This is a genomic window from Nonomuraea sp. NPDC052265, assembly GCF_044547985.1.
GTDB lineage: Bacteria > Actinomycetota > Actinomycetes > Streptosporangiales > Streptosporangiaceae > Nonomuraea.
The window spans coordinates 1-54,341 of the sequence record NZ_JBIUBJ010000036.1 but is presented as its reverse complement, the minus strand read 5'-3'; the positions used below and the strand labels follow the sequence as shown (position 1 = coordinate 54,341).

Sequence of the window (54,341 nt, the reverse complement as noted above, 5' to 3'; positions counted from 1 at the left end):
GATCTTGAAGGGGTTGGCGATGTAGAAGCCGACCATGCCCTCGCTCACGTAGTTCGCCTCCGCCGCAGCCGGGGTGGAGGGCGGCATCGAGGGGCCGGCATTGAGCCGCCTGTCCACGGCGGCCTCCTCCGCGACCCGAGCGCGCTGCCAGCGCGCGGTCAATCTCCCTCACGCGACTTGCACAAGAGCTGTTGCACAACAGCTCTTGTGCATATAGCTTTCCGGCATGTCCGAATTCCAGCGGTCGATCAGGGATTCACGGGTGCTCGCCGCCATGACGCACCCCGTCCGCCGCCGCCTGCTCGACCTGCTCAAGCTCGACGGCCCCAGTACTGCCAGCGTGCTCTCGGAGCAGACCGGGGAGGCCGTCGGCAACATCAGCCACCATCTGCGCGCCCTGGCCGCCGCTGGTCTCATCGAGGAGGCCCCTGAGCTCGCCCGGGACCGTCGCGAACGCTGGTGGCGCCGCACCATGCCCACTTTGTCCTGGTCCTCGGCCGACTTCGACGGCGACGCGTCAGGTGAGGCGATCGCGCGCGCCGCCGACTCGCTCAACCTCGACCGCCAGACCGGTCACATCCGACGCTGGGCCGACCAGCCGCAGGACGTGCAGGCCCAATGGCCGCTCGGCCCGTTCTCCGCCGAGGGGTGGCTGCGGGTGACCGACGAGGAACTGGCCCAGTTCGGGGCCGAGATCACAGAGGTGATCACCAGGTGGTCCGACCGGAACGTGCCCGATGACGGCCGCGACCGCACCACCGTGTTCACCTTCGCCCGCGCCGTACCCGCCCGCCCATGAGCACCCGGTCCGGCGAGCATGCCGCCGCCTCCCGTCCCGCCACCGGCCTCCCTCCCGCTGGACAGGACGCGGGCGACCGTCGGCGCCGGCCGGGCCTGCGCGTACGTCTCGGGTTGCTGTCGCAACGCGACTTCCGGCTGCTGTGGATCGGCGAGAGCGCCAGCAGCCTGGGCAGTTCCGTCACGTCCGTCGCGCTGCCCTTGGCCGCGGTGACCGTCCTGGACGCCTCCCCGCTCGCGGTCAGCCTGCTGGCCGCCGCCGCCTGGCTGCCGTGGCTGCTCATCGGCCTGCCCGCGGGCGTCTGGGTGGACCGGCTCTCGCGACGCCGGGTGATGCTGGCGGCCGACTGGGCGTCGCTGGCCGCCTTCCTCAGCATCCCGTCGGCGGCGGCGCTCGGCGTACTGACGGTAGGCCACCTGATCGTCGTGGCGCTGGCGGCCGGGACGGCCAAGGTGTTCTTCGCCACCGCCTACCGCGCCTACCTGCCCACCCTCGTGGACACCTCCGACCTGCTGGAGGCCAACGCCAAGCTCCAGGGCAGCGAGCAGGCGGCGAACCTGGCCGGCCCCGGCGTCGCCGGGCTGCTCGCCCAGGTGTTCTCGGCCCTGGGCGGCCTGCTCGTGGACGCGGCCAGTTTCGCCGTCTCCGCCATCTGCCTCATGCGGATCAGACATGCGGAGACCGGGACGCGCGGGCCACGACGGCGGCTGCGCAGCCAGATCCGCGAGGGCCTGCGCCTGGTCAGCCGCGACCGGCTCCTGCGCGGCAACACCCTGTACGGTTGCGCCGCCAACCTGGCTCTGACCGGCTACCAATCGCTGATCGTGGTCTTCCTGGTCACCGACATCGGGTTCGCCCCGGGACAGATCGGCGTCCTGATGGCCGCCACCAGCCTGGGCGGGATCACCGGCGCGGCACTGGCCAGACCGCTGGCCGCCAGATTGGGCAGCGCCAGGGCGGTACTGGTGGCCAAGGTCGGACTGGCACCGTTCGGGCTGTTGATCCCGCTGGCCGACCGAGAGCTGGGTATCGCGTTGTTCATACTCGGCAGCATCGTGATCATCGGGGGCATCGTGGCGGGGAACGTGGTGTTCTCCGGATTCGTCCAAGGCTACGTGCCCGGGGAGCTGATGGGCCGGGTGACCACCAGCATCCAGGTGGTCAACTACGGTGCCATCCCGCTCGGCGCCCTGCTGGCCGGCACGCTGGCGGAGCTGTTCGGCGTGCGGACGGCGCTGTGGACGATGATGGCCGTCTTCGTGGCGAGCGGCATGATTCTGCTGGTCACGCTGGGCCGTCGCCGCGACCTGCCCACCGGCGGCCTGGTCCTGGCGGACGACATCCCGCCGGCCGAGCGCAGGTGACCGCAGGACCGACGCCGGTCGCGGGTGTGTCGTCGAAACGGCGGCAGACCACCAGCGCGGCCAGGTCGGGCGCGAGCCGCAGTTCCGCCGTGTCCCGACCGGGTGGTCGAGCCAGTGCATGAGGGACGGAGCCTGGTTGGGGGCCATCGTGGCCGAACGGCGACTTCAAGTGGTACAGCGTCTACGGTCTTCACCGGCCTGTAGGCCGGCATCGTCACGGCCGACGCCCCTGATCCGCAGCCAGGCCGGCACCAGACGCCTGCCAAGCCGGCTCCCACCTCCAGATGGCTCGCGTGGTCCTCTACCGCGGCCCGGGAGCGGTGCCCGGTTCTCATCGGCCTGGACGCTTTCCCCCAGACGGACTACGTGAGCGTCAGCAACTGTCGAGGACGCGCTTGAGCAGGTCGACGATCATTTGTGACTCCGCTGGGGAGAGGGCGTGCAGGAGCTCCTCCTGAGCCTCGGTGATGAGCACGCTGAGCCTCTCCAGGTGCTGTTTTCCCGCAGGAGTGAGCGTGACGATGTTGCGCCGGCCGTCGGCCGGGTCGGGACGCTGTTGCACAAACCCTCGACCGACCAGTGCGCTGACTCCCGTCACCACGTCGCTGCGATCGATCCCGGTGCATCGGCACAGATCGGCTTGGCTGGACGGACCGAACTCGTCGAGGGCCGCCAGCATCGCGAACTGGCGTCGGGAAGTCGTTCCGGCCAGCGCTCGGTCGGTCACCCGGTTGGCCGCGATCGCCGTCTGATTGATCACCCAGCTTGGGAGGGCGCGCAGCCGGGCCGGTGTCGGGTTCGTCGTGCTGTCCACGTCGCCAGGCTAATCGATTGTTGGTGCCACCACCAAACGTATGTATTGTTGGTGCCACCATCGTTGGTGACACCAACAAGATGGGGGATGTCACCAACCCGCACGTCGCAAGGAGAATCGGATGATCGTGAGCCCCGGTCCGCGCCCCAGCCTTGGCCGCGCGTTCGGCGAAACCGCACGCCTGATCGGCAAACTGCACCGCCGCGCCCTCGCCGACTTCGACTCGGACTTCCCCACATGGATGCTTCTGACCCTGCTCAAGGAGGCAGCCGCTCCCTTGCCGGTCGACGACGTCGTGAAGGAACTCGACCGCCGTCTGGATCTGGCCGAGCCGGAGACCGTACAGGTACTCGATCGCGCCGCGGCGGCAGGTCACATCACATACCGCCGCGACAGCCACCCCGCCACGGCGGAACTGACCGAAGCCGGCACCGACCACTTCGCGGCCCTGTACGCACATGCGCGCGAGGTCACGGATGTCGCCTTCGCGGGCATCGACCCGGCTCACCTCGACACCGCCCTCACGGTGGTCCTGGCGGCCAGAGAACGCGCCGCCGCAGCAATCCAGTGACGCAACGGTCGGAGCGTGCCGGGGCCCGCCGTCCCTGCTCCGGGGAGCAGGGACGGCGGGTCGTGGTCCGGGGCCGAGGACGCCCGGGATCAGGCGATGGTGAGCGGCCCGTCGGCCAGGTACGCCGCCAACGGGCCGGTCCTCCGGGACCGTGCCGGCGGCTGCGGGCCTGCCCGTCGGCGCAGGTGGCGAGGTGGCCGACCTCGTCGGAGGCCGTGGAGTCGAGGTCGCCGACCAGTTCGACCAGCGCCACCACCGGTTCCTCGACAGGGCCGTCCGAGCGGGGGACCATGACACGGGCGATGAGCAGGTTCATCGACCGGGCCGGACCGGGCGGGCTGTCAACGACTGCCGTGTTCACCCATGGGTTGTCGTGATCGCTTCCGCATGAGAGGTGATCGTTTCCTGGAGACGTAGTCCTTCGGTCGCTAGAGTTGAACCTGTTGCGGAATTCCGTCCGCCTGGGGAATTGAGGAGCACTGATGCCCACAACGATGACCGGAGCTTCCGTTCGCCCCTTGGCGACCGCAGTCGCAGGCTTGTAACGCCGCGCGTGTAGCAGCGAAGTCAGCACACTTCCCGGTCGCCGGGGCGAGGTGACGCGTGTCACCGGCCCTTGGCGCTGTTTGGCGTCTCCGTTCGCCTTTCCGGGAGTTCTGCTGTGTCCGCTCGTCATTCCGCACTGCTCCGTGTACGTATCCTGATCGCTGCCCTTTTCCGCAGGAGGTCCCAACGGTCGAGGTCGGCTCCGAACTCTGCCGATCAGACTGTCCGCCTACTGAGCTGGTTCAACTTCTTCGGCGACTTCCGCATGTACGGGCCGATCATGGTCATCTACTTCGCGCAAGTCACCGGCTCGTACACCGCTGCCGCCAGCCTCCTGGCGGTGAAGATGCTGTCTTCGGCAGCGTTCGAAGTGCCTACCGGGGTGCTCTCCGACCGTCTCGGCCGACGAGGCACGATGATCGCCGGTGCCGTCGTCATGGTGGCCGCCCATCTCGGGTACGCCGGCGCTCCGGGCTACGGCGTCCTCCTGGCAGCTGTCGTGCTGGAGGGACTGGCGACCTCACTGTGGAGCGGCAACAACGAGTCCCTGCTCTACGACACGCTGCTCGAAGCCGGCCGGGAGCAGGAGTTCCCCCGGCACTCGGGCCGGGTGAACTCGATGTTCCAGATCGCGCTCGCACTGGCGGCAACCATAGGTGGCGTGGTCGCCGGCGCGTGGTCGCCGCGTGCGGTGGTCGCGCTGTCGGTCGTGCCGCAGGTGTTGTGCCTGCTCGTCGCTCTGCGGGTCAGGGAACCGCGGGTGCACGGCCCGCTGGAAGCGAACGTCCTGGTGCATCTCGGATCGGCCCTGCGTGGCATCCGCCGTAATCCGGTGCTCCGCCGGATGACTCTGGTGTCGGCGCTTCGCTACAGCAGCGAAAGCGCGGCCCAGTTGTCGCCTGTCTTCGTGGCGGGGCTGTGGCCGCTCTGGGCGCTGGGCCTGTGGCGCACCTTCTGCCATGGCGTGGCCTTCCTGGGCTTCCGCGTCAGTGGTCGGGTGATCGGCCGCGTGGGCGCGGCCCGCACCCTCCTGTTCGGTGAGCTGTTCGACAACGTGGCGAACCTCGTGGCGCTGGTCAAGCCGACGGTGTTTTCGCCCGTGCTGCTTGGGTCACCGGCCTACGGCATGTCGACAATCGCCCAGCAGACGTTGCTGCAACGCGAGTTCACCGACCGGGAACGCGCGACGATGGGTTCGCTCGCGTCGCTGCTCGGCAGCGTGCTCTACGCGCTCGTCGCCCTGGGAGCCGGCCTGGTGGCAGACCGTTGGGGCATCGTCCCGGCGTTGCTCGCGATCCAGGCGGTGGTACTGATCGCACTCCCGCTCGCCTGGTGGGTGCACGCGCACGCTTCATCGCTCCCCGCGGACACTGGGACGATGACGGAATGAGCGGCCCACGAGGGAAGCCACGAGGGCCGCCAGGGCAGAACGCAATCGCCCATCTGGAGAGCACCTTGACCATCACCGGCCTGCGGACGGCGTTCCAGGGGGAGTCCCCGGCGCTGCAACAGGAGTTCGCCTCCTCGCTGGCGGCGCGGGCATCAAACCCCGCCGAACTGGCTGAACAACAAGCTCAGCGGCACGGCCCCCAGGCCCGATAACCTGTGGCGTAACGAAAGATCCTTTGACATGGTGGCCACATTCTGGCCTCATTCGAAGGGAAACGACTATGGGCCGTGCAGTTACGTTGATCCGCTCGTCCTCGTTGTCCGACGTCGCCGAGTACGCCTACGCGGCCACGGCACCCACCGGATCTCGCCTGATCTTCCTTGCCGGGGCCTGCCCGCTGAACGAGGATGGATCCACGGCGGCGGTTGGAGACTACGCAGGTCAGGCAGCGAAGGCCCTCGAAAACATGCAGACCGCCCTGACGGACTCCGGTGCATCCCTGCATGACATCATCAGCACCAGGGTTCTCGTGGCGTCCAGCAGGCAGCAGGACCTGGGGGCCGCCTGGGCGGTAGTCCGGGCCTTCTTCGGTGATCACGATGTTCCCAGCACATTGATGGGCGTCACAGTGCTGGGTTATGAAGATCAACTCGTGGAGATCGAAGCCATCGCCGCTGTGCTCGACTCCTAAGGTGGCGATCAACCGAACCCTGCGGGCACCGCATCCGCTACCACCGCGCCGAGGTCGCCCGCTCCGCGAAGGACGTCCGGCCGGCCGCGTGATCTCTAACTGTCCGGGACCGCGCGCCCGTGGGACGCGGTCCAGGTCGTTGACTGTCTCCAGCCGGGACGGCTGCTTGGCCAGCAGTACGGACAAGGATCCGGCGAACGGTTCCACGTAGTGCGTGTGCGCGGGGAGCATGACGGCGATCTCGTCGGCCAGCTCGGCCTTGCCGCCGTAGTAGGTGATCGGGGGCAGCACCATGGCCCTCTTACGCCGAGACCGGGTTGTCGGGATCGAGGTGGCGATAAATCGTGGCGCGGCTGACGCCGAGCCGGTCGGCGATCTGCTGGACGGTGTAGCGGCGCTTGCCGTCCTCGCCCCTCATCTCGTGCAGGGCGCGGGCCATCTCCACCCCGTGGGCGTCCAGGGCCGCCGGTCGCCCGCCGTCGAAGGGCCGGCAGCGGGCGAGGGGACGGCAGCTCTCCGGCGCGCGGGTGGCGGGCGGCGAGGTCCATCGCGGAGAACGCGCCGTCGTGGATGCGCAGGGCGAGGCGGTCGGCACGGAGGACGTCGAGGATGTGGCCGGTGCCGCGTACGAGGCGGAACATCTCGGAGATGTGCACGATGTCGCCCGGTCGGGCGTGGGTGAGGAGCGCGCGGAACTTCGGGCGTTGGAGCGGGCGGAGGCGGCTGGAGGTGCCCGGGACGGCCGGGGTCCTCGATCCCGGCCTCGTCCAGGACGAGGTGCTGCCGGGCGGTCGACTGCTGGTCGGTCGAGACCCGCTTGTAGACCAGTTTCGCCACCTGCGGGCTTGGACCCGGAGTCCCAGAATGTCCGGGTTCATTGGACGCGTGCGATGCCTGTCGGCAAACGATCGTTGGCCGACAGGTCGGTCATCGTGGAGAGTGACCCGCCAGCACTTTGCAGGTCGTCGGGACGGATCGAGCGCCGTAGGGTGGTGCCTCACGACAGACCGTTGAATCAGCCGGGGACAAGGCTCGCGTAGCGAGGGTCTCGGGCGCCGGCATAGACAACGACCATCGTGAAGTGGGCCGGCTCTGGGCCTTGGCTGCTGTAGGCGTGCGGGCGGTCGCCTCGCATACGGAGCGCGTCTCCCGCGGCGAGTTGAAACAGTGCCCCGCCGACGGTGACCGCGACGCTGCCCGAGTGCAGCTGCAACAGTTCCCGGGTGCCGGGCGGATGCGCGGGCGTGGAGATCTTGTCGCCGGCAGGCAGCCGGAACTCCCAAAGCTCGGTGAAAGGCGGCTGGCTGTCGTTGATCAGGAGCCTGGTGCGGCCTTCAGAGCGAACCACGGCGTCGGCGGCACGGGAAACGCGGCCAAGCTCCTCCGGGGGCTCCACCAGCTCGCCGATCGAAACACCGAGCGTGGCGCTGATCCGAGCGAGCGTCGCGATGCTGGGGTTGGTGCGCATGGTCTCGATTTGCTGGAGCATGCCGCGGCTGACGCCGGACCGTGTGGCCAGCTCTTCCAGCCGCCAGCCTCGGTCTTGACGTGCGGCGCGCAGGTTTGCGGCAAGGGTGTGGCCTACGGCCTCGGCGGGATCAGTCATGGCGCAATGCTGCCCTAGGGTGCAAAATAGTGCGACTATGACACAAGATACTGGTCGTGACGAGCGTCGAGCGGTGCGGCGGCTGCTCGGCGGCAGCTTCGTGGACTTCCTTGGCTCGGGGCTCTTCTTGGCCTTCTCGGCCATCTACTTCACCGGCGTCGTTGGGCTCGCCGCAGGCCAAGTCGGGCTGGGCATGAGCATCGCGGGCACCGCGGCCATAGCCGCCGCGATACCGCTGGGTCGGGCGGCCGACCGCTACGGTGTCCGGCGGGCGCTGGTGCTGGTGCATGCCCTACGCGCTGCCGGAACCGCCGCTTACGCCCTTGTCGGAGATTGGTGGGGGTACCTCGTAGTCGTCACGATCATCACGGTCGCCGACCAGATCGCGACTGCACTGACCCAGGCGTACGTAGCAGAGATCGTCGAAGGAAACAGCCGGGTAAGGGTCCTGGCCTCGTATCGGACGGTGATCAATCTGGCGATCAGCATTGGCGGTCCACTCGGCGGACTGCTGGCCGGCACCGGTCTCTTCCGGACCATCATCCTGGCCAACGCGGCAGCTTATCTTTTGGTCGCTGCGGCCTTCGCCACCCTGCCCCAACCGGTTAGAACCGAAGAGCCCGCCCCCGTCCGGCGAGGCTTGGGCGTGCTACGTGACCTGCGGCTACTCTCGCTGGCTTGCGTGGATGGCGTACTGCAGCTTTGGCAACCGATCCTCAATCTCGCCTTTCCGCTGTGGCTCGCCCAGGCGACCACATTGCCGGACGGCTTACTGGGGGCGCTGTACGCCATCAACACAGTCCTCGCGCTCGTCTTTCAAGCTCTCATAGCACGCCACATCACCAGCCTCAGAGCTGCCCGGCGATGTCAGCCCGTCGCTGCGGCATTCGCTGCTGCTGCGTGTCTGTTGTTTTGGTATGCGGCCCAGTCGATACCCCTTGCACTGTTCTGTGCTGCGCTGGTGATGCTCACCGCAGCGGAGTTGATCGCTGTTCCCGCGGCCTGGACGTTGTCGTACGCCTTCTCTCCAGATGACCAGAGAGGCGAGTACCTGGCGGCGTTTGGCATGGGCCGCTCGGTCAGCCGCTACGTTCTTGGCCCCATCTTGATCACCGGCATGCTCCAACTGGCGGGCGGTTGGACCTGGGGCGTCCTGGCGCTGCTCTTCGTCGCCGCAGGCATCATCGCACCCCTGACCATCAGGAACGCAGACACAACGCGGTCGGCCGCAAGCTGAATAGGATCACGCGAAGATCGATTCATGCACCACGTCCGTGAACGTGACCCCCGACCTTTCCTGATCGACGCTGTGCCGCTCGGTTGGGAGACACCGCCGAATCGCCCGGTTGATCCGGGGGGGATCCCGAGGTGCTCAGGACCCGGGCAGCCCTCGGGCGGTCGTGGCGTTGTGACGCTGGTAGTGGCGTGCGGCCCGGGCGCGGTTACCGCATGACGGCTTGCACCACTCCTGCCGCCCGTGGCTCTTGACGAAGTAGCGTACGCAGCGCGGCGCGTTGCAGGCCCGCAAGTGCTCACGCTGCGGACCGCTCAGGAAATCGATGGCGGCTCGCGCCGCGGTTTCGGTCTTCTCGCTGGTCTGGTGGGCGCGGTCCGCACACGACCTGGGCACGCTCCGCGCCCCGGGCGGAGCCTGTGCAGGCGCGCGCCAGGTGGTGGCCGTGCTGGGCGGGGCCGGCGCCGTGAGCGCGTTCACTTCGGAGCACTCCACCTTCTTCGGGGAGCTGTGGCTTTACCCCGAAAGCCTCTACGTCGAGCGGGGCGCCGTCGTCCCCTACGAGGGCGCCCAGCTCCTGTCTCCCGGCATCTCCCCGCTCTGGTACGCCCTCGCGCTCACCGTCTCGGGCCTCATCCTGCTCTTTCTGTACGCTGCCCCGCCCGCTCACCGCGTCCGCCACCACGTCCTCCTGGCGGGGCTCGCCTCGGCCGTGGCCCTGTGCCTGCTGCCCGCAGCGGACATGGCCCGCGGCCCCGTCACGGGCTGCGACATGCCCGAGCCGTGGGAGATCTGTCCCAGCGCCACCACCGTCGTCCAGGCCGCGAAGGCCAAGCAGGACCAGGAGATCGCGGCGATGCAGGCCGACTCTCAGGCCATGTGCGACGCCACGCCGCGCCACCGCCCGCGCACCAAGCCGGCCCGGGCGACCCGGATGAAGGAGCCGCAGTGGACCGACTACGGGGTGCTGCAGACGTACGAGGGGGAAGGAGAGGAGGAGACCGAGCCGGACATGGAACCCGGCAACGGGCTGGTCTCCTCCGCGCGCGGCATCCTGGCCGTCATGACCCACCCCGACTTCGACCTTTGCGTCACCCTGGAGACCTACACCCGCCGGCCGCCCGTCGAGACCAAGGGCTGGGACAAGGTGGTCGAGGTCGGCCACCACAGCCCGGGCGGCCAGATCGTGCTCTATGACAGCCTCAGCGGCACCGAACTGCCCAACCTCGCCCTCAACGGGCGCAAGGGGCACTACCGCATCCGCGTGCACTACGCCTGGTTCCCCCGGGAAGGGCGAGGCGCAGAGTGGGCAGCGGCTGCTGATCATGGCGTATCCAGGCAAGGGCGACAGGGAGATCGTCCACCGGAACCGGAAGTGACCTGATGCTCCAGCTGCCGAAGGTTTCATCCGATTCGGCGCCGAGGGCACTGCGGGTGTTGCTGCGTTCATACGCCTGAGCGCTGGTCAGGTACTGCGGTCGATCGCGGGGTGGCTCACTGGTGCGTCATCCTTTTCCGGGCGCTGTGCAAGTGGGTCTTCCCCGGCGAGAAGGCCCCGTCCGGCGGCCTGCGACTGGCCCCCGCCCCCGAATCCGCGGACGAGGCGGCCCCGCCCGACGACACTGACGCCGGACGATCGACGCCCGCAGCGCCATGAGCCCGGCGCGGGTGGGCACGCCGGGCACGGTGTGGCGGGAGGCGCTCGGCCGGCCGGGTGAACGGGACCGAAAGCCGGCGCCCTTGGTAACCGTCCGGAAGCTCGCCGGCCTCCGGATGAGCGTGCCTGCTCGGAGCAACGCCGAGGAGGAATACGACGCTGGTTGACACGGCGGCAGGGGCTACTGCGGTGGGTGGAGTCGCACGTCCACCCGCTGATTGACGACAGTCAAGACTGCCCGTGGATACATTGGCGCACGAACGACCGGCCCGCCGCATCGCGTACGGCGGGACGGCCCCCCGCCTCACCGGCCTGGCCCCGCCTCGAAGCGGCTCCTCGATCGACCGTCAGGCAGATCCGGGCGAACGTGCCCGTCCTCCACCCGTGGCGATGGGTGTCACGCCCGCGCTCGGACGTCGAGGCGCGGCATCCAGCCTTCCGAAAGGTGACAACACGTGAAAGCAGTACGAGTCGCTTCCGCCCTGGTACTCGGCGTGGCCGCCGCCGCTCTTCTCACCACGCCGCCCGCGCTGGCCCACTCGCCCCAGCCGTCGCCGACCCCGTCCCGCGAGCCGGCGACCGACGACGGCGACGTGATCATCTCGGAGGAGGTCCACGCGGCGGGACTGATCAACTACTCCTGCGGGCCCAACTACGACCCGTACGCCTACTACCCCGCCAAGGGCGACAGGACCCGGCTGGAGTACGCGGCCGGGACCTCCCGCGGCGGGGCGGGCCTCTACAGCGGTACGTGGAACTCCAGCATCTGGTGGGCCTGGGGCAGCGGCCTGCGGTCGGGGGACAAGGTGTCGCTCGACTGGTCCGACACCGGCGGCTCCTCCTACCACGCCTGTCACAAGACGATCCCCAGCGGCGCGAACAGCGGGACCACGGGTGGGGTCAACGACGTGACCGGCCGCTACTTCAGGGCCTGCGTGAAGGGCGGCAGCAGCTGGAGGTGCACGAGATGGTGGCACGTCCAGGGGTCGTGAACAGCCGCTGACCGGTACGCCCCCGTGCAGGCCCGGCGGTGAGCGCCGTGCCGGCCGGCCCCCCAACCTTCCGCACAGAAGGGAGATCCACACGATGAGAGGTACTCGTCCCACCGTCCACACGGCCACGCGGGCCGCGGTGACGGTCGCCGCCGCGGTCGCGACCGTGGCGGCCGTCCTCCCGGCCGCCGCGCACGCGGACGGCACATACCGCTGGCAGAACGAATACACGCGCCAGTATTTGGAGGTCTACAAGAAGTCGAAGGCCAACGGCGGCATCGTCTCCGTCTGGCCCTACAACGGCGCCAAGAACCAGCTGTGGAAGGACACCAAGACCAGCGCCGGCTATTACCGCGTCCGCAACGTGAACAGCGGTAAGTCGATGGACCGCTGGAACTCTGCCTTCACCCCCAACTACAACGGCGCCGCGTGCCCGGTCACGCAATGGAGCTGGTGGGGCGGGGTCCAGCAGCAGTGGAAGGGCCGCAGCGTCTACAGCCGCATCTATAACCGCCGATTCCTCATTTGGTACAACTGGCAGGGCTGCCGGGGCGACATCTGGCACGACACTCTGGGCGTGCTGCAGCCCTTCCATTACTCCAACGTCATTCTCTACTCGCGCGAATACTGCACCGAGGGCAAATGGATCGGCAAGGGCGAGTGCTTCTGGAGGAGGAACGGCAAATGAGAAAGAGCACACCACCGCTGCTGGCCGCCGGGGCCGTCCTGTTGACCATGGGGGTCGCCGCGTTCAACCTCCAGCCGGCGGCGTACAGCTCGGCCGCCTCCCCGACCCTCGACCCCGACCCCCTGCCCACCACGGGCGAGGTCCTGCCGGTTCCCGGGCCCACGGGGACGCTCGGGCCGGAGCCGTCCCCGATCCCGGAGCCGGCGCTCACCGCCGTCCCGTCGGATCCGGGTCTGGCGATGCCGCTCGATCCGTACATGACGTCCATGGCCGACATCCACACCATCGACCTGGCCAAGGACGCCGCGACCGCCACGTGCATGCAGTCGCTCGGCTTCTCCGCCTGGACGGCGGGCGTCGTACGGAACTGGAGCCCCGAGGACTACGTCGAGGCGGATCTGATCGAACCCCTCGACGCGACGGCGGCCTCCCGGTCCGGATACCCGAGGCCCGCGCTCGACCCGGCCGTGGCGGCCGCCGCCTCGGAGCCCGCCGACCAGCGTGCGCCCACGGCGGAGGAGATGCAGGCCTACGACGGCACCGCCGCCACGACCGGGCCGGGGGAGTCCATCCCCCAGGGCGGCTGCGCGACCAGCGGCGAGGCCGGCGTCCTGGGCCAGGACCGCGCGCTGGCCGCCGATCCCCGGCTGCTGGCCGACGACGCGAGCTTCCTCGCCCTGGAGCACACCGCCGTCGCACAGGCCCTGAACCAGTGGGTGACCTGCATGACGGCCAAGGGGTACGCCTACGACAGCCCGATGAGCGCCCGCGCCGACCTGCGCTGGGCCGGCCGGGAGCCCGGTGTGGCCGCCACACAGGCGGAGAAGCAGGTCGCGGCCGACGATGCCGCCTGCGCGGACGGCGCCGGCCTGCTGCCGACGTACCGCGCGGCGAAGCGCGCCTACGAAGAGATCATGGTGCGGGACCAGCGTCAGGCGCTGACCGAGTCGCTGTCCGTCTTCACCACCTGGGTGCGGCGTGCCAAGGCGGTACTGGCGGGCCAGTGATCCTGCCGAGGCACGTCCTTCGTCGAGCGGAGTTCACATGAAGCAACGCCTGGTCCGCCGCCTCATCACCGCGGCCGCCCTCATGACGGCCCTCATGGCGGCCCTCGTCGCGGCGCCGCCTGAGCCGTCGCAGGCAGCCTCGGCGGCGGCGTCCGGCCCCCGCGTGGATCCCCGGCTGGCGGCGAAGCTGTCCGCGGGCGGCGAGGTCCGCGTGAACGTGGTGACGCGGGACCGCGCCGGCCTGTCCACCGCGGCCGCCGCGGCCGGCCCCGGACGGGTGATCCAGACGCTGTCGCGATTACCGGTGCTCACCTTGCGCGCCGGCCGCACGGAGGTGGACCGGCTGGCGGCCCAGCCGGGCGTGGTCAGCGTGTCGGAGGACGTGCCGGTCCCGCCCACCCTCGCCGAGAGCGTGCCCCTCATCGGCGCGGACCGTACCCGGGAGGCGGGGCTGACCGGCGAGGGCAGCGCGGTGGCCGTCCTGGACTCGGGTGTCGCGGTTCACCACCCGTTCCTCGGCGGGCGCGTCGTGGCCGAGGCGTGCTTCTCACCCAGTGACACCGCCTACGGAGCCTCCAGCCTGTGCCCGGACGGCGCCGACCAGCAGGAGGGGCCCGGAGCGGCGGACGCCGACAGCGGGCCGTGCGCGTACCTCGACTGCGCCCACGGCACGCACGTGGCCGGGATCGTCGCCGGGCAGGAGACCGGCGACGCGGCGGGCGGGGTCGCTCCGGGGGCCGACCTCGTCGCCGTTCAGGTCTACAGCAGGTTCGACTCCTTCTCCTACTGCGGGAGCGCCGGGCCGCCGTGCCTGTTGAGCTTCGTCAGCGCCCAGCTCGCGGGGATGGAGAAGGTCCTGGACCTGATCGATGAGGGCGTCCCCGTGGCCGCGGTCAACCTCAGCCTGGGCAGCGGCAGGTACACCTCCCCGTGCGACGACGATCCGCGCAAACCCGCGATCGACCGGCTGCTCGCCGCCGGGGCACTCACGGTGGTGGCCGCGGGCAACAACGGCTACACCGATGCCGTCAGCGCCCCGGCCTGCGTCTCCTCCGCCGTCGCGGTGGGCAGCACCACCGACCAGGACGAGGTGTCCTCCTTCAGCAATCGCGGCCCGCTGCTGGACGTGTTCGCCCCCGGGACGGACATCGTCTCGTCGGTGCCGGGCGGCCGGTGGCAGTCCAAGAGCGGCACGTCGATGGCCGCCCCGCACGTCGCCGGAGCCCTGGCGGTACTGCGCCAGGCGCGTCCCGACGCCACGCCGGCCGAGATCGAGGCGGCGCTGAAGGACACCGGCAGGCCCATCGCCTACGGCGGCGGCACCACCCCCCGCATCCAGCTCGACGAGGCCGCTCTCGGCTCCGCGGCCCGCCCCGGCCCGCACCAGCTCTTCCAGACCCGCACCCGCGTCCTCGGCAACGTCCAGATCAGCGCGAACTCGACGATGACCGTCCCCGTCGCGGGCGTCGCCGGGCTCCCCGCGGACGGCATCGCCGCCGTCGCGGTCAACATCGCCGCCAAGGGCGACTTCTTCAACACCGGCTCGCTGGCCGTCTATCCGTCCGACGAGCAGGAACCGAAGGGTGACGTGCTCTTCTACGACGCCACCCGCTACGCCTCGACCATGGTCGTGGCGAAGGTCGGCGAGGACGGCGCGCTCAAGCTGGAGAACCGCAGCGGCCAGGCCGTCCGCGTCTACCTCGACGTGCACGGCTACACCCTCGACCACGCCGCGTCCGACGTCGGCGGCACCTACCACCCGGTGGCGCCGTCGCGGATCGCCGACCGGGTGCCGGTCCCGGCGCTGGGGAATCTCGAGCTGACGACGCCCGGCCTGCCCTCCCCGCAGAGCGTCGCCCTGACGGTGCTGGTGAAGAGCGCCTCCACCGGCACGATCCGGGTCTATCCCGCAGGGGACGCCTTCCCGGCCGACGCCAACGTGGACTACCCCGCCAACACCCCCGTGCAGTTCTTCACCATCGTCAGGCCCGGCGCCGAAGGGAAGATCAATCTGCACAATCTGGGCGGCGGCGCGGCCGAGGTCTCGGTCGAGGTGAGCGGCTACTACACCGCCGCCGAACGCGCCTCCCTCGTCAAGGCGATCGCCCCGGTCCGGGTCGGCGACGGCGTGACGGTCGCCGCCGGCGGCACGTACGTGCTGCGTCCCTCCGGCGGCGACGTCCCCTCGGCGGGTGTCACGGCCGTCGGCGTCGCGGTCACCGCCACCGGGACGGCGAACGGCACGGTCGAGGTCGTCCCCTCCGGCAGCGCCACCGGCGTGCGGACGGTCGCGTACACGGCGGGCAGGAACACGGTCGGCTTCGCCACGGCCGCGCTCCGCCCGGACGGCACGGTCGTGCTGAGGAACACCGGCACCTCCGCGGCCAAGATCTCGGTGGACGTCTACGCCTACTTCGGCACCAGGTGATCCCCTCCCAAGCTCTGCCGTTCCGCAACCCCCTGGAGCCCGTCATGAACAGATCCACGATCAGAGCGCTCGGCATCGGCGCGGCCGCCGTGCTGTTCACGGCCGGGCTGACCGTTCCGGCGGGCGCGGCCGCTCCTGCTGACACCCCGCCGCCGCAGGAACCTTCCTCGTCGGTGGCCCCGGCCGAGCGGGACCGCGTGCTGGCCGCGGACTGGCGTACCTCGCCGGACCTCGCCTGGACCACCGAGGGCGACGCGACCGGCTTCCACCTGCTGACGGCCGAGGAACGCACCGGCTACACCTGGCGCACACTGGCGACGCTGAGCGAGCCCGGCTTCGAGACCGACCGCTGGATCGGCAACGTCTGCTTCACCGCCTCCGGCAAGAAGGCGGTGGCCGTGTACGCGCCGCGTGCCTTCACCAACCAGGCGGACCTGTTCGACCGCGGGGCCTTCACCGCGCTCATCGACGTGCCCACCGGGAAGGTCACCAAGCTGCCGATCCACTCCTCCCTCGCCTACTTCAACCCCGGCTGCGGCCGGGGAGAGCGCAGCGTGATCACGCAGGCCAGGGGAGGGGACCAGCCGGGCGGCCCACCGGCGCGCACCCGGCTGTCCGTGCTCGACGCGGCCTCAGGACGGCTGGCCGCGCCCGTCGAGCAGGCCGGGCAGATCACGTCCGCCATCCCCGTGAACGGCGGCATCGTGGCCGCCGCCGGCAGCAGCCTGCGGTTGCTTCCCGCGCGCGGGAAGCCGCGCGACCTCGCCAGGGCGGCGTCGGTGCCGTTCAGGCTGGCCGCCGACGCCGGCGGCGGCGTGGTGTTCATGGAACACCAGGGAGACGTCGCCCGCGTGCGCCGCGTGCCCGTCGCCGGGGGCGAGGCGGCGGAACTGGCCTCGGGGCCGCTCACCGAGGTCGACGTGAGCGCGGGCACGGGCGGGAAGGTGTTCCTCACCGGGAGCCTCACGACCGCGCGGCCGCTGCCCGCCCCGGTGACCCGCGTGGACGTCCCCGCCACGGCCAGGCTCTCCTCGCACGGGCGGCTGGCCGTCCTGCCGCAGAAGCGGCCCTCGATGGGGTCGGGCCGGGAGCCGTCCGCGGAATGGGTGCGGTCGATGACGTCGCAGCGCCCCGACGAGCCCCAGGTCGTCCACCTGAAGACCAAGATCACGACCACCGGCGGGGAGACCGGCTTCACGGTGCGGACCTCGGACGGCGTGCCCGGCACCGACGCCGCCGCCGACACCGGTCCCGTGGCGGTGACGGCCGCCACGTCGATGACCGGCACCGTCGACACCGGCGCCTACTGTTCCGTGCCGCGCAACGATCCGTACACGCAGGTGTACCAGCCGACGCCGCGCCAGGTGGAGTGGGCGGCGGACCAGGCGGTGGTCGGCAACCTGACGATGCTGCGCCCGACCGGATGGAAGCAGTCGGGCCTGACACAGTGGCGGCCGCAGGGCGAGTTCCCGCCGCTCTCCCTGGCGGGCGGCGGCCGGGTCCCGGTACAGGTGTTCCTCGGCATCATGTCGCAGGAGACGAACCTCTGGCAGGCCACGGGCCACGTGCTGCCGGGAAGCACCGGCAACCCGCTGATCGGCAACTACTACGGCCGTGAGCTCTACAACGACGACCCCTCCGACGACTGGGTGATCAACTGGGACAAGAGCGACTGCGGGTACGGCATCACCCAGATCACCGACGGCATGCGCAAACAGGGCCACGAGCGTCCCTGCAAGCCGGACGAGAACTTCTGCGAGGTCGCGCTGCCCGCCTGGCAGCAGCGGGAGATCGCCGTCGACTACGCCACGAACATGGCCGTCGGCCTGCGCATCCTGCAGGACAAGTGGAACCAGACGCGCAACGCCGGCCTGATCCACAGCAACGGAGACTCGGCGTGGCTGGAGAACTGGATCTTCGCCATCTGGGCCTACAACTCGGGCTTCCACCCCGACCAGCACGACGGCTCGCCGTGGGGGGTGGGCTGGGCCAACAACCCCGCCAACCCCGTCTACCCGGCCAACCGCCACTTCTTCAACAGCAACCCGCACGACCCCGCGGAGCCGCAGCTGTGGCCGTACGAGGAGAAGGTCATCGGCTTCGCCGCCTACTCCATCTCCACGCCTGACGGCCCCGGTTTCCGTCCCGCCTGGTGGGTCAGCATCGATGACCGCAACGCCGCCAAGCCTCTCGTCTCGTCCTTCTGCGAGCCGGGCAAGAACGACTGCGACCTGGGCGACGCGGCCGCGCCGTGCAAGCACAAGGACGCCTCCGGCCAGTACGACCTGAAGTGCTGGTGGCACACCCCGACGTGGTATCGGATGTGCGGCAGCGGCGTGTGCGGCCACGAGCTGCTGCGATTCGACACCTCCTATCCCGAGCAACCCGACGGCACCCACTACGCGCCCAACTGCTCGCTCAGCGGCATCCCGTCCAACGCCTACGTCGTGGACGACGTGCCGTCCTCGGTCCCGATCGTGCGCTCGGGCTGCAGCAGGACCTGGGGCAACTACGGCTCGTTCACGCTGTACTTCAACGAGACCGAGCCGGCGCCGTACGTCTCCAGAGTCGACTTCCACCAGCTCGGCGGCGGCTTCGGCGACCACTTCTGGTTCACCCACACGAGGGACGCCACCAACGCCGGCCAGCTCAAGTTCGGCGTCACCGGCATCTGGCGACCGCCGAGCTCCATGACCGGGTGGACGCGCATCAAGGTGCACATCCCGGAGATCGGCGCGCACACCCAGCTCGCCGACTACGTCATCGATCCGGGCGGCAACGCCCCCACCCAGCACCGGGTCGTGGGCCAGTACTGGCAGAAGAACACCTGGGTCGACCTCGGCGTGTTCCACCTCAACTCGGGCGCCGGCGTGTCGCTCAGCAACCTGACCAGGCGCGAGGAGGGCCGCAACTGGGACTGGGACATCGCCTTCGACGCCATGGCCTTCATCCCGACGAGCAAGCCCAAGGTCGACTATGTGGGCCTCGGCGACTCCTACTCGGCCGGGCAGGGCAACGAGCCGTACGACGAGATAAGCAACTTCACCCTCGGCACCCGCGGCTCGACCTGCCACCGGTCCAAGGCCGACGCCTACGCGCGGATGATCAAATGGCCCGGCTCGTCCGCCACCATCGAGAGCGAGGCGCGCACCGGCAACGGCACCACCGGCTTCGCCCTGCTGGCCTGCTCGGGCGCCCAGACCAAGCACGTCGCGGGCGACGCGTACGCCAACGGCGAGCCGCCGCAGATCGACCAGGGTTACCTGGACGCCGACACCGATCTGGTGACCCTGACGATCGGCGGCAACGACGCCGGCTTCTCCGACGTCATCAGCCGCTGCACCGTCGGCCTCAACTGCCGCGACGACAGCACCGAACGGGCCATCGCGGCGCTCGACGGCCCGCTCACCGACACCTTCACCAAGATCCACCAGAAGGCGCCGAACGCCCGCGTCATCGTCCTGGGCTACCCGCACCTGTTCAACGTGCAGAACGAGGCGCCGCTGACCTGCATCAGCTCGCTCCGCATCGGCCAGCTCGACGCCCTGTGGCTCAACGACATGACCGACAGGATGAACGCCGTCAGCACGGCCGTCATCACCCGCCTGCGCCAGCAGGGGGTCGACATCTCCTTCATCGACCCGGTGCCGGCCTTCACCGGCCACGCGATCTGCGACGACGACCCGTACGTGCGGGCGATCGACATCACCACCGACGGAGCCTCCTACCACCCCAACCCCGCGGGCCAGCGAGCGTACGCCGCGCTGGTGCAGTCCGTACTGAACAGCTGACCGGAAGGGGGTCCCAGTAGCAATGGAGCAGAATCCAACGAACCCGCCTCTGACCTGCAGTGACGTGGTGTTCTACGCCGAGGTGGAAGGACTTCTTCGTGGTTGTTGGTGCTGACGGCTGATCCGCGGGTGAGCGAGGTTGGAGCCCTTTGTGGAAGGCGGCGTACTCGGCGCGGGCCTGTTCGACAGCGTCGGGGTGGCGCTGGGCCTTCTCGTGTTCTGCGAGGGCGCGGTAGATGCTGGCGAGGGAGGGGTTGTGACCTTTGCGCTTGCCGGTGGGGATGATCAGGTCCTTGCGGATCTTTTCGACGGGTTCGCCGGCCGCGCGGCGCCGTAGGACGGTGTGGATCATGTCGTCGGTGATGACGGTGGGACGGCCGCCGTGGTTGCCCTTGCGGGCCGGCGTCCAGTCCTTCCAGCGTCGCCTCGCGGATCGCTTCTCGCTCGGTCTCGGCCATGGCGGCGAAGAACGCGAAGAGCGTGCGGCCGGGCCCGGCCGGGTCGTAGATTCCGGCGAGGGGGCCGGCGAGCATTTCCAGGACCAGGCCGTGCGCGGTGAGGTGGTCGGCCAGAGCGGTGAGCTCGCCGGCGTCTCGGCCGAGCCGCTTCATCTCGTACACGGTGAGGATGACGCGGCAGTGCGGAGCATGGGCCTTGATCTGCCGGGCGGTGGCCAGGGCCTTCTCGAACGCGGGGCGGACTTTGAGGCGGGTGGAGACCTTCTCGCTGAAGATCTTGTCGCGGCCGATGCCGTGCGCGGTCAGGGCGTCCAGTTGGGACTGGAGCTCCTGGGTCAGGGAGGAGCAGCGCGCGTAGCCGATGCGGATGTCGGCCGAGGACCGGTCGGGGTCGATGGGGGCGGGCGGCGGTGTGCCGGGCCGCCACGGCTGGCCTGGTCTGCGGTCGGCGGGAGTTTGAACGCGCAGCCGTTTGGCCAGCCGTGGAACCTTGGCGAAGCGGCCGGTGTGGTAGGTGCCGGCGACGGCGCCGGACCGTGACCGGCAGGGCGATCCGGGCTGGACGTCGCATCGCGGACAGGGGTGATGTTCAACCTCATCGGCGTCGCGGGTGACGTCGTCGGCAGTACCGGAATCGGCGGCGGATACGGCGCTCATTCGGGGCTGGGGAACGTCGACCATGCCAGGCCCCAGATTCGGCCCCGGCTGGGGAAAGAGGCGACGACGACCCGCACGAGCGGCCAGGAGGCCGAGTTGACGAAGATCGTGGGACGCTAATACCCTTTTACTATTCCAATAGGAAAAGGGTATTGTGGTGATCAAGCTTCGCCTCGACCCGAGCTCTGGAGTGACGACCTACCTGCAGCTGGTGCATCAGGTCAAACACGCCTTGCGGCTCGGTGTGCTCATGCCAGGTGATCGGCTGCCGACGATCAAAGAGGTCGTCAGCGACCTCGCGATCAATCCGAACACCGTGGCCAAGGCCTACCGCGAACTGGAACACGAGGGCCTCGTCGTGGGCCGGCCCGGGTTGGGCACGTTTGTGCAGCGGTCCCTGGGCGGCGGATCCACGGTCGATCACACCCGGTTCCGCCGCGACCTCGCCCGGTGGGTGCGCGGCTGCCGTGAAGCGGGGCTCGACCAAGGAGACATGGAGGCGCTGTTCGCCTCGGTGCTCGCTGACTTCCCCCAGGAGGGGATCGCATGACGGCGGATCGGACAGTGGGGATGTTCGGCGGCGGATCCGGTGAGCTCACCGCCCCCGCACAGAGCCCGACGGCTCTGGAAGCCGTGAGGCTCGCCAAGCGGTATCGGGGCACGTGGGCGTTACGCGACTGCACGATGTCCGTCCCCGCCGGCCGGGTCATCGCGCTCGTCGGACCGAACGGCGCGGGCAAATCCACGTTCCTGCACCTGGTCGCCGGGCTGATCGCCCCCACCCGCGGCAGCGTGCGGGTCTTCGGAGAACCGGTCGGCCAGCGGGCAGCCGCCCTCGCACGGGTGGCGTTCCTGGCCCAGGACAAACCCCTCTACGACGGCTTCACCGTCGCTGAGATGCTCCGCTTCGGACACCATCTCAATCCGCGGTGGGACGACGCCCTCGCCCGGCAACGGCTGGCGGAGCTGGACATCCCGCTGAACCGCAAGGTCGGCAAGCTTTCCGGAGGTCAGCAGGCGCAGGTCGCGCTGACCATCGCCGTGGCCAAGCGGCCGGAGCTGCTGGTCATGGACGAGCCGCTGGCCAACCTCGACCCGGTGGCCAGGCACGACGTCATGCGCTCCCTGATGGCGGCGGTGGCCGAGACGCAGATGACCGTCGTGCTGTCCTCCCATGTGGTGTCGGACCTGACCAACGCCTGCGACTGGCTGGTGGTGCTCAACCGCGGCCAGGTCCAGATCAGCGGCGAGGTCGACGAGTTGCTCGCCACCCACCGGATGCTGTCCGGTCCGGCCGAACTGGCCGACGGGGTGGCGGCCCGGATGCCGGTGATCAGCGACAGCCGCAGCGGACGGCAGGCCGACCTGCTGGTCCGCACCGGCCCGGGAACGCCGTTGCACGACCCGCGATGGAGTGCGTCCGGTGTGAGCCTGGAGGAGCTGGTGCTGGCCTACCTGCGCCGCCCCGACACCACGTCCCTGCCTCGTCCGACCTTGACCATTTCCGACCACTAGGGAGACCTGGAAGTGTTGTGGCTTACCTGGCGGCAGCATCGCATGCAGGTGCTCGTCACCACGGCGCTGCTGGCCGTCCTCGGCGCGGTTCTGCTCATCAGCGGTCTGGGCACGGCCGACTTCGCCGCCCAGAACGCTCCGGCGGCCGACTGCGTGGCGGACACGCCCGCGTGCAGCGCTTACCGCGTGGAGATGAACGAGCGCATGTACTCGGTGGGTGAACTCCTCGGATGGCTTCCGCTGCTGGCCCCGGCGATGATCGGCGCCTTCTGGGGTGCTCCGCTGCTGGCCCGGGAGTTCGAGCAGGGCACGCACCAGCTGACCTGGACCCAGTCGGTGACGCGGCGGCGCTGGTTGGCGGCCAAAATCGTCGGGCTCGGTGCCGCGGTCACGCTCGGCGGGCTGGCGCTGGCCGGCATCGTGGAACCGTGGCTGGCAGCCTTCGACGTCCCTCCCTACAACGTCGACCGCTTCGACTTGACATGGTTCCGTCTCGTCGGCATCATGCCGGCGGCGTGGTGGCTGGCCGCGTTCGTGCTCGGCGTGGGCACGGGCGCGCTGTTCCGGCGGACCCTGCCGGCGATGGCGGTGACCCTGGCGGTGTGCGCGTTGGCATTCTTCGGACTCCTCAGGGCGCCGTCCTCCTACGCGCCGCCGGAACGAGCCGTGCAGGCCGAGGTCATCGACGAACTCGAACCGGAAGGCTCCCTGCACGTGACGAGCTACTGGATCGACGGAAGCGGCGCGAAGTACACCGCTCAGGACAGAGATCTCGCGCTCGCCGGCCCCTGCGGGACGGATGCGACGACCAAGAAGTATGCCAAGTGCTCCTTCAGCCACGGCTTTCGACAGGTGGCCGAATTTCACCCCGAGGACAGGTTCTGGTGGTTCCAATGGACCGAGGCGGGAATCCTGCTCATCCCCGCTCTCGCGTTGGGTGGCGTCGCCGTCCGGCGCACCCTTCGGCCCCGCATCTGAAACCGACTATCGCCTCATCACGGTGACGGGACGGCCTGGCGCATGACCTTCACCGCCTTCTGCAAGGCGTCCAGTAGAGGGCAAGCCGTGGATCATGCAGGACCGAGAGCAACGAATTCTGCGTGACGTAGGTCCGGGGTCGAGGAACGAGAGGACGGCCAACGACAGCAGTTCGTCGGGGACGTCGCGGCCTGGGTGCGGAGCTCACCGATCGCCTTGCCGTAGTACTCGGTAGTCCAGGTGATCACGGCGTTGGTGAGGAGGGTGAGGCACCAGGCCTGCTCGGTCTGGTCCTGGAAGTGGGGCCGGACGAGGGTGCCCTGCTGGGCGTAGTGCAGGTCGCGGCGCAGGGCGTGCAGGCTCTCGCCCTTGTTGAGCTGGCGGGAAATCTTGCGGCGGTAGACCGGGGCGGACAGGTAGCGGGCAGCGTGGATGGTCCGCCGCATCCGACCCCACTCCTTCAACGCCGCCGCCAGGGTGTTCTGCCGGGAGGCCGCTGACCACTTCCCGACGATCAGGGAGGCGGTCGCCTCCCCGAACTTGAGCGATCGGGCCATCCGCAGTAGGTCCGGATAGCACTCCATGATCAGGTCCTCGTTCCACCGATCGGCCGGCAGCGGCCCCGCGTGCGGGTAGCGGGCGTTCCGGTCTCGTCGCCGAGCCCCGTCCACTCTCCGCGGAAATAGCGCAGCACCGCCAGGGAGGAACGGATGAGGTACTCCAGCCGCCGGCTGCTGTCGATCTTCAGCCCACCGCGCAGCGCGGCGTCCAGCAGGCGGCGGCTCACCTCGTAATGACCCGCGTAACAGGCCGTCCGTGCAGCACCTGACGCCGCGGCAGCGCGATGCTCTCGTACACCGCCTGCAGGGCCAGCATGTGCCGGAACCCCACACCCGCCGTGCGCGCCGAGCCGTCGGAAGCGCCGCGCGGGAGCGCGGTGTGCTCGCTCAGCAGCCCTGAGCGCAGTGCCTCCTCCAGCCAGGCCAGCGCGTCGGCGCGTTCCAGGCCGCAGATCGCGACCAGCACCGGCACGGGCACCGGCACCTGCAGCACCGCCGCCGCCTCCACCACGGCCCGCGCTCCGGCGGGCAGCCGCCCGACCCGCTCCAGCTCCGCGCTCCGGCCCACCAGCCCGATGTGACTCTTCATGTTCGAGCGCCATTCAAGCGGCTGTCAGCCCTTTTGTCACGGGTTGGATTGCGGGAATCGGTCACGCCCAATTCCCGCGCAGGTGGGGGCGAAGAGGCCGGATCACGCGTCGAGACGCCTGCCGTTCAGATCCTTGTCGAGCGAGGCCTCCCGGCACGCGACTCTCCAGCGAGACGCCGCTGTGGCAGCGGCTCCAGGGCGGAGGTTACGAACACCTCCGCCACTGAACCCAAATGCCCCGTTCACGAGCCCTCGTCAGGAGACCGTCACCGGCGTGTCCCGCAGGGTGACGCTGGCGTGGCTCTCCTGGAAGCTCTGGTCCGAAACGAGGGTCAGCCGGGCCGTGGACCGGAATTCCGGCAGCGTGGTGGAACCGCAGGAGACCATCGTGGTTCTGAGCTTGGCGACGGTCAGGGCGAGCCCTTCGCCGAGGTCACCGGCGTAGGGGACGTAACCGTCCACGCCTTCCTCGAAGACCAGCCCCTGGCCTCCCTGGCCGTAGCGCTGCCAGTTGCGGGCCCGGTTCGCGCCCTCACCCCAGTACTCCTTCACGAAGCCGTCACGGGTGGGCAGCTTCGCGCCGGCCGCCTGGTCGAAGCGTGCGAAGTAACGCCCCATCATGACGAAGTCGGCCCCCATCGCCAGCGCCAGGGCCACGTGGTAGTCGTGCACCAGCCCGCCGTCGGAGCAGATCGGCACGTACTCGCCGGTGCGTTCGCGGAAGGCGTCCCGGGCCGCCGCGACGTCCAGCACGGCGCTGGCCTGGCCGCGGCCGATGCCCTTCTGGTCACGGGTGATGCAGATGGAGCCGCCGCCCACGCCGACCTTGACGAAGTCCGCTCCCGCCTCGGCGAGAAAGGTGAACGCCTCGCCGTCGACCACGTTGCCGCCGCCGACCGGGACCTCCGGATAGTGCTTCTTCACCCAGGACAGAGCCTGCGCCTGCCAGTCGCTGTAGCCGTCGGAGGAGTCGAAGCACAACGCGTCCACGCCCGCCTCCAGCAGGGCCGGGACGCGCTCTCGATAGTCGTGGGTGTTGATGCCCGCGCCCACACGCAGTCGCTTGGCGGCGTCCACGAGCTGGTTCGGGAAACGCTTGTTGTCCGCGTAGTCGGAACGGAACACCAGATGCTGCAGGTGACCCTCGGCGTCCAGCACCGGGAGGCAGTCCAGCCGTTCGTCCCACAGCCGCGCGTTGGCCTCCGAGAGCGTGATGTCGGGCCCGGCATGGGCCAGGTCGGCGATGGAGGTCATCCGGCCGCTGACCGGTCCGTCCAGATCATGACGCTGGGGATGGAAGTCCCGGGAGGTCACCAGGCCGAGCAGCCGGCCGGTGGCGGTCCCGTCGTGGGTGACCGCTGCGGTGCTGTGACCGGTGTGGCGCATGACGTCGACCAGGACGCTCAGGCTGTTGTCGGGGCGGACGTTGGTGTCGCTGGTGACGAACCCGGCCTTGAAGTTCTTCACCTTGCGGACCGCCGCGGCCTGGTCCGCGATGGGCTGGTTGTGGTGCAGGAAGCTGAGACCACCGTCGCGCGCGAGCGCGATCGCGAGATCGGGTGTGCCGACGGCCTGCATGATCGCGGACGTGAACGGGGACTGCAGCTCGATCGCCGACGCCTCGCCCACGACGTGTCGCGCCAAGGGCGTGCGCAGGTCAACCGTCGCGGCCGAGCAGTCGGTGCGCGTGCGGTTGGGCAAGAGCAGAAACTCGTTGAACGTCCGTGAGACCTCGGCGATGATCTGTGCCACTCGTTCCTCCTGACCCGCCGGCCGGGGCCCGGCTGCCCCGCCGTGAGGATCGCCCCCGCATCCGAGGCCCTGGGCAGGCAGAGATCAGCCCGGGCGGCCGTGGAGGCGCCACCATCGAACGGGGTGCGGTCGTGACCAGGCACCTTATCGATGAACTCGGCCGCCGCACCAATCGTGGCCGTCACCCCGGAGGACTTGCGCAGAACCCGGCGGGCGGCACGGGACGAGGGCGGGCATGGGTGCCTCAGGGGGTGCTGAATTCGGCTGTCATGCGGTGGTTGATGGCCTGGTCGGTGGTGGCGTCGTCACGCGAGTGCATCGCGTTGGCGGTGACGGTGAGGTCGCGGCGGTATTCAGATGAATACAAAGAGTCACTGTTCGGATAGGGTGCGCGCCGTCCGCCTGAGGCGACAGGGCGGAGCCTCTTGTCTTCCTCTACCAATTACAGATAGTTATTTGACAACTACTTTTAGTGAGGATGGCAAGTTGAACCCCACACCGCGTCTCCGACGCCGCCTCGCCTCCCGAGCCAAGGCCATGGCGACGGCCACCATCACCGGAGCCCTCCTGCTCCCTCTGCTCGCCGCGACCTCCCCGGCGCAGGCCGATGCCCACACCCCCGCACACAGAACCGTCCACCAGGCCGCCGGCACCCCATGCGTCCGGCACGGCCAGGCCAACTACCCCGTCGAGTACTACTGGAAGAACGCGCTCGGCTGGCGGCTGGGCAGCGGCACCATCTCGGTCACCACCTCGCCCAGCCTGTGGGGCGGTCAGATCGCGCCGGGCAGCACGTTCACCCTCACCCTGCGGCACCAGACGGCGCAGTGGCCGCTGGTGGTCAGCTCCTACACCACCACCTGGGACGTGTCATCCCTGGTGGCCAACGCCACCGTCGTCGGGCCGGTGCAGAACGGATCCCTCGGCGGCAACACCCTGACCGTCCGGTCGCCGGGCGGCAAGACCGACCCCGGGCCGACGGTCATCACCTTCCGGGTCAACCCCGGAACCGTCGGGCGCAGCATGACCATCCGGCCGAGCGGCATCAGCAGCGTCATCGCGCTCCCGGGCCAGCTCGGCAACAACGCCGCGGCCCCGCCCATCCAGATCGTCAGCGGGAACTCCATCTCGCCCACCAACGCCGCCGACGACACCGCCTCCACCACCGACAACACGCCCGTCACCGTGCCCGTCCTGGCCAACGACACCGGCACATCACCGACGATCAGCGCCGTCACCCAGCCCGCCTACGGCAAGGTGACCATCTCGGGCGACAGAGTGATCTACACCCCGGACAAGGACCGCGCCGGCACCGACAGCTTCACGTACACCATCGAGACCGCCTGCGGCACCAGCACCGCCACGGTCACCGTCACCGTCGAGTGCACCCGCGAGCCCATCAACCTGGTCAACGGCAGCTTCGAGACGCCCGCCGTCGCCCGCTACGACTGGAACATCCCCGACGCCTCCACCAACCCCGCCGTCGGCTGGCGCACCACCGCCTCCGACCGCAAGCTGGAGTTCTGGAACAGCGCCAGCGGCGTCCCTGCCGCCGACGGCCAGCAGTTCGCCGAACTGAACGCCAACGAGGTCTCCACGCTCTACCAGGACGTCCCCACCGTCCCCGGCACCGTGATGACCTGGTCGCTCTACCACCGGGGCCGCCTGGGCACGGACGTGATGCGGGTGCTCATCGGCACTCCAGGCGCCCCCACCCCCCAGAACCCGGACGGGGCCGGCTCTCCTGACATCTCCGACGGCAACACCGCCTGGGGCCACTACACCGGCACCTACGTCGTCCCCGCCGGACAGACCGTCACCCGCTTCGCCTTCGAGTCGGTCTCGGCGGCAGGCGGAAGGTCGACATTCGGCAACTTCCTCGACGGTGTGGTCTTCCAGACGCCGTCCTGCCTGCCCATGACCGGCAACGCCGCATCCAGGAACGCCGCCAGGGCGCACCGTCGGTAAGGCGTGAGCCGTAGCGGAAGAAGCCGCACACGGAGGGGGCGGGGCCATGGGCCCCGCCCCCTTTGGCTTGGATCCGCGCCCGCCGGCCATGCGGCTCTCACCGTGCAGCTAGTGCAGCGCCCTGACCAGCTTCAACTACGTTCAGTACGTAGTCGGCTACGCAAAGCACTTCCCCCTCTGCCGTAATCAGCACCGGCCGTCGAACCCGTCAAGCACCCCAACCGCACCGCGACCCGACGCCCCCGCCCGCCTACCACGCGAGGCCATTCGCTCGTGCACGCCGACAAGCCATCCCGGGCCGCCCGTCTGTGGTCCGCTCTGCGCCCTCGCACCCGCGGCAGCCCACTGCGCGGACCCCGGACGGCACCCACGAACGCCGGCCGGCTCCCCACCACCTCGACGGAAGGACACCTTGTGGCCGTTCCCCAAAACCCCCTGCCCGGCGGTTGCGGACAACGCATCGCCCTGGTCAACGGCAGCTTCGAAGCACCCGTCGTCACCAACTACGAGATACGGCCCGACGCCTCCCACAACGACCCCCGCGCGGTGCCCGGCTGGCGCACCACCGCCTCCGACGGCCAGATCGAACTCTGGCACACCGGCTTCCTGAACGTCCCGTCCGACGACGGCCAGCAGTTCGCCGAGCTCAACGCCAACATGGTCTCCACCCTGTACCAGGACCTCGCCACCGCGCCCGGCACCAAGCTTTACTGGAAACTCTCACACCGCGGCCGCCAGGGCGCCGACACCATGGCCCTGCAGATCGGCCCCCCGAACGCCCCGGTGGAACAGGCGCGCATGACCGACGGCAACACCGCCTGGGGGCACTACACCGGCGAATACGTCGTCCCAGCCGGCCAGACCGTCACCAGGTTCGCCTTCAGGTCCATCTCCGCGGCCGGGGGCAACCCGGCGATCGGCAACTTCCTGGACGGCATCATCTTCGGCACCGCCCCCTGCGTCGTGCTCACCAAGGCCGCGATCCCCGAGGGCGAGGTCGAGGTCGGCGACGTCATCACCTACCGGGTGAACGCCAGGAACGAGGGCGGCGCCCCGGCCGACAACCTCGTCCTGACCGACGACATCCCGGCCGGCACCAGCTACGTCCCCGGCTCCCTGCACGTCATCGACGGCCCCGACAGCGGCGGCAGGAGCGACGCGGCCGGTGACGACCAGGCGTACGTCGACGCCGGCGCCGGCCGTGTCGTCTTCCACCTGGGCCAGGGCGCCACCGCCCAGCAGGGCGGCAGCCTGGCCTCGACCGCGGACGCGCCCAACGGAACCACGGTGGAGTTCCGTGTCCGCGTCGAACGTGCCGGCGCCGGCCGCGAGATCGAGAACCAGGCCGGTGCCACCTACGACAACACCCTCGGCAACGCGCCCGACCACCTCACCTCCTCCTCCAACGCCACCACCACGCCGGTGAAGCGCGTGGTCGAACTCGCCGTCGTCAAGGCCGCCGACCGTGCCACGGCCGCCGTCGGCGAGGCGGTCACCTACCACGTGGCCGTCACCAACAACGGGCCCAACGACGCCACCGGCGTCACGGTCGTCGACCAGCTCCCCGAGGGGCTGACCTTCATCTCCGCCACTCCCACGGCCGGCAGCTACGACCCGGCCACCGGCCTGTGGGACGTCGGCGCGATGGATCTCGGCACCACCCACACCCTCACCCTCCTGGCCAAGGTCACCCAGCCCGGCCCGCTGACCAACACCGCCACCGCCACCGCCAACGAGACCGACGGCCCCGTCACCGACGAGGTCGTCGTCTGCGCCCGCCCAGCGGCTCCCTGCCCGCCCCAGGGCTGCGGGGGCGGCTGCGGCGGCTGCTGCTGAGGCGCCTCGGCCGGACATCTACAAGAAGCAACGGAATGTCGAAGACCTCGTGACCGGCGAAGCGGTGACGAGGCGGCATGACCTCACCGGCAGGCAGGCGCGGCGTCGGAGCCGCACCTGCCTGCCGCACGTCAGCCTCGCGCAGTGAAGCAGGCGGCAGCCGATCACCGGGACCGCCTGAGCTCCGGGCGTGGTGTGTCGGCGAGTCTCGACCCCGGGTGCGCTCTCGGGGCTGCGGCAAGGCGGACGTCGAAGTGACCGTCAAGCGATCCGGTACGCGGCGGCACCGTTGTGCAGGAATCGGGCGCGGCCGTGCCGGTCGGAGCCGACGAGGGACAGGACCTGGTGGCCATTGGACTTCGGTTCCGCGGTGATGACCGAGTTGTCGTTGAGGCGGACGACCTCGACGCGATTCTCGGCCCCACCGAGGAAGGATTCGGCGATTTCATTGCGGGGGCGGTAGGTGAGGAACGCGCGGTCGTGCTCGCTGGTGAGGGTGATGTCGTACAGGGTGGAGCGGTAGGTGCCGCACATGCGGTCCACGTCGATTCCGGTCGGGTTCAAGGGCGGCACAGGCAGGGGTGCCGTCTCGACGCCGGCAAGGTCCCTGAGCGCCGCATCGAAGATCTCGTAGGCCAGTGGCTCACCGCCCGTGCTGTTGGTCAGCACGGCCACCGCCACACCCGCCGATGGAACGACCTCTCCGCCGGTCCTGACATGGCCGACCGCGGCACGGTGCAGGATCGCCTCGTAGGGGTCGGCAGCGGCGGTGCGCAGGCCCAGTGGTGTCACCAGGCGGTCACGGAGCACGTCGTGGAAGGGCTTGTCGCGCAACACCTCCACCAGCCTGCCGAGCACCACGTACCCGCTGTTGGAGTAGGAGAAGACGGTGTCGGGCGGGAGGAGCTGGTCCGCCTCGGCGAGGGTGGCGACGAACTTCTCGATCGCGTCGTCGTTGCGGCCGGTGTCGGTGAAGTGGTTGCCGTCGATACCACCGGTGTGGGTGAGCAGGTGGCGGGCGGTCAGGGACGCGGTGGCCCCTGGGTCGCTCAGCCGGAAGCCGGGCAGGTAGTCGCGAACGGGACGGTCGAGATCCAGCACGCCGTCGTCGACCAGTTGCTGGATCAGCGTTGCCGTCCAGATCTTGGTGATCGAGCCGATCTTGAACACCGAGTCGGTCGTGGCCTCGACCTGGGTGCGAAGACCCAACACGCCCGCAGCCTCGTCCCGGATCTCTCCGTTGGCCAGCACGCGACCTGTGCGCCCGGTACGTCGTACTTCGCGCAAGCTCGCCAAGATCCCATCCCATCCCGTCAGGCTGGTGGCAAGCCACTTCTCGCTCTCTGCCCTCGGGCGACGAAGCGATGGCCGCGCCTTCCTGCCGGAAGTGCCTTGGTGCTTTCACGGACCGTCGCCGAGCCTCTCGCCGTTGTCCACCTGAGGGCTCAGCGGCGCTGGGCTGCTGGTGTTCGGCGGCCGGGCAGCCTGCCGAGCTGCACCGCCCGTCATGTCCCCGTCCACCACGCCCACGTCGAGGGCGCGTGACAAGGAGGATCCGGCCGGCTCGGGCAGGAGCAGCACGTCGCCGCGCACCGGCTCCCGTCCGGCCAGCTCCTCGATGGCGTCGAAGTTGGCGTGGCCGTCGGGGGACCAGATGGGGGGCTGAACCAGGAGGACGTTCACCCCTCCACTGTGGCTCATCCATGCGAACGACGGTCATGTCCTGCGGGCCCCGGCAGGGGCCTGGGCGGTCAGGTTGTAGGGGCCCGTGGTGCAGCCGGTGATGCGCCAGCCGCCCGGTGCCCGTTGGGCGGCGACGTCCTTGAGTCCGGTGCCACGGACGGCCGGCCGGGTGTCGCCCGGGAACCAGACGTCGAGGCCGCACCCGTTGCCTTCGCCCCGGGCCGTGAGGCTCGCCCGGTCCGACGTCAGGCCGGTTAGACGGCCGGGGGCGGAGCGGGGGTAGGGGCGCGAGAGCTCGGTGACGTATTCGGCGGGCGGGGGCAGGTCCTTCCCGGTGAGACAGTCCTCGATCATGAGGTTGCCGCCGGTCCTGGAGTCGGCTTCGGCGTGGGCGTCGCCGCAGGACTGCTTCCAGACCCAGAACGCGCCACCGATGCGGTGCCGATCCTCCTGGTCGGTGTATCTCGTGATCGGGGCCGAGGCGGGGTCGCCGAACCAGCCCCACTCTCCCGACCAGAGCCCGGCGCCGTAGTACTCCGCCGCGCGGCTCGCCAGGTCGAAGCCGCGCTCGATGCTCGTGACGGTGACGCCGGTGCCCTGGTCGATGGTGATCGACTCGTTGTAGAGGTGGGGAGCGAAGACGAGCAGCCGGTCGTCGGTGAAGTCCTTGGGCACCGAGACCTCGAAGCCGAGACCCGACCAGAGCACGGACGGCTCGAAGAAGACCAGGTGCGGAAAGCCGCGCCTCTCGCCCGCCCTGATGGCCTTGATCGCCCGGTCGTAGTAGCGGCCGAGCAGGACGCCGGAGGTGATCGGCGGGGCCTCGCCGAAGCCCGGCTCGTTCAGCAGGTCGTATCCGGCGACCATCGGCTCGTTCGCGAACCGCTCCGCCAGCATGCCCCAGGCGGCGACCAGGCGGGTCTGGATGCCGTCCCTGTCCTGGTAGAAGTTGGTGAAGGCGCGGGCGACGGCCGGTGAGATGTCGCGTCCGGTGAATTCGCACCTGGGGGCGCCGTCGAAGCGGTCGGCCCAGGTCGGGGCGCCGTCCCAGCCGTGCATCGGGGAACCGTTCCGGCAGGTGGTTCCGGGGGCGGCGTTGACGCCTTTGCCCCATGCGTCCTGGTGCATGTCGATGACCGTGCGCATGCCGTGCCGGGCCGCGGTCTCGACGGCCCAGGAGATCCTGGCGAGGTAGGCCGGGTCGTAGTGGCCGGGCCGGGGTTCCAGTGCCGACCAGGACAGAGCGAGGCGGATGACGTTGAAGCCCATCTGCTCCATGCCGGCGAAGTCGGCCTCGGTGAGTGGTCGCGTCACCGCCTTGTCCGGACGCTTCTGGAAGTAGTCTTCGAGCTGGTTGACGTTCACGCCGCGCAGCAGCACCTCGTTGCCGTCGGCGTCGATGATCCTGCGGTCGGCCGAGAGTCCCAGCCCCTTGGTGCGCGGTGGCGGCGCGGTGGTGGCGCCGGGTTGCAGGAGCGGCAGGGCGAGCGCCGCCGCGGCCACGACGACCGCCATCCGGACCGGTACGGAAAAGGCGACGCCCTTACGCGGCGGGAGAAGGCTGGTTCTTCGCGCCGGCCGGATGGCGGGGAGGAGGGCGACGAACGCCGCCGTTCCGAGGGCGAGGAGGGCGCCGAAGGAGAGCGCGGGGGCGAGGCGAAGCATGATCGCCGGCGCCCAGAACATGTCGCCGCCCGCCAGATCGCCGGGGATCCCGATGGCCACCTGGACCAGGCCCAGCGTCGCGGCCGCCCCCAGCGCGGAGAGCCCGGCCAGGACCGCCCGCGGTGAGGTGGTGGTGCCGAGCCGGCGGTTCAGTGCCCACGTCAGCACGCCCAGCAGAGTCACGGCGGCCAGGCAGCCCAGCGGTCCCGCCTCGGGCGCCGGGGCCAGCGGGGAGTCGCCGATGGCGTACCCGACGGGGGAGCCGCCCCACCACACCCCGCCGACCGACGCGGCCAGGACCACGGCCACTCCCGCCGCCGCCCATCCCGGCCCGGAGGCCCGCGGGAAGAGCGTTCCCGAGGCCGCGGCGGGTCCGGCATCCGGACCCGTGGACGGCGAGGAGGCCGAGGCCGCAGGAGGTGGGGCGACGTGGCGGTGCAGGAGCTGGGCGAGCCAGGCGGCTACCAGCACCGGCAGGCCGAAGATCGCCGCCTTGACGCCGGTGAAGCCGGTCGACCACGCCAGGTAGACCACATCACCGAAGGTCATCACCAGCGACATCACCAGCTTCGCCGCCATCGCCGACCACACCACCGCGCCCCAGACCAGCAGCGCCGTCCGCAGCGGGGCACGTCCGCGCGCGACCGTCCACGCCAGCACTCCGACCCCCGCCAGCAGCAACGGCACGTAGACGGCCGGCGCGGCCACCTGCCAGAGCCCGGCGACGGGCAGCAGATCGGCGCCGGTCCAGGTGTACGGCGCGGCCAGCCCTGACGGGTCGAACGCCGCCCCCAGCGCGATGACGGCGGCCAGCACCACGACGGCGATCGGCGACAACCAGCGGTTCCTCATAGTGTCGGCGACCATACATGAGCATTGCTCACAAATGAAGAGCTGAGATCCACGACAGCACGAGGCCGTGCTCGGCGGCCATGCGCGTAGGGGCCGAGATGGTGTTCGAGCGCGATCTCGGCGGCGTTCTCGGCCTGGCCCGCGGTGCCGCCCATCGCCTCGGCCGGCCCGGCGGCGGCCATGGCGCACGCCGAGCCGACCTCGCCCTGGCAGCCGACCTCGGCGCCCGAGATGGACGCGTTCTCCTCGTTGACGGCCAGGGCATGCAGCACGACCCGGTCCATGACGTGCAGCGGGTCGTCGCCGTGGGACTCCCGCTCCAGCCTTCGCCACAGGCCGGGGGCCCGGCGCCGCACCCCCAGGCCGCCGGGCAGGACGCCCTCGGTCTGGCAGCCCCGGCGTACGCAGGCCACGAGTAGGCCAGGCCGGTGGCGAAGAGGCGGGCGGCGCGCATCGGCCCCACGGTGTGCGAGCTGGAGGGGCCGATGCCGATGCTGAAGAGGTCGAACGCGCTGATCACTGGGCCTCCGGGCCGATGACGCCGCCAGCGAGGGCGACGGGGACGCGGCGTCGGGGATGAGAATCCGCGGGGTGCCGATGCCGTCGGCGGGGACGGTCCAGACGTCGGCGTGCTCCCGTCCCCGGGGGAGGGCGTAGGCGACGGTCCGCTGGTCGATCCAGGCGGCCTGGTCGTCCACGCTGCGGGTCTCGGCGAGCGGGGTGACCCGGCGGGTGTCCAGGTCCAGCACCGACAGGCGCCAGCCACGGGCCGGATCGCCGCCGAGCGCGGACTTGAGGGCGATCCGGGTGCCGTCGGGGGAGAGCGAGGGGCACTCGACGTTGTCCATCAGGGCCCGCAGGCGGTGGCTGTCGAGGTCGCCGAGCACCAGGTAGCGGTGCCCGGCGGTGGACATATCGCCGTCAGCCCGGGGTCGAGGCGCAGGCACAACCCCGTGCCGCCGGAGGCGTACGACCTCGTGCACGACACGGGCGAGACCGTGCGCGCACCGTCGGGGTCGTCGGCCGGGACGGAGACCAGCCGGCCGGCGCTGTCGTCGGCGGTGCTGCGCGCCACCAGCCGCGGCCCCGGGGCCAGCGAGAGTTCGCCGCCCCCGCGGACGACCCGGCGGCTCGCGCGATCACGATGGAGATGGCCGCCGGGACGGCGAGCCCGGCGAGCCCGGCCGCCAGGCGGAGACCCCGGCCGGTCACGCCGCCGCCCCCGCCCGCGCGCGGCCCGTCAGGAGGGCGGCCGTGGCGGTGGCGGCCATGGCGGCGGCGACCGCCGCGGCCCCGGTCGCCGCGGTGCTTCCCCAGTTCGTCCAGGCGAGCCCGAAGGCGAGGGAGGAGCCGAGGTTGCCGCCGCCCAGCGTTTTGGGGCAGTCGTCGTTGGTGACGCCCTGCTGGGAACCGGAGAACAGCGCGATGTAGTTCGGCTGGCTGGGGTGGGTGACGCCGAAGGAGTTGGTGAACAGCGTTCCCTGCGAGGCCAGGGAGTTGAGGTAGGGGGCGGAGGAGCCGCCCTTGATGGTCGAGTAGTTCTTGTTCTCGAACATGACGATGACCACGTGGTCGAACTGCGGGACGGCCGCGGCGGTGGCTGTGGCGGCTGCGGTGGCGGGCACGGCGGCGTCGTGAGCGTGAGCGCGGCCAGGAGCACCAGAGCGGGCACGCGGGCCGGGACGGCGATGCGGGAGTGCATGACACCTCCGGGAGGGAGTGGGGGGCGTGTCGTGTCCGGTGTACTCCCGTCCGGCGCCGGGTGGTGTCGACCCGTCGCCAGTGGCCGGAATGGGCACGGTCGTCCGCGCGCGGAAGTGGGTCCTGCGTGATCGAACCCCCGCATGACAGGATTTGCCCGGCCACGTCAAATTGGACGTGAAGGGATCCTCATGAGCGACGACGACCTGCTCGCGCACCTGCGCCGCCTCGGGCTGGCACCACAGGAGGCCGAGGTCTACCTGGCCATGCTGCACACCGGCCGGACCACCGCCGCGGACCTGGCCGAGCATCTGGGCTGGAAGCTCGGCGAGGCCGAGTGCTCCCTCGGCCGCCTGGTCGACCTGGGCCTGGCCGCCGCCGGCGACCCCGGACGGTCGGAGGCCACGCCGGTGGAACCCATCATCGCGCTGGACCACCTGTCCCACGCCAGGTCGGCGGAACTTCAGCAGGCGCACACCGCGGCGGTCAACGCCTACCGGTACTACCGGCGTTCGGTGCGCCCGCAGGCCACCGACGACCTCGTCGAGGCGGAGGTCAACGACTCGCTGCTGGTGGTACGTCCCTCCAGCCTGCTGTCGGCGCTGGCCGGGCTCTTCGAGACCTCGTGGCGCTCGGCGTTCCCGATGCATCTGAGCGACCGGGTACCGACCGCGTTGCGGCCGATGCACGTACGGATCCTGGAGCTGCTCGGGACCGGGGTCACCGACGACACCATCGCGCAACTGCCGGGCGTCAGTCGCCGCACCCTGTCCCGCAACCTGGAGCAGCTCAACCAGCGCGCCGGGACCGTCACCCGCTTCCAGCTCGCCCCGTACGCGGCCCGCAAGGGCTGGATCTGACCCGCCCGTCCCCTGCGGAGGTCAGGGCTCGTCAGGGCCGCGGCAGCGGGATGATCTTGCGGTACTTCCCGCCGGCCGACTGCTCCGGCGGCTCCTCGGCGCGCTCGATCGTCACGTGACCGGCCTTGTGCTCGGTGAGCAGGTGGACGGCCCGGTCGCGGGCGGCCTGCCAGACACGGTCCGCGTCGGCGCCGCCCGCGGCCCGCAGGCGTACCCGCAGGACGGTGGGCGCGGTCTGGACGAGCTGGAACTGTTCCATGCCCGGAACGGCCAGCGCGGTGCTGAAGGACATGGGCGAGATGCCGACGAGCTCCCCGCGCCCGGTGGGAAAGGTGAGCAGGTCGGCCGCGCGCCCCTGCACCTGGACGGCCGGGAGCGGGTTGCCGCACGGGCAGGGGTCGGGACGCACCAGGACGCTGTCGCCGAGGTCGTAGCGCAGGATCGGCTGGACCCGGTTGGCGAGGTTGCTGATCAGGACGGTGTGCGAGAGCCGCCCGGGCGGCACCGGCCGGTGGTCGGCGTCGACCGGCTCCAGGACGACCCAGTCGCTGTTGACGTGGTACCAGCCCTCCCGGCAGCCGGCGGTGAGGAAGCCGCACTCGCCACAGGCGTAGGCGGCGCGGACCTTCGCCCCGAACGCGACGGCCAGGCGTTCCCGGGTCTGCGGGCTCAGCGTCTCGCCGCCGGGGATGACGAGCGCCGGGCGGATGTGCAACCGGCCGGCCTCCTGCTCTCCTGCCAGCAGAGTGAGCAGCCCGACGAAACCGGCGACGCCGGCCGGATCGAACCGGTTGAGCTCGTCGACCATCCCCTCCATCGACTGGTCGGTCGGGATGACCCGCATCAACCGGCCGAGCCGCGGCCGTTCCAGGGCCGCCCGCGCCGGCCCGGCGAGGGTGGCGAAGTGGCCCCGGGGCGCCGTGACGATGGCGGTACGGCCGCCGCGGGCGAGGGTGCGCAGGACGTCGCGGGCCGACAGCCCGGCGCCGGTGCGCAACCCGGTGGCGGTGTGCACGGCCAGGCACCGGTCGTCCTGCACGAACAGGCCGCGTTGCCCGCTGGTGCCGGTGGTCGTGGTGACCAGGTAACGGCCGAGGAACCGGTGGCCCACCAGATCGGGATCGGCCTCGAACGCCTCGACCCGCTCACGGGTCACCTCGCGGTCGGTGACCCAGTCGTCGAAGCGGGCCGTCAGCGTCTTCTTGTCGGTGACCGGGAGCAGCTCCGGGTCGTCGGCCCCTTCCGGCAGGTCGTGGTAGAGCTCGCGGTAGAAGGGCGAGTGAGCGCGGGCATGGGCCACCAGCTCGGCCAGGCGGGCCCGCCGCCGCCGCGCGATCGCCTCCGGGCCTTCCCGTACGGCGCGCCGCATGTCGCGGGCGAGCCGCCGGATGCTTTCCCCCATGATCGTCGCTCCTTTCTGCGGTGATGCGTCAAAGGTTGGAGGTGGGCGGCACCGAACGCAGGCCGCGCATGGCGATCTCGACGCCGTGCCGGCCGGCCTCCCACAACTCCTCCTGGGACCGGCCGAGCTGGACGCTGGCCAGGCCCGCCTGCTGGACGGCGCCCATCAGGGCCCCGGTCATCGCGGCCGCGGTGATCGGATCGAGACCGGGGAACGCCTTCAGCAGCTCGCCCGCGACGCGCTGCTGTAGGTCGAGCATCAGGTAGAGCCCCCTGGCCTGGAGCGCCGGCGTGGTCAGGGCCAGCCGGGTCACGCCGGACAGCTCCGCGGCCTCCTTGGCGGGGATCTTGGGCCGGCGGTGGGCGGCGTACCGCTCGACCGCCCTGGCCAGCACCTCGCCAGGGCCCTCCTCGGGGCGGCGGTCCGCGATGGCCCCGACCAGCACGTCGAAGTCCCGCTCCATGTCGACGAAGAGCACTTCGTCCTTGGTGCGGAAGTAGTTGAAGAACGTCTTGGGATCGACGTCCGCCGCCGCGGCGATCTGCGTCACGGTGGTCTGCTCATAGCCCTGTTCCTCGAACAGGGCTATGGCCGCCGACACGATGCGCTGCCGGGTCTCCCGCTTCTTACGCTCCCGCCGCGACTCCTGCATGCGGGCAAATGTACCTGTACTAGAAATTTCCAGCAACTGGAAGTTTTATGGCGTGCCGAGGCCGATCGCCTTGGCCATGGGATCGAGTCCGGCGTCGGTGGGTGATGTCGTTGACCCACGCCATCAGCCGCCGCCCCGAGGCGGGAGGCCAGGTCCGTGACCGCGCACCTGGGTCACCTCCGGTTCCCGTTGTCGCTCGCGTAGCCCACGCCGGGGTGGGGCCGTCGTCGCGGTGGCGTGCCGCCGTACTCCGGGTGGTGCTCGAAGTGCCACCACTCGTTGTCGAACATGCGGTAGAGGTCGTGGCGGGCGCCGTGTTCCTCCAGCCAGCGCGCGCCTTCGTGGGGACGCACGTCCAGGGCGATGCCCTTGACGTGGTTGGACTCCGTCGGCGGCAGAACGAGCATGCGCGCCAGGGCCGGGGAGCCGGTGCGGCGCACCTCCTCCTCGAACATCCGGAGCTGGACCACGGGATCGCGGTACCCCGAGGTGAGGCCGAGGAGCTGGCCGTGCCGCCAGAGCGCCTCGGTGCGCGCCGCGGTGAACGCCGCCAGGGCGCCGTCGGTGAGCCCGGTGAGGTCCTCGGCGGGAAACCGCATCCGTAAGGCCCACCGGCAGGCCAGTTCGCGGGCCCGGCCGGGCCGGCGTACGAGCGCCACGGGCAGCAGGAGCACCGCGAGCACCAGCGTCACCACGGCGAACAGCCGATCCCGGGGACGAGCTGGGATGGTGCGTGGTTCGTTCATGACGAACTACGATTGGCGCCGAATATGCCTGCGTCGTCTGCCGAATGTCACCGTTTGTCGACGGCCACCACGCCGGCCCGACCGTGACACAACCATGACATTGCGCGGACGAAGCGGGGACATGGCCGGTCGACAGTGGACGGAGTTGAGCGGCGAACGAGGTTACGGAGCGTGCTGTGGTAGTCGGCGGCGTGTCGCGCGTGCTGTTGATCGAGGACGACCCGGCCGTGCGGGAGGGCCTTGAGCTGGCCCTGACCCGGCACGGGCATCGGGTGGGCGCCGTGGAGTCCGGCGAGGAGGGGCTGGACCGGCTGCGGGCGGACGTTCCCGACGTCGTCGTGCTCGATCTCATGTTGCCCGGCATGAACGGGTTCGAGGTCTGCCGCCGCATCCGGGCCATCGGGGAGATACCGATCATCATGCTGACCGCGCGCGGCGACGACATCGACGTGGTGGCCGGACTGGAGGCGGGCGCCGACGACTACGTGGTCAAACCGGTGCAGCCCAGAGTGCTCGAAGCGCGCATCCGCGCCGTGCTCCGGCGGATCGGCCGCGACCAGGCGGAACTGGAGCGGCACGGGGATCTGACCATCGATCGCGCCGGGCTGGTGATCACCAAGCGCGGCGCGCCGGTCAGGCTCACCCCGGCCGAGCTGCGCCTGCTGCTGGAGCTCTCCGGCACGCCGGGCCGGGTGCACAGCCGCCAGCAACTGCTGGACTCGGTGTGGGAGCACGGGTATTTCGGTGACTCGCGGCTGGTGGACGCATGTGTGCAGCGGCTGCGCGCGAAGATCGAGGACGACTCGGCGTCCCCCGTCTACGTGCAGACGGTGCGGGGGTTCGGTTACCGGTTCGGGCCGGTGTGAGCCGCCGGTGACGCCTGGGCCGAGCCTGGGGCTGCGCGCCCGGCTGTTGTTCGCGTTCGCGCTGCTGTGTGTGGTCACCACGGCGGCGGTGGCCGGCGGGCTCTACGTCCTGGCCCGCAACGAGATCCTGCAGCGGGCCCAGGATGCCGCGCTCCAGGCGACGAAGGGACGCCTGGAGTCGCTCTTCCCGTTGCGGACGCCGGCTCCGGACCGGACCGAGCTCGGCAGGATCGCCGCCACCGTGGCCGAGAGGAACAGCAGCGCGGTCGCCATCTACCGCGAGGCGTACGCGCAGGCCGGCCCGCCGTCCGGCCCACCGCCGAACGCGCCGGGGAACCCGCCGCCGGGGAGAGGGAGGCCGGAGGGGAACGGGCCGTCCCTGGATCCCGAGGCCATTTCAGCGGACCTGCGGCGGAGAGTGGCCGGAGGCCAGATCGCGTGGCAACGGGTGGTGCGGGAGGGCAGGCCCTTCCTGATCATCGGCGCGCCGCTGGTGATCGTCGAGAAGGACCGGTGGTGGCTGTCCGGCATCGAGGTCTACACCGCGCGCAGCCTGGTTTCCGAACAGCGCAGCATCGACCGGCTCGCCACGCGCGCCTGGCTCATCGGCGGGGCGGCCATGGCGTTCGCGGTCGTCGTGGCGCTGCTGGCCAGCCGCAGCGTGCTGCGCCCGGTGCGCGAGCTCGGCCGGGCGGCCCGCCTGCTGGGCGAGGGCGAGCTGCGGACCAGGATCGCGGTCCGCGGCTCCGACGAGCTGGCCGACGTGGCGCGTACCTTCAACGACACCGCCACGGAGCTGGAACGGCACGTCACGCAGCTGCGTGAGATGGAGGCCGACGCCCGCCGGTTCGTGGCCGACGTGTCCCACGAGCTGCGCACCCCGCTGGCCGCGCTGGCCGCGGTCGCCGAGATTCTCGACGACGAGGCGGCCGAGCTGCCCGAGCCCGCCGGCAGGGCCGCCAAGCTGGTCAGCCAGGAGACGCTCAACCTCACCGCGCTGGTGAACGACCTGATCGAGATCAGCAGGTTCGACTCCGGCGGCGCGGCCCTGGCGCTGAACGAGGTCGACGCGGCCGAGCTGGTGCCCGCGACCCTGCGCGTCCGGGGCTGGTCGGAGTCCGTACGCACCGAGCTTCCCCCCTCGGTGACGGCGAGGCTGGACCCGCGCCGCGTGGACGTCATCCTCGCGAACCTGGTCGGCAACGCCCTGCGGCACGGCGAGCCGCCGGTGTCGGTGCGCCTCTCCGCCGACCCCCACTGGATCACTCTCGAAGTCCGCGACCACGGACCTGGGCTGGACGAAACGGTGCTGCCGCACGCCTTCGACCGGTTCTACAAGGCCAGCGCGGCCAGGACCAGGTCCGAGGGCAGCGGCCTGGGCCTGGCCATCGCGCTGGAGAACGCGCGCCTGCACCGAGGCGACCTCACCGTCACCAACGCCCCGGACGGCGGCGCCCTCTTCACGCTGCGCCTGCCACGCAGGGTTCCCGATCCGGACGGAGCCTCCGCGTGAGGGCCGGGCTCGCCCGCCGCGGGCTCGCCGCGGGCCTCGTGGCGGTCGTCGCCGTGACCGGCTGCGGCGTGCGCCCCAGCGAGGTGATCTCCGTCGGCGAGCCGCCGAGGGGTTCCGTCGCGGTGACCACGACGATCACCCTCTACCTGGTGAAGGACGGCCGGCTCAGCGCCGTGACCCGGCCGAGCGCCCGTCCGATGTTCCGGACGGAGAGGCTCGCGCTGCTGGCGGCCGGACCCACCGCGGAGGAACGGGCGCGCGGGCTCACCACCGAGGTCCCGCCGGACGCCGGCCCGTTCTCGGTGACCGTCAAGGTGCGCGGTCGCGTGGCGCTGAACCCGTCCGTTCCGGGCGGTGACCTGTCGCCCCTGGCCGTACGGCAGATGGTGTGCACGGCCGCAGCGTTGCCTGACAGTCCAGCCCGGATCACCGTCGTCGGGGCACGAACGAGCGTCGACCCCCGCGACTGCCCGAGGTGACGGTCGGACCAGACGGTGACGGACACACGGGCCGGTCAGCGGGCAGCCACAACCTGACCGAGCCCGCGATCCAGCTCGTGCCCGTGTTCGCGCGGCTGGGGACGGGATTCACGATTGACGCGGCGCAGGTTCCTCGCGGTCACCGGCGCCGGTACGGCAGCCGGCGGACTGCTGACGACCAGCTCGACGGGCGGCGCCGAGGTGGCCGGACGGGACCTCGCCCAAGCGGTGCTCGCGGCCTTCTCCCGTGAGCCGCGCCGCCGACGGCGGCCACTGACCGGTCGGGTGCTCGTGACGCGGGCCGGCACCGGTCCTCTACTCGGCGTGCTCGGCCGCGGCCTTCGGAAGTGCGAGCAGCACCAGCGCCGTGATCAGGTAGAGCGCGGCGGAGACGATCAGGACGATGCCGAGCGCGTGACCGTAGTCGGGCAGCGCCGGTGCTCCGGTGGCCGAACCGGTGACGGAGGTGAAGAAGATCGTCCCGAGCGCGGCGATGCCGACGGCGCCGCCGATCTGGTTGACGGTCGAGAGCACCCCACCGGCGGCGCCCGCGTCACGTCCGGGGACGCCCGCGAGGACGACGTTGACGAGAACGGGTGCGGCGAGACCGAGCCCCAGGCCACCGACGGACAGCGCCAGGGCGAGCAGCCAGTATCCGGGATCGGTGCCGTCCTTGACGACGGACCACAGGATGAGGTGAGAGGCCGCGATGGTGAGCGAGCCGGCGACCAGGAGCGTTCTGCCCGCCTTGGCGGCGAGAGCGACGCCGAGGCCGGAGGTGACGATCGAGCCGAGCGCGTACGGGAGGATCACCAGGCCGGTCTCCCAGGCGGATCGGCCGGTCCCGTTCTGGAGGTAGACCGAGAGGGTGAGGAAGTACGACCCGATGCCGCCGAAGAAGAGCACCGAAGCGCTCAGGCCGACCGCGAAGGCGCGGATTCTCAGCAGGGCCGGGTCGAGGACAGGTTCGTCACCGCGTCCGGTGAGGCGGCGCTCGTGGGCGAGGAAGATCGCGAGCACGATGATTCCGGCTGCCAGGAGGGCGTAACTCGCCCAGGTCCACCCCCATGTCCCGGTCTGGATGATCGGCAGGAGCAGGAGAAGGATGCCCGTGGCCGCGAGGAGCGCGCCCGGGAGGTCCGGTCGCGCGGTGGAGGCCGAGCGGGACTCCGGCAGGACCTTCGCGCCGAGGACGAGCGCCAGGATCGAGACGGGCACGTTGACCCAGAAGATCGTGCGCCAGCCCAGGCCGAACAGGTCGATGTCGACGAGCAGCCCGCCCAGCAGCGGGCCGGCGACCGAGGCCAGGCCCTGGACGGCTCCGTAGGCGCCGAACGCCTTGGCGCGCTCGCCTGGAGCGAACGACGCCCGGATGATCCCGAACACCTGCGGGACCATGATTCCGGCGGTCAGTCCCTGCCCGGCCCGCATGCCGATGAGCATCCCGGGATCGGCGGCCAGCGCGCACAGTGCCGAGGTGACCATGAACCCGGCCAGTCCGATCAGGAACAGCCGCTTGCGGCCGTACTGGTCACCGAGCCGTCCGCCGGTGATCAGGCCCGCGCCGAGGGTGAGCGTGTAGGCGGCGATCGTCCACTGGATCTGGGCATCGCCGGCGCCCAGATCTCGGGCCATCGCCGGGGCCGCGACGGTGACGATCGTCGCGTCGAGAAGGTCCATGAAGGAAGCGAAGAGCACCACCGACAGCGCCATGGTCGCGCCGGAACCGGCGATGTGCGTCGGCGATGCCTCGGTGGTGCGGGTGCCCGTTCGCGGGCTCGGTGAACCGGTCATGCCGGCCACCATCGCCGGGATAGTTGCCATCGAGTGGCCGCTAACGGTGAGAGGATCGCAGAATCATGGCTGCCACCTCCGCGCGGACGCTCAAGCTGCTGTCGATCTTCGGGATCGGTGCGACCCTGACCGCCGAAGAGCTCGCCACCCGGCTCGGGACGTCGGTGCGAACCGTGCGTCGTGACATCGGCACGCTGCGGGACCTCGGCTACGAGATCGAGGCCGTCCGCGGGGTGGGTGGCGGGTATCGGCTCGGCCGGGCCACCCGCCTGCCGCCGGTCGTCTTCGACGAAGACCAGGCCGTCGCCACGGCCGTCGCGCTCCAGACCGCGCCGACGGTCCTGTCCGGCATCCGGGAGAACGCGGCCCGTGCCCTCGCCACGCTGCACCGGGCGATGCCCGCGCGCAGCCGCCTGCACGCCGAGGCGTTCACCGTCTCCTCGGCCCGCAACTACTGGGAGTTTCCGGCGCCGCCGATCGACGCCGAGCTCGTCCGCGCCGTGGGCAGCGCGATCAACCGGCGGCACCTCGTTCGCGTGGACTACACCGGCGAGGGCGAACCCGTCACGCTCACGCTGGAGCCGCACGACCTGGTGGTCTGGGCCGCACGCTGGTATCTGGTCGCCTTCGACCCGGACGCCCGCCGATGGCGCGCGATGCGCGTGGACCGCATCCGACCGCACATGCCCACGCACACCCCCTTCGACCGGCGCGACATCCCGCACGGCGATCCCGTCGTCTTCGTCATGACCGCGCACGACCGCGGAGACGCCGCCGCCGAATGGCCATGCCGCGGCTCAGCCGTCCTCGCCCTGCCCGCCTCCACCGTCGCCCGGTTCGCCCCCGGTGGCTCGACGGTCGCGTACGACACCGAGACCACGTGCCGGCTCACCCTCGGCGCATGGTCATGGCCGGGACTGGCGGGACTGCTCCTCACCTTCGACGCCGACATCACAGACATCGAACCGGCCGAGCTCCGGCAAGCCCTGCACTCCGTACGCACCCGGATCACCAAGGCACTCCGCTCCGGCTGACCTGCACAGAAGATCACCCGGTTCCGCCGGTGGGGGCGTCGAACAGTCGCTCCAGGCGGGCGCGGTGGCTCGAGCAGGGCCTGCTTGTTCGAGTAGTACTGGACGGCGCGCAGCGAGACCCCGGCCTCGGCGGCGATCTCACGCATCGACACCGCCCGCAGCCCGGATCAGCGGGTTTCCCGATCAGAGGATTCAATGTAGGTTAGCCTAACCTAACTAAGGAGCTCTGTGGTGGTTGACCCTTTTCGTGCCTTCGATGTCCAGGTTCGAGGGCTGCGGCGGCTGAGCCCGTCGTTTCTCCGCGTGACCTTCACAGGGGATGACCTGCACGAGTTCGCGGACAACGGGTACGACCAGCGCATCAAGCTGGTCCTGCCGGTCCCCGGCGCGGGCGTGACGCGCTTCCCGCGCGGCGCCGGCTGGTTCAAGCAGTGGTACGCCCAGGGCGACGGGCGCAACCCGCTGCGCACCTACACCGTCCGCGCGGTCCGTCCCGAGGCCGGCGAGGTCGACATCGACGTCGTCCTGCACGACGACTCCGCCGGACCCGCCGGACCGGCCGCCCGCTGGGTCGCCGGCGCGGGGCCCGGCTCGCAGGCGGCCCTCTTCGGCCCGAACGGCCTCCACGACGGCTTCCACGGCGGCCTGGAGTTCCGGCCGCCCGCCGGCTTCGGCACCGTGCTGCTCGCCGGTGACGAGACCGCCGTCCCGGCGATCGTCGGCATCCTGGAGCGCCTGCCCGCCCATGTCACCGGCGAGGCCCTGCTGGAGGTGCCGTACGAGGAGGACGTTCTCCCGGCCGTCACCGGGTCGGGTGTGAAAGTCACCTGGCTCGCCCGCGGCGACGCCCCCTGGGGCGCCCGCCTGGAACCCGCCGTGGTGGAGGCCGCCGCCAGGCTGCTCCCCGCAGGCGCGGCAGGCGTCGAGCCCGAGGAGGTCGACGTCGACGCCGAGATCCTCTGGGAGATCCCCGAGGACGGCGACGGCCCCTGCTACGCCTGGCTGGCCGGCGAGGCGGCCGTGATCAAGCGCCTGCGCCGCCACCTGGTCTCGGAACGCGGCATGGACCGCAAGGCCGTGGCCTTCATGGGGTACTGGCGCCAGGGCCGCTCCGAGGACGCGTGAGCCCGCCATGACCGACACCCTGCTCCCAGGCTGCTCCGGCCACGCGCTCACCGGCACCGACCTGTGCCTGGGCTACGCGGGCCGCCCCGTCGTCGACGGCGCCCGCATCAGCCTGGCCACCGGCGCCGTCACCGCCCTGGTCGGACCGAACGGCAGCGGCAAGTCCACCCTGCTGCGCGCCCTGGCCCGGCTGCACCGCCCCGACTCCGGCGAGATCCGGCTGGCCGGCGGCGCCGATGCCCTGGCCCTGTCCGCCCGCGACTTCGCCCGCCGGGTGACGCTGCTGGCGCAGAGCCGTCCCACCCCGACCGGCGTGCGCGTCAAGGACGTGGTCGGCTACGGCCGCCACCCCCACCGAGGCCGCTGGCGCGCGGGCGACCCCGGCGGACCGGCGGCGATCGAGCACGCCATGGAGCTGACCGGCGTGAGCGCCATGGCGGGACGCGCCGTCGACGAGCTGTCCGGCGGCGAGATGCAGCGCGTGTGGCTGGCCACCTGCCTGGCCCAGGACGCCGGCGTGCTGCTGCTCGACGAGCCCACCACCTTCCTCGACCTGCGCTACCAGGTCGAGCTGCTCGAACTCGTGCGCGACCTCGCCGACCGGCACGGCGTGGCCGTCGGCGTCGTCCTGCATGACCTCAACCAGGCCGCCGAGATCGCGGACCGGGTCGTGCTCATCCAGGGCGGCCGGGTCCGCGCCGACGGCGCGCCGCACGAGGTGCTCACCGAGGACCTGCTCACCGAGGCCTACGGCATCCGCGTCGAGGTCACGATCGATTCCCTCACCGGACTGGTCCGCACCAGGCCGCTGGGCCGCCACCTGGCGACGAAAGGCTGAAAGATCCCATGCGTTCCCTCCCGGCGGTCATGGCCGCCATGCTGCTGCTGACCGCCTGCGGCACCACCGAGGCCCCCGCGGCTCCCACGGCCCAGGAGCCGTCGGCCAGTGCCGCCGCCCCGATCACCGTGACCGACGCCCGAGGCGAGCAGGTCACCCTCGACAGGCCCGCGACCCGCGTCGTCGGCCTGGAATGGGGCGAGATCGAGATGCTGGTCGCCCTCGGGGTCCAGCCGGTCGGCGCGGCCGACGTCAAGGGGTACGGCACGTGGGTCACCGCGGCCCCGCTCGCCCCCTCCGTCAAGGACGTCGGCACCCGCCAGGAGCCCAGCGTCGACTCCATCGCCGCCCTCCAGCCGGACCTCGTCGTCATGGAGTCCGACGACTCCGGCCTCATCGGCCAGTTGGAGAAGATCGCCCCGGTCATCGTCGCCAAGGGCAGCGACGCCGCCGCGAACCTCACCCGCTTGAGCGACGACCTCACCACGCTCGCCACCGCCGTCGGCAGGACGAAGGAGGCGACCAAGGTGATGGCCGACTTCGACGCCGCGCTGGCCGACGGCAAGGCCAAGATCGCCGCCTCCGGCTCGGCCGGGCAGAAGTTCATGATGGCCGACGGCTGGAAGGACGGCAGCAAGATCTCCATCCGCCCGTTCGGCAAGGGCGCCCTGGTCTCCGACGTGGCCGAGCGGCTCGGCCTCGCCAACGCCTGGACCGGCGAGGTCGACAAGCAGTGGGGCCTCGGCAGCACCGACGTCGAGGGCATGACCGCGGTCAAGGACGAGAACCTCCGCTTCTTCTACAACGCCTCCGACGGCGTCGACGTCTTCGCCGACCTGGACGGCAACGCCCTGTGGAAGTCGCTGAGCTTCGTCAAGCAGAACCGGATCACCAAACTGCCCGACGGCATCTGGACCTTCGGCGGCCCACTGTCGTGCCGGCAGTACGCCGAAGCCCTGGTGAAGGCCTACGCCGGGTGATCACCGCAGTCGAGGCCCCCGCGACGCCGCTGCGCAGGCTCGGCGTCGCGGGGGCCTTCCTCGTGACCCTGGCCGTCATCACGGCCCTCGCGGCGCTCCACCTGACGCAAGGCACCTCCGACACCGACCTCTTCGCCCTCGACGACCAGGCGATGAACGTGCTGGTCGCCTCCCGGCTGCCGCGTCTGCTGGCGGCGGTCAGCGTCGGCCTCGCGCTCGGCGCGGCGGGCGCGCTGCTGCAGTCGGTCGCCCGCAACCCGCTGGCCTCGCCCGACACCCTCGCCGTCAGCAACGGCGCCTACCTGGCGGTCGTGCTGGCCGCCACCTTCGGCCTGAGCCTGCCTGCCTTCCTGTCCGGCGGCCTGTCCTTCCTCGGCGGCCTGGCCGCCGCCGCCCTGGTGCTCGCCCTGTCGGCGGGCGGCCGGACCGGCACCACCCGGCTGATCCTGGCCGGCTCCGCGACCGCGCTGGCCCTGCAGTCGACGACCACCCTGCTCATGATCCTCTTCCAGGAGGAGAACACCGGCCTGTTCGCCTGGGGCAGCGGCTCGCTCGTGCAGAGCGACCTCGGTGGCGTCACCCAGATGGCCCCGGTCGTCGTGGTGGCGATCGGGGCGGCCGTCGCCCTCGGCACCCGCCTCGACATCGTCGGCCTGGGCGACGACACCGCTGTGGTGCTGGGCGTCAACGTCCGGCGGCTGCGGTTGACCGTCATCGTGCTCGCCGTCATGCTCTCGGCCGCGGCGGTCACCGTCGCCGGGCCCATCGGCTTCGTCGGCCTGTGCGCGCCGGTCATCGTCCGCCTGCTGGCCCGGCGGCTGCCCGAGCTGAGCCGGCACCGTGCCCTGGTGCCGCTCTCGGCGCTGGCCGGCGTGGTCATCCTGCTCGCCTCCGACATCGCGCTGCGATTCGTGCTCGGCGCGCGGGCCGGGGTGGACGTGCCGCCGGGCGTGGTGACCGCGATGCTGGGCGCGGGCGTGCTCATGTGGCTGGCCCGCCGGCACCGCGACGCCGGCCCGGCCAGGCAGCCGCCGACCGTCCGCACCGCCGACCCCGGCCGCGCCGCCTTCGCCGTGATCCTGCTATCCGGTACGGCGCTGCTGATCGGCGCGGTCGTGCTGGGCCTGCTCGGCGGCGACACCTGGCTGCTGCTCGGCGACGTCGCCGACTGGCTGCGGGGCAGGACCGGCAAGGCCCTGACGTACGTGCTCGACCAGCGCTGGCCGCGCGTCGCTGCGGCGGTCCTGGCCGGTGCGGCGCTCGCCGTCTCCGGCGCGGCCTTCCAGGCCGTCTCCCGCAATCCGCTGGCCGAGCCGGGCGTGCTCGGCGTCACCGCGGGCGCCGGCGCGGCGGCCGTCGCGACGCTCACCCTCGTGCCCATGGCCGGGATCGCCGCGGTGTCCGGCGCGGCCGGGCTCGGCGCGCTGGCCGCCTTCGCCCTGGTCTACCTGCTGGCCTGGCGCGGCGGGCTCAGCTCCGACCGGCTCGTGCTCATGGGCATCGGCGCGCACGCGCTGTTCAACGCGGTCACCGTGCTGATCATCGTCAAGTCCGACCCGTGGAACACCGCCAAGGCGCTCACCTGGCTCTCCGGTTCCACCTACGGGCGGGTCCCCGCGCAGCTCCTGCCGGTCGCCGTGGCGCTCGCGCTCTTCCTGCCGCTCGCGCTGTGGCTGCGGCGCGACCTCGACCTGCTCGCGCTGGACGAGGACACGCCCCGGGTGCTCGGAGTGCCACTCGAACCCGTACGGCTGCTCGCGCTGGGCGGCGCCGTGCTTCTCACCTCCACCGCGGTCTCGGCCGTCGGCGTGGTGGGGTTCGTCGGGCTGGTCGCCCCGCACGCCGCCCGCGCGCTCGTCGGCGGCAGGCACGTCCGGCTGCTGCCCGCCGCGGCGGTGCTCGGGGCGGTGCTGGTCAGCCTCGCCGACACGCTGGGCCGTACCGTCATCGCGCCCGCCCAGGTGCCGGCCGGGCTGGTCACCGCGCTGCTCGGCACGCCGTACTTCGTGTGGCTGCTCTGGCGCTCGCGCGCCGGACGCGCCTGAGAACCGGCGGGGCGGGTTACATCGGCTCCCGCCCCACACTTCCAATGCGGGTTCGGGCTTATGCGGGCTCTAGCCCCCTGATACCGCCCTATCGCGTGGGCCGGCGCCCGTGCCGGACACACCCGCGGCCCTTGTCCTGGCCTCATTTGTCGGCTACCTGCACGGCCGGCTACCTGGCCGGACTGCGAACCGGCTTCGCCGCCGCGGCAGCCCTCGCCTTCCTCGGCTGCCTTCTCACCCTTGCCCTGCTGCGCCCGAACCCCTTGGCGACACCGGTCGCCCACCCGGCGGAAAGGCCACACCGTTGAACACCCGCAGCTCCGCGGCCACCACGACGACCGCCATCGCTGGAGCCGTCCTGTTCCTGCTCGGCACGATCCTGCACCCGGCCCGCGACGGCCACGGCATGGCTGTCGCCGTTGACCGATACGGCATCACCCACGCCGTTCAGGCCATCGGCCTGGCCCTGCAAGCAGTCGCCCTGGCGAGGCTGACCCCCGTTCGCCGCCTGTCGGCGCACCACGCCGCGCTGGCCGGTGTCCTCGCCTGGCTCGCGCTCATCGTCTACGACGGCTCCCACAACCCGGTCACCGCCCGATTCGCGCCCGAACTGGTCCACACGTCAGCCGATCTCAGCCCTAGTGGGGCGTTGTTCGTGCTGCCCGGGCTGGTGCTCTTCCCCGCCGGGTACGCCATCCTCGCCACGTCCCTCGTCCGCGGTGGAGCCCGCTGGTGCGCGCTGTTGCTCGGTATCGGCGCGCTCATCTACTGGCTCGGCGGCCTGCTCATCTTCGCGGCCGGCCCGCGTTCGCCGTTCGTCCAGATCCTCGAAGTGATCGGCGCCGGCCTGTACACGGCCGGCTTCGCCCTGCTCGCCCGAACCAGGCTCACCGCACCAGGCTCCGGGCGAGCGTCGTGACCCCCACCGTCACCATCATCGGAGCCGGTCCGGCCGGGTTGGCGGCCGCGGCCGCACTGCGGCGGCGCCGGATCGACCCGGTCATCCTCGAGCAGGGCGACGCGGTGGGCACCTCCTGGCGTCACCGCCACCAAGATCTGCGCCTGAACACCATCCGCTGGCTCTCCGACCTGCCCGGTCTGCCCATCCCCAGACGCGCCGGCCGGTGGGTCGCCCGGGACGACTACATCGACTACCTCGAACGCTTCACCCGGCACACGCGACTCCACGTACGTTGCGGTGTTCAGGCCCGCCGGATCGACCCCGTGGCCGACGGCTGGCAGATCACGACGAACGACGGCCACTACCGCAGCCGGCACGCCGTCGTCGCCACCGGCCACGACCGCGTCCCCACCGTGCCCGAGTGGCCTGGGCGCGCAGGCTTCCAACGGCCGATCCAGCACGGCCCCTGAGCAGCAACCAATCGGCCAGTGGCGGTAGCGGGCCGACGCCAGCAGACCTATCGCCATCCGGCGGTCCGATACAGGTGAGCCGCCCTACGTGAAGACGCGGTCGACGACGGCGGCCTGCTCGGCGGTGCCCGCACGGAAGTACCGGGCCGAGGTGTCGAGGGAGGCGTGGCCGAGCAAGGCCTGGACCTGGGCGACATCGGCACCGCCTTCGCGCAGCCGGGTGGCGTAGGTGTGGCGGAGCCGGTGGGGGCGCAAACCGGGGAGTTTGGCGTCGTCGCCGACGGCCAGGACGACCTGGACGATCCCGGAGATGGTCAGGGCTCCGCGCTGGCCGGTCCACAGCGGGCCGGGCTGGCGGCCGCGGGTGTCGAGCCAGGCGGAGAGGCGGCCCCGGGCGGCCGGTGGGATCGGGAGGGTGCGGACCTGGTCGCCCTTGCCGTGCAGGCGGATCGTGCCGGTGCGGGCGGTGATCGCGATGTCGTCGGCCTCCAGCCGCGCGCACTCCTCCTCACGGGCTCCGGCATACAGCAGGACCGCGATGATCGCCGCGTCGCGGGCGCCGCGGCGGGCGGCGGCGCGTTCGACGGCGCCCTGCTCGGCGCTGGTGAGGGCGTCGGGCTCGCCGGGCTTGGGGACGGTGGCCCGTTTGACGTCGATGCGCAGCCCCATCTGGGCGTACATGAGGGTGAGCGCGGCGATCCCCTGGTTGACGGTGTTGGGCGCGGCCCGCTCCTCGATTCGGCTCCGGCGCCAGGCGGTGACCGCGGCCTCGGCGCCGACGATATCGGCGAAGGCGTCGTCGTGCCCGGCGCCGGGGCCGGCCAGCCACCTCACGTAGGCGGCGGCCTGCCGCTTGTAGGCCTTGACTGTGTTGGCCGACAACTTGCACCGATCGAGGTGGTGGTGCAGAGCGGTCAGCGCCCGGCCCGCGAGGTCGCCGGCACCGGGGTGCAGTGCGACGACCTTGGCGTTCACCGGCCGCTCGCTTCCGGCCCGTGCCCTTCGCCGTTGGGAGCGGCGTCGACCCCATCCAGAAGCGGCGGCAACCCCTGCGATCGGCCGGCGAGGGCGGCGTGGGCGGCGTCTTCGGCGCTCCAGGCGGTGCGCACCTGGGCCAGCAGCGCGCCGTTGCGCTCAAACCCCGCCTCTGCCAGCCTCGCCATCTCGCGGCGCAAGGCGCGGCCGACACGGTCACAGATGGCGCTAGCCGCATCGTGAGCTTGGCGGGCACTGGCGATCCGGGCCGGATCGCCAGTGGCTGTCGCGGCGGCCAGCTCGGATTCCGCCTGCTCGTACCGCTCGTGCAGCGCCTCGTGCTCGGCGACGAGGTCGGCCACCCGGACGCGGGAGACGATGCTCTCGGCTTGGTTGATCGTCACGGTCTCGTTCACCGCTTGATGCGCGGCGTCGGCCCGGTCGAGGAGCGCGTCCACCTCGGGTTGCCCAGTCCGGTGCCGGTCTGGATCCGCCATCGCTGACCCGCTCCCTATTATCCGCTGAGTTTCGCCGCGGCGTTCACGCGCGCGGAGGCGACGTTATCCACTGAGACCCTAGCTCGACTCAGCGGATAATTCGGCTTATCCACTGAGCTGCTGTCACGGGATCTACAGTGGGTGTCGAACAACCTCTGATCTTTCGCTGGGGCCGCTGTCCCGTCTCATCGGAACCGAGGCAGTCTCACCGATCATGAGGCATCCTGCATTCGTCTCACCGGTTCGAGGCAGCCAGCGCTCTGGGGGTCCTGCTCATCCGGGCTCGCCTCGCCTGCAGATGGAGGATCACAGATGGGTGACGTTCTCGCCGTCGACCAAGCCGGGAACCTTCTGACCGCGTTTTACCCGGTCGCAGAGGTGGCTCGCTTCGACGACGGTCCCATGCCGCTGGCGCTGGTGGCGGTGTGGCGCGGTGAAGAGCTACTGCTGGTCTTCAACCGCGGGCGTCGGTGCTGGGAGCTGCCTGGTGGCATGATCGACCCGGGCGAGACACCACGCATGGCGGCTGTGCGAGAGCTGCGGGAAGAGACCGGCCTGAACGTCGCCGACCTCGTGTTCGCCGGACACGCGCGCTTCCTGCTTGGCCCCGAGCGGCGCGTCGAGTACGCGGCCCTCTACACCACGCGCACCAGCGCGCGCCTGGACTTCACCCCCAACGAGGAGATCAGCGCGATCTGCTGGTGGGACGGCATCCAACCTCTTGCTGACCACGTCCAACCGCTGGACGCCTATCTGGGAGAGCTGACCAGGGCCAAGCAGCTGTGAACACACTCTTCCGGAACGGAGAACCGAGACAGCTTCGACTCGATGCGTCTCATCCAATCTGAGGCACCGCAGGTCAGGACTCCTGCCATGCCTCATGATCAACGAGACGGGACAGCCGCCTCCGACAGAGGACGCCGGACACCCAGGTCTCGAGCGATCCGCTGGTTATATGGGGTGTCGAGAGGATGTCAGGCAATGTAAGGCACAGGGTCGTCGGCGAACGTGCCTGACACGTTATCTGGGGTTGTCAGGCACGTTGGTCACCTGGGGCCTGCTCGCGCCTGGCCCCATTACGCAGCGGTGATGAGGTCGAGGGTCGCCACTTACGTGCCAGACAAGACCACGGCCACCTGACCTGTGAAAGAGGCGGCAACCCCGGATATCGGTGGAACGGTCCGGATACCCGGGTGTGATCTTTTCGTGTCAGGCTTCGGCGTCATGAAGCGCATCCTCGCCCTCATTCCCCTGGCCGCAGCCCTGGTGTGCGCTCCGGGTCACGTCCACGGACGTGGTGTATGAATCGATCTTCGCGTGATCCTGTTTTTGCAGGTTAAGCGCTAAGTGTCTGCGGGAGCGGGTTCTGGGC

The 54,341-nt window shown here is 70.8% G+C and carries 51 protein-coding genes and 5 pseudogenes; 31 read left to right on the top strand and 25 right to left on the bottom strand.

Annotated features, from left to right (window positions below):
- Window positions 1-226: 226 nt before the first annotated feature.
- Together ACIHAD_RS46470 and ACIHAD_RS46465 are read left to right on the top strand one after the other, a co-directional pair.
- Complete coding sequence (locus ACIHAD_RS46470; protein ID WP_397361260.1) at window positions 227-799, top strand: winged helix-turn-helix domain-containing protein; 573 nt, start codon at window positions 227-229, stop codon at window positions 797-799.
- Window positions 796-2,163, top strand: a complete 1,368-nt coding sequence (locus tag ACIHAD_RS46465; protein WP_397361259.1) for an MFS transporter — start codon at window positions 796-798, stop codon at window positions 2,161-2,163. Before ACIHAD_RS46470 ends, ACIHAD_RS46465 begins: the two co-directional genes overlap by 4 nt.
- Before the next feature lie 373 nt (window positions 2,164-2,536).
- Here ACIHAD_RS46465 and ACIHAD_RS46460 read toward each other — a convergent pair whose 3' ends face one another.
- Window positions 2,537-2,977, bottom strand: a complete 441-nt coding sequence (locus ACIHAD_RS46460) for a MarR family winged helix-turn-helix transcriptional regulator (protein WP_397361258.1) — start codon at window positions 2,975-2,977, stop codon at window positions 2,537-2,539.
- Between the two features lie 121 nt (window positions 2,978-3,098).
- Here ACIHAD_RS46460 and ACIHAD_RS46455 point away from each other — a divergent pair, with 121 nt between their 5' ends.
- The 3 genes from ACIHAD_RS46455 to ACIHAD_RS46445 all read left to right on the top strand — a co-directional run bounded on the left by ACIHAD_RS46455 (window position 3,099) and on the right by ACIHAD_RS46445 (window position 6,175).
- Window positions 3,099-3,548 (top strand): hypothetical protein, encoded by a 450-nt coding sequence (locus ACIHAD_RS46455; protein ID WP_397361257.1) that lies wholly within the window; start codon window positions 3,099-3,101, stop codon window positions 3,546-3,548.
- A 661-nt stretch (window positions 3,549-4,209) separates the two neighbouring features.
- Window positions 4,210-5,484 carry an MFS transporter gene (locus tag ACIHAD_RS46450; RefSeq protein WP_397361256.1) on the top strand — a complete coding sequence of 425 codons (1,275 nt, stop codon included), beginning with the start codon at window positions 4,210-4,212 and terminating at the stop codon, window positions 5,482-5,484.
- Window positions 5,485-5,764: 280 nt separating this feature from the next.
- Window positions 5,765-6,175 carry a RidA family protein gene (locus tag ACIHAD_RS46445; RefSeq protein ID WP_397361255.1) on the top strand — a complete coding sequence of 137 codons (411 nt, stop codon included), beginning with the start codon at window positions 5,765-5,767 and terminating at the stop codon, window positions 6,173-6,175.
- 147 nt (window positions 6,176-6,322) lie between these two features.
- Here the strand turns inward: ACIHAD_RS46445 and ACIHAD_RS46440 are convergent.
- The 3 genes and pseudogenes from ACIHAD_RS46440 to ACIHAD_RS46430 form a co-directional block, all read right to left on the bottom strand.
- A pseudogene (locus ACIHAD_RS46440) lies at window positions 6,323-6,469 on the bottom strand (DNA adenine methylase); the annotation flags it as partial.
- Between the two features lie 7 nt (window positions 6,470-6,476).
- On the bottom strand, window positions 6,477-6,770 hold the full coding sequence (locus tag ACIHAD_RS46435) for a helix-turn-helix domain-containing protein (protein WP_397361254.1): 294 nt from the start codon (window positions 6,768-6,770) through the stop codon (window positions 6,477-6,479).
- Window positions 6,771-7,190: 420 nt separating this feature from the next.
- Window positions 7,191-7,781: a helix-turn-helix domain-containing protein gene (locus tag ACIHAD_RS46430; protein WP_397361253.1), complete on the bottom strand. Its 591-nt coding sequence runs from the start codon at window positions 7,779-7,781 to the stop codon at window positions 7,191-7,193.
- A gap of 73 nt (window positions 7,782-7,854) precedes the next feature.
- Between ACIHAD_RS46430 and ACIHAD_RS46425 the strand changes: the two genes are divergently transcribed.
- Window positions 7,855-9,018, top strand: coding sequence for an MFS transporter (locus ACIHAD_RS46425; protein WP_397361252.1), 1,164 nt, complete (start codon window positions 7,855-7,857; stop codon window positions 9,016-9,018).
- Between the two features lie 135 nt (window positions 9,019-9,153).
- Here the strand turns inward: ACIHAD_RS46425 and ACIHAD_RS46420 are convergent, their stop codons facing one another.
- Window positions 9,154-9,411, bottom strand: a complete 258-nt coding sequence (locus tag ACIHAD_RS46420) for a CGNR zinc finger domain-containing protein (RefSeq protein WP_397361251.1) — start codon at window positions 9,409-9,411, stop codon at window positions 9,154-9,156.
- Between ACIHAD_RS46420 and ACIHAD_RS46415 the strand changes: the two genes are divergently transcribed.
- The 7 genes from ACIHAD_RS46415 (at window position 9,341) to ACIHAD_RS46385 (ending at window position 19,915) form a co-directional block, all read left to right on the top strand.
- Complete coding sequence (locus ACIHAD_RS46415; RefSeq protein WP_397361267.1) at window positions 9,341-10,399, top strand: hypothetical protein; 1,059 nt, start codon at window positions 9,341-9,343, stop codon at window positions 10,397-10,399. The two genes, ACIHAD_RS46420 and ACIHAD_RS46415, sit on opposite strands and share 71 nt — an antisense overlap.
- Window positions 10,400-11,127: 728 nt before the next feature.
- Entirely contained in the window at window positions 11,128-11,664 is a 537-nt protein-coding gene (locus ACIHAD_RS46410; protein WP_397361250.1) for a hypothetical protein, read from the top strand.
- Between the two features lie 94 nt (window positions 11,665-11,758).
- On the top strand, window positions 11,759-12,352 hold the full coding sequence (locus ACIHAD_RS46405; protein WP_397361249.1) for an RICIN domain-containing protein: 594 nt from the start codon (window positions 11,759-11,761) through the stop codon (window positions 12,350-12,352).
- Complete coding sequence (locus tag ACIHAD_RS46400; RefSeq protein ID WP_397361248.1) at window positions 12,349-13,359, top strand: hypothetical protein; 1,011 nt, start codon at window positions 12,349-12,351, stop codon at window positions 13,357-13,359. The genes ACIHAD_RS46405 and ACIHAD_RS46400 overlap by 4 nt, the downstream gene beginning before the upstream one ends.
- 37 nt (window positions 13,360-13,396) lie before the next feature.
- Window positions 13,397-15,787, top strand: coding sequence for a S8 family peptidase (locus tag ACIHAD_RS46395; protein WP_397361247.1), 2,391 nt, complete (start codon window positions 13,397-13,399; stop codon window positions 15,785-15,787).
- Between the two features lie 44 nt (window positions 15,788-15,831).
- Entirely contained in the window at window positions 15,832-19,578 is a 3,747-nt protein-coding gene (locus tag ACIHAD_RS46390) for a GDSL-type esterase/lipase family protein (protein WP_397361246.1), read from the top strand.
- A gap of 151 nt (window positions 19,579-19,729) precedes the next feature.
- Entirely contained in the window at window positions 19,730-19,915 is a 186-nt protein-coding gene (locus ACIHAD_RS46385) for a hypothetical protein (protein WP_397361265.1), read from the top strand.
- 124 nt (window positions 19,916-20,039) lie between these two features.
- On the opposite strand, the pseudogene ACIHAD_RS46380 reads toward ACIHAD_RS46385, so the two are convergent.
- Window positions 20,040-20,693, bottom strand: a pseudogene (locus ACIHAD_RS46380) (recombinase family protein); the annotation flags it as partial.
- On the opposite strand from ACIHAD_RS46380, the gene ACIHAD_RS46375 reads away from it, so the two are divergent.
- From ACIHAD_RS46375 to ACIHAD_RS46360, 4 genes are read left to right on the top strand one after another with little or no spacing between them, the layout of a single operon-like run.
- The gene (locus ACIHAD_RS46375; RefSeq protein ID WP_397361264.1) at window positions 20,622-20,813 is read left to right on the top strand and encodes a hypothetical protein; all 192 of its coding nucleotides are present in this window, start codon (window positions 20,622-20,624) and stop codon (window positions 20,811-20,813) included. The pseudogene ACIHAD_RS46380 and the gene ACIHAD_RS46375 overlap by 72 nt on opposite strands.
- A gap of 37 nt (window positions 20,814-20,850) precedes the next feature.
- Complete coding sequence (locus ACIHAD_RS46370; RefSeq protein ID WP_397361245.1) at window positions 20,851-21,243, top strand: GntR family transcriptional regulator; 393 nt, start codon at window positions 20,851-20,853, stop codon at window positions 21,241-21,243.
- Window positions 21,240-22,208 (top strand): ABC transporter ATP-binding protein, encoded by a 969-nt coding sequence (locus ACIHAD_RS46365; protein WP_397361244.1) that lies wholly within the window; start codon window positions 21,240-21,242, stop codon window positions 22,206-22,208. The genes ACIHAD_RS46370 and ACIHAD_RS46365 overlap by 4 nt, the downstream gene beginning before the upstream one ends.
- Window positions 22,209-22,250: 42 nt before the next feature.
- Window positions 22,251-23,186: an ABC transporter permease gene (locus ACIHAD_RS46360; RefSeq protein WP_397361243.1), complete on the top strand. Its 936-nt coding sequence runs from the start codon at window positions 22,251-22,253 to the stop codon at window positions 23,184-23,186.
- A 92-nt stretch (window positions 23,187-23,278) separates the two neighbouring features.
- Here the strand turns inward: ACIHAD_RS46360 and ACIHAD_RS46355 are convergent, their stop codons facing one another.
- The 5 genes from ACIHAD_RS46355 to ACIHAD_RS46335 form a co-directional block, all read right to left on the bottom strand.
- Window positions 23,279-23,857 carry a Tn3 family transposase gene (locus tag ACIHAD_RS46355; RefSeq protein ID WP_397361242.1) on the bottom strand — a complete coding sequence of 193 codons (579 nt, stop codon included), beginning with the start codon at window positions 23,855-23,857 and terminating at the stop codon, window positions 23,279-23,281.
- Window positions 23,773-23,973, bottom strand: a complete 201-nt coding sequence (locus ACIHAD_RS46350; protein WP_397361263.1) for a hypothetical protein — start codon at window positions 23,971-23,973, stop codon at window positions 23,773-23,775. The genes ACIHAD_RS46355 and ACIHAD_RS46350 overlap by 85 nt, the downstream gene beginning before the upstream one ends.
- Window positions 23,970-24,335: a hypothetical protein gene (locus tag ACIHAD_RS46345; protein WP_397361241.1), complete on the bottom strand. Its 366-nt coding sequence runs from the start codon at window positions 24,333-24,335 to the stop codon at window positions 23,970-23,972. The genes ACIHAD_RS46350 and ACIHAD_RS46345 overlap by 4 nt, the downstream gene beginning before the upstream one ends.
- A 255-nt stretch (window positions 24,336-24,590) precedes the next feature.
- Window positions 24,591-26,087 carry an IMP dehydrogenase gene (locus tag ACIHAD_RS46340; RefSeq protein WP_397361240.1) on the bottom strand — a complete coding sequence of 499 codons (1,497 nt, stop codon included), beginning with the start codon at window positions 26,085-26,087 and terminating at the stop codon, window positions 24,591-24,593.
- Window positions 26,088-26,331: 244 nt separating this feature from the next.
- The gene (locus ACIHAD_RS46335; protein ID WP_397361239.1) at window positions 26,332-26,454 is read right to left on the bottom strand and encodes a hypothetical protein; all 123 of its coding nucleotides are present in this window, start codon (window positions 26,452-26,454) and stop codon (window positions 26,332-26,334) included.
- Between the two features lie 119 nt (window positions 26,455-26,573).
- Here ACIHAD_RS46335 and ACIHAD_RS46330 point away from each other — a divergent pair, with 119 nt between their 5' ends.
- Both ACIHAD_RS46330 and ACIHAD_RS46325 read left to right on the top strand, forming a co-directional pair.
- Window positions 26,574-28,055: an Ig-like domain-containing protein gene (locus ACIHAD_RS46330; protein ID WP_397361238.1), complete on the top strand. Its 1,482-nt coding sequence runs from the start codon at window positions 26,574-26,576 to the stop codon at window positions 28,053-28,055.
- A 414-nt stretch (window positions 28,056-28,469) separates the two neighbouring features.
- On the top strand, window positions 28,470-29,891 hold the full coding sequence (locus ACIHAD_RS46325) for a hypothetical protein (RefSeq protein ID WP_397361237.1): 1,422 nt from the start codon (window positions 28,470-28,472) through the stop codon (window positions 29,889-29,891).
- Window positions 29,892-30,152: 261 nt separating this feature from the next.
- Here the strand turns inward: ACIHAD_RS46325 and ACIHAD_RS46320 are convergent, their stop codons facing one another.
- From ACIHAD_RS46320 to ACIHAD_RS46290, 7 genes and pseudogenes are all read right to left on the bottom strand, one after another.
- Complete coding sequence (locus ACIHAD_RS46320; RefSeq protein WP_397361262.1) at window positions 30,153-31,142, bottom strand: serine hydrolase domain-containing protein; 990 nt, start codon at window positions 31,140-31,142, stop codon at window positions 30,153-30,155.
- Window positions 31,143-31,292: 150 nt separating this feature from the next.
- Complete coding sequence (locus tag ACIHAD_RS46315; RefSeq protein ID WP_397361236.1) at window positions 31,293-31,574, bottom strand: hypothetical protein; 282 nt, start codon at window positions 31,572-31,574, stop codon at window positions 31,293-31,295.
- A 33-nt stretch (window positions 31,575-31,607) separates the two neighbouring features.
- Window positions 31,608-34,091: a glycoside hydrolase family 5 protein gene (locus tag ACIHAD_RS46310; RefSeq protein ID WP_397361235.1), complete on the bottom strand. Its 2,484-nt coding sequence runs from the start codon at window positions 34,089-34,091 to the stop codon at window positions 31,608-31,610.
- A 92-nt stretch (window positions 34,092-34,183) separates the two neighbouring features.
- Window positions 34,184-34,501 (bottom strand): annotated as a pseudogene (locus ACIHAD_RS46305) (L-serine ammonia-lyase, iron-sulfur-dependent, subunit alpha); the annotation flags it as partial.
- A 53-nt stretch (window positions 34,502-34,554) separates the two neighbouring features.
- Window positions 34,555-34,611, bottom strand: a pseudogene (locus ACIHAD_RS46300) (serine dehydratase beta chain); the annotation flags it as partial.
- 327 nt (window positions 34,612-34,938) lie between these two features.
- Complete coding sequence (locus ACIHAD_RS46295) at window positions 34,939-35,166, bottom strand: hypothetical protein (RefSeq protein ID WP_397361234.1); 228 nt, start codon at window positions 35,164-35,166, stop codon at window positions 34,939-34,941.
- 133 nt (window positions 35,167-35,299) lie between these two features.
- Window positions 35,300-35,716, bottom strand: a complete 417-nt coding sequence (locus ACIHAD_RS46290; RefSeq protein ID WP_397361233.1) for an alkaline phosphatase family protein — start codon at window positions 35,714-35,716, stop codon at window positions 35,300-35,302.
- Window positions 35,717-35,983: 267 nt separating this feature from the next.
- Here ACIHAD_RS46290 and ACIHAD_RS46285 point away from each other — a divergent pair, with 267 nt between their 5' ends.
- Window positions 35,984-36,652 carry a helix-turn-helix domain-containing protein gene (locus ACIHAD_RS46285; RefSeq protein ID WP_397361232.1) on the top strand — a complete coding sequence of 223 codons (669 nt, stop codon included), beginning with the start codon at window positions 35,984-35,986 and terminating at the stop codon, window positions 36,650-36,652.
- A gap of 31 nt (window positions 36,653-36,683) precedes the next feature.
- On the opposite strand, the gene ACIHAD_RS46280 is transcribed toward ACIHAD_RS46285, so the two are convergent.
- From ACIHAD_RS46280 to vanY-N, 3 genes are all read right to left on the bottom strand, one after another.
- Window positions 36,684-38,054 (bottom strand): hypothetical protein, encoded by a 1,371-nt coding sequence (locus tag ACIHAD_RS46280; protein WP_397361231.1) that lies wholly within the window; start codon window positions 38,052-38,054, stop codon window positions 36,684-36,686.
- A gap of 28 nt (window positions 38,055-38,082) precedes the next feature.
- Window positions 38,083-38,706 carry a TetR/AcrR family transcriptional regulator gene (locus ACIHAD_RS46275; RefSeq protein ID WP_397361230.1) on the bottom strand — a complete coding sequence of 208 codons (624 nt, stop codon included), beginning with the start codon at window positions 38,704-38,706 and terminating at the stop codon, window positions 38,083-38,085.
- A gap of 173 nt (window positions 38,707-38,879) precedes the next feature.
- Complete coding sequence (vanY-N, locus tag ACIHAD_RS46270) at window positions 38,880-39,452, bottom strand: D,D-peptidase/D,D-carboxypeptidase VanY-N (RefSeq protein WP_397361229.1); 573 nt, start codon at window positions 39,450-39,452, stop codon at window positions 38,880-38,882.
- A gap of 191 nt (window positions 39,453-39,643) precedes the next feature.
- Here vanY-N and ACIHAD_RS46265 point away from each other — a divergent pair, with 191 nt between their 5' ends.
- From ACIHAD_RS46265 to ACIHAD_RS46255, 3 genes are read left to right on the top strand one after another with little or no spacing between them, the layout of a single operon-like run.
- Window positions 39,644-40,318, top strand: a complete 675-nt coding sequence (locus tag ACIHAD_RS46265; RefSeq protein WP_397361261.1) for a response regulator — start codon at window positions 39,644-39,646, stop codon at window positions 40,316-40,318.
- Window positions 40,319-40,325: 7 nt separating this feature from the next.
- On the top strand, window positions 40,326-41,831 hold the full coding sequence (locus ACIHAD_RS46260) for an ATP-binding protein (protein WP_397361228.1): 1,506 nt from the start codon (window positions 40,326-40,328) through the stop codon (window positions 41,829-41,831).
- Complete coding sequence (locus ACIHAD_RS46255; RefSeq protein ID WP_397361227.1) at window positions 41,828-42,310, top strand: hypothetical protein; 483 nt, start codon at window positions 41,828-41,830, stop codon at window positions 42,308-42,310. Before ACIHAD_RS46260 ends, ACIHAD_RS46255 begins: the two co-directional genes overlap by 4 nt.
- 315 nt (window positions 42,311-42,625) lie before the next feature.
- Here the strand turns inward: ACIHAD_RS46255 and ACIHAD_RS46250 are convergent, their stop codons facing one another.
- A complete protein-coding gene (locus tag ACIHAD_RS46250; RefSeq protein ID WP_397361226.1) occupies window positions 42,626-44,104 on the bottom strand; it encodes an MFS transporter in 1,479 nt (492 codons plus the stop codon).
- 65 nt (window positions 44,105-44,169) lie between these two features.
- Between ACIHAD_RS46250 and ACIHAD_RS46245 the strand changes: the two genes are divergently transcribed.
- Window positions 44,170-45,138, top strand: a complete 969-nt coding sequence (locus tag ACIHAD_RS46245; RefSeq protein WP_397361225.1) for a helix-turn-helix transcriptional regulator — start codon at window positions 44,170-44,172, stop codon at window positions 45,136-45,138.
- Window positions 45,139-45,218: 80 nt separating this feature from the next.
- Here the strand turns inward: ACIHAD_RS46245 and ACIHAD_RS46240 are convergent.
- Window positions 45,219-45,290, bottom strand: a pseudogene (locus tag ACIHAD_RS46240) (hypothetical protein); the annotation flags it as partial.
- 76 nt (window positions 45,291-45,366) lie between these two features.
- On the opposite strand from ACIHAD_RS46240, the gene ACIHAD_RS46235 reads away from it, so the two are divergent.
- The 6 genes from ACIHAD_RS46235 (at window position 45,367) to ACIHAD_RS46210 (ending at window position 51,497) form a co-directional block, all read left to right on the top strand.
- Window positions 45,367-46,263, top strand: a complete 897-nt coding sequence (locus ACIHAD_RS46235) for a siderophore-interacting protein (RefSeq protein ID WP_397361224.1) — start codon at window positions 45,367-45,369, stop codon at window positions 46,261-46,263.
- A 7-nt stretch (window positions 46,264-46,270) separates the two neighbouring features.
- Window positions 46,271-47,101: an ABC transporter ATP-binding protein gene (locus tag ACIHAD_RS46230; RefSeq protein WP_397361223.1), complete on the top strand. Its 831-nt coding sequence runs from the start codon at window positions 46,271-46,273 to the stop codon at window positions 47,099-47,101.
- An 8-nt stretch (window positions 47,102-47,109) separates the two neighbouring features.
- Window positions 47,110-48,081: an ABC transporter substrate-binding protein gene (locus ACIHAD_RS46225; protein ID WP_397361222.1), complete on the top strand. Its 972-nt coding sequence runs from the start codon at window positions 47,110-47,112 to the stop codon at window positions 48,079-48,081.
- Window positions 48,078-50,126, top strand: coding sequence for an iron ABC transporter permease (locus ACIHAD_RS46220; RefSeq protein WP_397361221.1), 2,049 nt, complete (start codon window positions 48,078-48,080; stop codon window positions 50,124-50,126). The genes ACIHAD_RS46225 and ACIHAD_RS46220 overlap by 4 nt, the downstream gene beginning before the upstream one ends.
- A gap of 304 nt (window positions 50,127-50,430) precedes the next feature.
- On the top strand, window positions 50,431-51,045 hold the full coding sequence (locus ACIHAD_RS46215; RefSeq protein WP_397361220.1) for a hypothetical protein: 615 nt from the start codon (window positions 50,431-50,433) through the stop codon (window positions 51,043-51,045).
- The gene (locus tag ACIHAD_RS46210; protein ID WP_397361219.1) at window positions 51,042-51,497 is read left to right on the top strand and encodes an NAD(P)-binding domain-containing protein; all 456 of its coding nucleotides are present in this window, start codon (window positions 51,042-51,044) and stop codon (window positions 51,495-51,497) included. The genes ACIHAD_RS46215 and ACIHAD_RS46210 overlap by 4 nt, the downstream gene beginning before the upstream one ends.
- 84 nt (window positions 51,498-51,581) lie before the next feature.
- Here the strand turns inward: ACIHAD_RS46210 and ACIHAD_RS46205 are convergent, their stop codons facing one another.
- Window positions 51,582-52,472: a tyrosine-type recombinase/integrase gene (locus tag ACIHAD_RS46205; protein ID WP_397361218.1), complete on the bottom strand. Its 891-nt coding sequence runs from the start codon at window positions 52,470-52,472 to the stop codon at window positions 51,582-51,584.
- Window positions 52,469-52,969 carry a hypothetical protein gene (locus tag ACIHAD_RS46200; RefSeq protein WP_397361217.1) on the bottom strand — a complete coding sequence of 167 codons (501 nt, stop codon included), beginning with the start codon at window positions 52,967-52,969 and terminating at the stop codon, window positions 52,469-52,471. The genes ACIHAD_RS46205 and ACIHAD_RS46200 overlap by 4 nt, the downstream gene beginning before the upstream one ends.
- A 312-nt stretch (window positions 52,970-53,281) precedes the next feature.
- Between ACIHAD_RS46200 and ACIHAD_RS46195 the strand changes: the two genes are divergently transcribed.
- A complete protein-coding gene (locus ACIHAD_RS46195; RefSeq protein ID WP_397361216.1) occupies window positions 53,282-53,755 on the top strand; it encodes an NUDIX hydrolase in 474 nt (157 codons plus the stop codon).
- The last annotated feature ends 586 nt before the right edge of the window (window positions 53,756-54,341 follow it).

Bases quoted from the DNA above. Each gene is read 5' to 3' on its own strand.
- ACIHAD_RS46285 (WP_397361232.1), top strand. From the start codon at position 35,984: ATGAGCGACGACGACCTGCTCGCGCACCTGCGCCGCCTCGGGCTGGCA.
- ACIHAD_RS46245 (WP_397361225.1), top strand. From the start codon at position 44,170: ATGGCTGCCACCTCCGCGCGGACGCTCAAGCTGCTGTCGATCTTCGGG.
- ACIHAD_RS46360 (WP_397361243.1), top strand. From the start codon at position 22,251: ATGCAGGTGCTCGTCACCACGGCGCTGCTGGCCGTCCTCGGCGCGGTT.
- ACIHAD_RS46345 (WP_397361241.1), bottom strand. From the start codon at position 24,335: ATGAAGAGTCACATCGGGCTGGTGGGCCGGAGCGCGGAGCTGGAGCGG.
- ACIHAD_RS46310 (WP_397361235.1), bottom strand. From the start codon at position 34,091: ATGAGGAACCGCTGGTTGTCGCCGATCGCCGTCGTGGTGCTGGCCGCC.
- ACIHAD_RS46470 (WP_397361260.1), top strand. From the start codon at position 227: ATGTCCGAATTCCAGCGGTCGATCAGGGATTCACGGGTGCTCGCCGCC.
- ACIHAD_RS46395 (WP_397361247.1), top strand. From the start codon at position 13,397: ATGAAGCAACGCCTGGTCCGCCGCCTCATCACCGCGGCCGCCCTCATG.
- ACIHAD_RS46375 (WP_397361264.1), top strand. From the start codon at position 20,622: ATGTTCAACCTCATCGGCGTCGCGGGTGACGTCGTCGGCAGTACCGGA.
- ACIHAD_RS46390 (WP_397361246.1), top strand. From the start codon at position 15,832: ATGAACAGATCCACGATCAGAGCGCTCGGCATCGGCGCGGCCGCCGTG.
- ACIHAD_RS46200 (WP_397361217.1), bottom strand. From the start codon at position 52,969: ATGGCGGATCCAGACCGGCACCGGACTGGGCAACCCGAGGTGGACGCG.
- ACIHAD_RS46445 (WP_397361255.1), top strand. From the start codon at position 5,765: ATGGGCCGTGCAGTTACGTTGATCCGCTCGTCCTCGTTGTCCGACGTC.
- ACIHAD_RS46400 (WP_397361248.1), top strand. From the start codon at position 12,349: ATGAGAAAGAGCACACCACCGCTGCTGGCCGCCGGGGCCGTCCTGTTG.
- ACIHAD_RS46405 (WP_397361249.1), top strand. From the start codon at position 11,759: ATGAGAGGTACTCGTCCCACCGTCCACACGGCCACGCGGGCCGCGGTG.
- ACIHAD_RS46430 (WP_397361253.1), bottom strand. From the start codon at position 7,781: ATGACTGATCCCGCCGAGGCCGTAGGCCACACCCTTGCCGCAAACCTG.
- ACIHAD_RS46250 (WP_397361226.1), bottom strand. From the start codon at position 44,104: ATGACCGGTTCACCGAGCCCGCGAACGGGCACCCGCACCACCGAGGCA.
- ACIHAD_RS46415 (WP_397361267.1), top strand. From the start codon at position 9,341: ATGGCGGCTCGCGCCGCGGTTTCGGTCTTCTCGCTGGTCTGGTGGGCG.
- ACIHAD_RS46365 (WP_397361244.1), top strand. From the start codon at position 21,240: ATGACGGCGGATCGGACAGTGGGGATGTTCGGCGGCGGATCCGGTGAG.
- vanY-N (WP_397361229.1), bottom strand. From the start codon at position 39,452: ATGAACGAACCACGCACCATCCCAGCTCGTCCCCGGGATCGGCTGTTC.
- ACIHAD_RS46455 (WP_397361257.1), top strand. From the start codon at position 3,099: ATGATCGTGAGCCCCGGTCCGCGCCCCAGCCTTGGCCGCGCGTTCGGC.
- ACIHAD_RS46280 (WP_397361231.1), bottom strand. From the start codon at position 38,054: ATGGGGGAAAGCATCCGGCGGCTCGCCCGCGACATGCGGCGCGCCGTA.
- ACIHAD_RS46465 (WP_397361259.1), top strand. From the start codon at position 796: ATGAGCACCCGGTCCGGCGAGCATGCCGCCGCCTCCCGTCCCGCCACC.
- ACIHAD_RS46225 (WP_397361222.1), top strand. From the start codon at position 47,110: ATGCGTTCCCTCCCGGCGGTCATGGCCGCCATGCTGCTGCTGACCGCC.
- ACIHAD_RS46230 (WP_397361223.1), top strand. From the start codon at position 46,271: ATGACCGACACCCTGCTCCCAGGCTGCTCCGGCCACGCGCTCACCGGC.
- ACIHAD_RS46195 (WP_397361216.1), top strand. From the start codon at position 53,282: ATGGGTGACGTTCTCGCCGTCGACCAAGCCGGGAACCTTCTGACCGCG.
- ACIHAD_RS46275 (WP_397361230.1), bottom strand. From the start codon at position 38,706: ATGCAGGAGTCGCGGCGGGAGCGTAAGAAGCGGGAGACCCGGCAGCGC.